This window comes from Peribacillus sp. CSMR9, assembly GCF_033141925.1.
In the GTDB taxonomy this organism is placed as follows: Bacteria; Bacillota; Bacilli; order Bacillales; family DSM-1321; genus Peribacillus; species Peribacillus simplex_A.
Map to the genome: position 1 here is coordinate 1 of NZ_JAOPHO010000033.1, position 49,518 is coordinate 49,518.

Sequence of the window (49,518 nt, forward strand, 5' to 3'; positions counted from 1 at the left end):
AATTCACGAGTAAAACAGCAAAACTCACGAGTAAAGAGCAAAAACTCACGAGTAAAGAGCAGAAACTCACGAGTAAACAGCGGAAATTCACGAGTAAAACAGCAAAACTCACGAGTAAAGAGCGGAAATTCACGAGTAAACAGCAAATTTCATGAGTAAAGCACGAATTCACGAGTAAAACAGCAAAACTCACGAGTAAAGAGCAAAAACTCACGAGTAAAGAGCAGAAACTCACGAGTAAAGAGCGGAAATTCACTAGTAAACAGCAAAACTCACGAGTAAAGCACGAATTCACGAGTAAAACAGCAAAACTCACGAGTAAAGAGCGGAAATTCACTAGTAAACAGCAAAACTCACGAGTAAAGCACGAATTCACGAGTAAAACAGCAAAACTCACGAGTAAAGAGCGAAAACTCACGAGTAAAACAGCCAAACTCACGAGTAAAGAGCAGAAACTCACGAGTAAAGAGTGGAAATTCACGAGTAAACAGCAAAACTCACGAGTAAACAGCAAATTTCATGAGTAAAGCACGAATTCACAAGTAAAACAGCAAAACTCACGAGTAAAGAGCGGAAATTCACGAGTAAAGTGCATTAATTCACGAGTAAAGAGCGGAAATTCACTAGTAAACAGCAAAACTCACGAGTAAAGCACGAATTCACGAGTAAAACAACAAAACTCACGAGTAAAGAGCGGAAATTCACTAGTAAACAGCAAAACTCACGAGTAAAGCACGAATTCACGAGTAAAACAGCAAAACTCACGAGTAAAGAGCGAAAACTCACGAGTAAAACAGCCAAACTCACGAGTAAAGAGCAGAAACTCACGAGTAAAGAGTGGAAATTCACGAGTAAACAACGAAATACAGTAGTAAAGAGCATTAATTCACGAGTAAACAGCAAATTTCATGAATAAATAGCGCAACCTCACCAGTAAACAGCGAAATATAGGATTAAATAGCAAAATATACGAGTTAAATAACTATTTTGCGCAAAAATAGAAGCTATGGAACTTATATCTAATGGGGGAGTTCATTCATTCTTCGACGCAGGACGTTTACGGATTCTTTATTCATTGTTAAAATTTGAGAGTGTGTTGGAGGCAGATGACAAGCCAATGTTTTAATGAAACTAACGGTAAAGGGGTCACTTTATAAAATGTTTAAGTATACAGTTTGTTTTGTAAAGAAAAATAATGAAATACTTATGCTTAATCGGGAGAAAGCTCCAATTATGGGTGTTTGGAACGGAGTGGGGGGCAAAATCGAGAAAGGTGAAACCCCTGATATAGGTGCACTGCGTGAGGTATTGGAGGAAACGGGCATAGAGTTAAAGGCCTTTTTTTCTAAAGGAACGGTAACATGGGAGACCCCGGAAGGTGATCTGGATGGAATATATGTATATTTGTATGAAGCGGATGAACATTTAATATATGAAACACCGAAAAAAACGCGGGAAGGTATTCTGGAATGGAAATCGATTGATTGGATACTCCATCCACATAACCTTGGAATTGCTGAAATGGTTGCACAGTACTTGCCGGTTTTATTGAAAAAAGAAGGAAACTACACATTCACTTACAAAAATGGGCAAACGTATAATTCATGACTAGTATCCCTTTTTGATTGACAATTGAATGTTGATTGAATCGAAAAATTAAAACTCGAACGCGAACATCGAAAATGTAAGTGAAGTAATGACATAGGTTGGCGTAATAATATTGACGGCAATCGCACCTAAGATCAATTGGGTGAACAGATAAAATGTAACTAACGAAAAATTTCTAAAAGCCAACTTTATACAAAATGGTATAATTAGTGGATTAGGATAAGGGGGAATATTTCTTGAAAATAGTTAGAATCATCTTAGGGATCATTGTTATTGCTTTATCAGCAACTCAGTTAATTACTGGGAATTCTGAGTTATTACCGTATACCATGTTGTTCCTGGGGTTAATGATGCTGGTGATAGGAATTATCGAACTTCAAAAGGATCGAAAAGGATTTGGGGGGTATATGTGTCTTGCTGTCTCGTTATTTGTTTTCTATGTCGCCACCCAAGGTTTCTTAATATAAAACTCTATGGTTTTTTATGAAATTTTTATATGGTCTTTGTTCATCATTGGGGATTTAGAATTAACAAGGGAGTTGCTCTGGCAGCTCTTTTTCTTATGCGCTTAAATATTATGGTGAAATATAGATAAAATGGTTGTGAAGAGGATGTTCCTTAGTGGGGTTTCATCAACATATGGCTTATGTTACTTCAAAAGTTGGGGCATCAGAAGCAACAAGTTCGCTGTATTTGACACCTGCTGTAGTTGTTATTTCATGGCTTTTGTTAGGGGAAACTCCAACCATGCTAGCTTTAGAAGGAGGAGTAACTTTAGTTGGTGTGAGTTTATCGAACCTAAATATAAAATCAAAAACAAATGTGAAAAATAAAAGACAGGATTATGTTGATTTATAAGAGTAATATTGTACTAAAAGTATATAGGGCTTTTAACATGAGAGTTGCTCGGGCAGCTCTTTTTTTTATGGAGCTAACTGGGTAAATAGCGTCTTCTTTTTTAAAATTTTACATGCAATAATTTGTACATTCGTTAAAATAACTAAAATGTAAACGAGGGGAAGTTTATGGAGAGAGTTAATTATTCTATTGTTGATGTGTTTTCTAATGGAAAATATACAGGAAATCAACTCGCTGTTTTTAAGAACGCTGGAAATATTCCGGAAAATGAAATGCAACAAATAGCCAAAGAAATTAATTTTTCCGAAACTACCTTTATCTTGTCTGATTCAAAAAATGATGGCGGCTATGATGTTCGGATTTTTACACCTAATGAAGAGGTTCCTTTTGCTGGACATCCGACTTTAGGAACTGCATATATCATTCAAAACGAAGTATTAGAAGCAACATTGGAAAACATTATCTTAAACTTTAAAGGTGGACAGATAACAGTAATATTCAATAATCAAGAAGAGCTTCTATGGATGAAACAAAATGAACCAACTTTTGGCCGGATTTTAGATACAGATAAAATTTCTGAAATTTTAAATATACATAAAAAAAACATAGATGATAGATTTCCCATTCAAGAAGTTTCGACGGGACTTCCAGTGCTTGTTGTCCCATTAAAATCATTGGAAGCCGTTAAAAAAGTAAAGATTAATAAAGAAAAATATTTTGAGTTAATCGAACATACGGATGCAAAAGCCATTATGGTTTTTTCTCCAGAAACGTATGATTCGAAAAATGATTTGAATGTTCGCGACTTTGCGGACTATTATGGTACTCCCGAAGATGCAGCAACTGGCAGTTCTAATGGATGTTTAGCTGCTTACTTAGTTAAATACCGGTATTTTGAAAAAAGTGAAATAGACATTCGCGTAGAACAAGGATGCGAAATCGAAAGACCTTCTTTATTGTTTTTAAAAGCAGGTGATGTTAACGGGGAAATCGACGTTCATGTAGGAGGTAAAGTAGTGAAAATTGCTCAAGGTGAATGGTTTCTTTAATAACCTGACCTTTTCAACTGACAAGTGCTTTACTTCAAAATAAGGAAGGTTGCTGTTGCTGAGGCAGCCTTTTTCTTCTTGAACTTCGCTTCCCTATCAATCTCGTGATCAGGAAGACAAACAATGTTTTGAATGAATTTTCCTGACAGAATACCACAAAAAAATCCTCACAAAGGAGGCATTCCAAATGAATAAAGAATCAATATTAATCGTAGAAGATGAAGAAAAAATCTTGAGACTGCTTGAATTAGAGCTCGAAATCGAAGGCTACCAAACCGGAAGGGCAATGGATGGGTATGAAGCCCTTGAAGCCTATCAATCAAGAAAGTGGGATTTGATCTTATTGGATGTCATGCTTCCAGGCATAAGCGGCATCGAGCTGCTTCGTAAAATTCGAACGAAAAACACTGTCACCCCTGTCATCCTGTTAACGGCAAAGGGCTCGGTTGAAGATAAAGTTTCCGGTCTTGATCTCGGTGCGAATGATTATATCACTAAACCTTTCCAAATTGAGGAATTGCTTGCGCGAATACGTGCGGTTTTAAGAATGCGGACTGCAGCACCTTCAATGGAAGATGAAGACGGTGAATGGCTAAATACTGCTGACTTAAAATTAAATGTCAAAACGCGCGAAGTCATTAGAGGTGAAAGTGAAATTGACCTAACCCCAAAAGAGTATGATCTACTTCTTTATTTATTGAAGAATAAGCGCCAAGTGCTAAACCGGGATCAAATTCTGGAAGCGGTTTGGGGGTATGATTTCTATGGAGAAACAAACGTAGTGGATGTGTATATCCGATATGTTCGCAAAAAGCTCGAATATGGCTTTGATACGCCGCTGATTCATACCGTAAGAGGCGTTGGCTATGTCATGAAGGAAGCAAAATGAGACTGCGGAAGAAAATAAATTTATATACAGCGGTACTATTCATTTTCCTGCTCCTTTTGATGAATGTTTCCATTTATTTTGTTTTCAGTAACCTGATGATGGTGCACGAACTTAATCGTGCGAAAGCGGAGACAGAGAAAATTGCATTTGATGTTAGTAAAAATGTTAATCATATTTCACCAAATGATTTACTTCGGGCTTATCTGCCTATAGATGGCATGGTTGGAATTGTAAAAGAAGGGCAACGAAAAGGAACAGCTGTGACATCCAATTCTGAAAAGCAGTTAAGCAATCGAAAAAGCAGCTTTTACCCAGGTGAGAAGAGCGCGATCATCACATATCATCAGAAAAAGTATGTGTTCGTTTCAAACCCGATCGTTTGGGGGGATGGAAGTGTAGTTAATCTTCAAATCACCAAAAGCATTCAAGCAACAGAAGAAATGCTCTCTGTTCTTCGCATTGTATTAATTGCCGTAACTGTCATTGCCATGATACCTGTTATGATATCAAGCAGTATTCTTAGTAACTTCATCGCTCGTCCGATTCGATCGATGATTGATACGATGAAGGAGATTCAAACAAGCGGCCAATTTAAGCGACTTAGCCTAGAGGAAAAATCAAAAGATGAACTTGTGGAAATGGGAAAAACCTTTAATCACATGATCGATTTGCTGCAAACTAACTTCGAAAAACAGGAGCAATTCGTATCAAATGCTTCACATGAATTAAAAACACCGTTAACTATCATCGAAAGCTATGCAAGCCTTTTGAAAAGAAAAGGGTTGGAGCGGCCTGAATTGTTCGATGAATCCATAGAGGCCATTCATTCGGAAGCGATTAGAATGAGAGAGCTGACAGAGCAAATGCTCCTGCTTGCAAAGCATCAGGAAAAATGGAATATAGAGAAGGAATACGTCAATCTGACCGATATCATTGCCGAGTTAGCGAAAGTATATAAAAATGCGTACAATCGAACAGTGGAGATTTATAGTGGTGATGAAATTGAAGCATTAACGGACATTCAAAAGTTAAAACAACTTTTGTTTATTTTTTTGGACAATGCAAGAAAGTATAGTGACGAGCATATCTCAGTCTACATAGGACAAACAAGTAATGAAGCATATATCCGCATCGAAGACAGAGGGGATGGAATTGCAAAGGCTGAATTGCCAAAAGTGTTCGATCGCTTTTATCGTGTAGATAAAGCTAGAACCCGAAAGCAAGGCGGATCAGGATTGGGGCTTTCCATGGCAAAGGAAATTGCTGATGCAATTGATGTACGGATTGAAATGGATAGTCTCGAAGGCAGGGGAACGAACGTTACTCTTTTATTTAAATAAACCAGAATGCGTTGGATGGGGGACACGATGAAGAATGGAAAAGTGCTGATAACAGCTGGATCAGCTCTCGTTTTTGGTCTGCTAGTATTCGTTGGATTTCAATGGTGGGCTCCATCATTATCCGCGGAAAACTTGACGAAAGAAGAAGTGTACCAGACAGCAAAGGATAAATATCCTGGAACCATTATAAAGACAACGAAAAGTGAAGGTGAAGAATATCAGATTGAAATGCAGCTTGAAACAGGGGTATATCTAATTAGGATGGATGCGAAAAGCGGTGAAGTTCGTTCTATAAAAAAAGAAACAATAGTTCATACAGCTGAAGAAACGACGGAAAAAACACCCCAAAAACAACTAACCCAATATGAAATAAAGGCACGTATTTCCTCACAAGGTGACCTGGAACAAATTGATTTTGTACAGGAGAAAGACAACTCCTATTATAAAGCGGTGGTAAATAAGAATAACGAAAAAATCACATTAATACTCGACCCACATACAGGAGCTATTATTGACTCGACAATGGTAGCAGATAGTATCATTACAGAAAACGAAGCAATTGCGATTGCGGAAAAACATGTAAAAGGAACTGCTGACGATACAGAATTTTATCAACCTTCAGATCAGACATCTTATTATTTGGTCGAAGTTGAATTAGAAGACGATCGAGACGCAGTAGTCCAAGTGGACGGCTACACAAAAGAAGTAAAAACAATCACATGGGAAGATGATGAAGTGGAAGATAATGATGGTCCTGAATAAAACAGTTGCTTAGGGATAAGGGTTTATTAATCTAGACGAAAATGATACAAATCAAAAAAAAAGGGTGATGCATATTAGATATCTAATATGCATCACCCTTTTTTTGTTTATTGATCTTAATGAGTAAGGAAAATGCAAAAAGAAAGAGAAGAAATTGTAATAATTCTCACTGATTTCTAATCCTTCTATCATTTAACTCTAATTTAATAACTCTAACATGGAATTAGCTTAAAAAAAGGTTTTATCCATGGATTCGCCTTAAATCATTGGTGAAGGCACCAAATGATAAAAAGGAGGCAAATAAGTTGGATGAAAGGCATCTGGATTATTGTACATAGAACATTTCCAACATATTTCAACACGAGAAGGGAGAATAAGTAATGTCTATCATTTCTAGAATTCTGGATTATAACAAGAAGTTTGTCGATCAAAATAAATATGAAGAGTTTCAAACCACAAAGTATCCAAATAAAAAGATCGTCATCATTACGTGCATGGATACCCGTCTATTGGAGCTGCTTCCAAAAGCGATGGGTTTAAAAAATGGTGATGCGAAAATCATTAAAAACGCTGGAGCTATTGTTTCGCACCCTTTTGGCAGCATTATGCGCAGTATCCTTGTCGCTATTTATGAGCTGAAAGTGGAGGAAGTGTGTGTGATCGGACATCACGGATGCGGTATGGTGGGGCTTCAATCATCTTCACTTCTTGATGCTGCAAAGCAGAAGAAAGTCAGTCAGGAGCAAATTGATGTCCTTACAAACTCTGGTATTGACCTATCAAAGTGGCTGTCGGGATTTCAATGTGTTGAGGAGAGTGTAACAAATAGTGTCCGTTTGATCAAAAATCACCCATTATTACCAGATTCCATTGCCGTTCACGGTATGGTCATCCATCCCGAAACGGGTAAATTAGAGCGAATCATAGATGGATATAGCAAGGTTGCAAGCAACGACTAAATACACATTTAATAAAAGAAGGAGTGATAGAATGATTCGTTCTAGCAGGCTTGAAGGATACAACTTAGGCCATTTTCAAAAAGACCTGGTTGCCGGGGTGGTAGTTGGGATTGTAGCAATTCCTTTAGCGATGGCTTTTGCCATTGCTTCGGGAGTAAGACCAGAATACGGACTTTACACATCAATTATTGCTGGAATTATGGTCTCCCTTTTGGGAGGGTCCAAATATCAAATTGCAGGACCGACTGGAGCCTTTGTCCCGATCTTGTTGGGAGTGGTCATGCAATACGGATATGAAAAACTGTTAATCGCCGGTTTCTTGGCAGGCATCATGATTTTTCTTTTAGGTGTATTCAAATTGGGAAGATTCATCAAGTTTATTCCCCGTCCAGTTACCATCGGCTTTACTGCTGGAATTGCTGTGATTATCTTCTCTGGCCAGATTGCCAATTTCTTTGGACTCAGTAACTTAAAAAAGGAAGAAGCATTTCTTTTAAATATGAAAGAAATCATATTGAATGTTAATACAGTGAACATCTACAGTGTACTGGTGGCTATCATTAGTTTAGCACTCGTCATATTAACTCCAAAGTATATACCAAAAATCCCTGGAGCATTGCTGGGATTGATGGTATCAACTCTAGTCGCTGCCTTTTTCTTTCCTGATCAGGTAGCGACCATTGGATCGACCTATGGTGCCATTCCTAATGAATTGCCCCATTTTCAGTTTCCCCAGATCACCGGCAGCCTAGTGATTGAACTCCTGCCGGCTGCTTTAGTCATTGCCATGCTTGGAGGAATTGAATCACTATTATCTGCTGTAGTGGCAGACGGCATGACCGGCAGTAAACATAACAGTAATAAAGAGCTAATTGGGCAAGGGTTGACCAATATGATTACGCCTTTATTTGGAGGCATTCCGGCTACAGGTGCCATCGCGCGTACCGCAACGAATATTAAAAACGGTGCAGTTTCCCCTATATCTGGTGTGGTACATGGGTTGGTGGTATTACTGGTGCTAGTTAGTTTAGCTCCTTATGCTTCGGCCATTCCATTGGCCAGTATGGCCCCCATTCTTATGTTTGTCGCATGGAACATGAGTGAACGCAAAGAATTTTCGCATATCTTAAAAGCAAAAACCATGGACTCGGTCGTATTAATCGTGACCTTCTTGTTAACAGTTTTGATTGACCTGACAACAGGTGTTGGGATCGGTTTACTATTAGCTATTCTATCTTTTGTTAAACTAATGAGCGGTACATTGAAATTATCAAGGGTTTTACCAGATCCAACTGATAAACTAGTTAAACCGGAAATGGTTCAACACGGTTCAAATTGTCCACAGATTCACATTTATACAATAGAAGGACCTTTATTCTTTGGTTCAATCGAAAGGCTGCAAGAAGAAATCGAACAAATCATGCGTTCTAAACCAAAAGTCCTCCTATTAAGAATGAGCAATGTGTCATTTATTGATACATCGGGAGAAGCACTTCTCACCGACATTGTGAAGCAATTCAAGTTTCACCAACTACAAGTGTTGATTTCCGGGATTCCACAGGAACCTAAAGAAATGCTCGAAAAAACAGGTTTTAATAAACTAGTAGGTGAGGAACAGTTCTTTTCCAGTACGGGTGATGCCATTAATAAAGCTTTATCAAAACTAGATGTTAACCGTTGTAAAGGGTGTAAACAATTTTCTTTTGATGAATGTACGGCACTCTCCCAACAAGCTCCAAAGCCTGCGGTATTAAAACAGAAAAGAAAACAAGAGATGGGATTAACATGACTCCTGTCAACAAGATAAGGCATCTGCTTTTGGCAGATGCCTTTCTCTTAAACCTTTAATAAACAATTCCCCTTTGAAGAATTTTCACCAGTTCGTATATCTAAGAATATAACAAAAAATAATTATTACTGCTTTAAGGGGAATGAATGTGATATATGATAGCCTAAATTAGTCTTAAGACTGTCAAACAAGTTGACTTACTTGAACGAAAAAAAGAAAGAAGCGAAAAAGCGTTGATTATTTTTGGCTTGATGAAAAACCTAAAACAATAACTAAAATCGTCAAAATTGAAATCATTAACATATAAGCATGGTTTGCACAGCGATTAATCAAGACAGAAGTTAATTTAATTGTATGCCACTATAAGCATGATTCCAAATGGCCTCATCTTCAATCTGGTTAGGAACTTTTAAAACACAAACATTTTCTAGATTCCATTCCAATTCAGAAATACTTGTTGCATCATCCGAGGGGATTAATATTAATACATTAAAATTTTTTTCTTTTAACATGTCTTGCATAGCTTGTTGAAACAAATAGGCATGGTCATAAGTTGTTGACCATCTAACAAATAGGATTGAATCACTATTGTTAATTGTTTCATTGAATCTTGCTATTCTTTTATTTAAATTTTCTTTGAACTCAGGATATGTTTCAAACCACTTTTTATCAGGGCGGATGGGGAAATCGTGAACTGAAGTAACTTTATAATGGTTATCTCTGATCAAATAGGTATTTACAGCATTTATAACTATGTCATCATCAAAATAAGTAGCTGATCCTTCCACTAAAGTAAGATTCCTCAATTCCATATATTCTTTGAACTGATTTCTATATAGATGAGCCACTTCTGCAAATGACTCAGTATAGACCCAGTCAAGAGGCAAAGAAGATTTTCTTAAACCAAGTCTTCTTAGGTTCAAAGTGGGAGAGCAAGCGCTGCCACAAGGAATGATTACATCATAAGTTTTCTTGATTTCGTTTAATTTCAATATTAATCCCCCTATCTACTAAATTATCAATACTATAGTAGATGAGAATTTTCTTATTTTGATTGGACAATCCCAAAAAAGGCTTCAGAGTCTTGGTGAACAGGAAATAGCCAAGGCTAGCTATCTTTCAATGCACGTTGAGAACTACCTTTTTAAAAGATATGTGAAAACGGATGATATCCTCTTTAAGACAGAGCAAAACGCATGCCCAAGTTTGAGGCATGCGTGAACTATTATTCTTTTATGATATCCAGGTCTTTCAGGACATCCAGTGTAATCGCCTTGGCTTTGCTGCCGCTGCCGTCCGTGTTCGTTGCGAAAGCCCATTTCCCTTCGTCCGTTTCGATGTAACCCACATACCAGCCCAATCCCATATCGGAAAGGCGTGTACCTGTTTTTCCATGGAGGACATATGAGTCTGCTTCTTCGTAAATCATGATTCTCTTTACGGTTCTCATATGCTGCTTATCGATAGGCAGTTTTTCCTCTACAAGGTTTTCGATGAATTGTACTTGTTCCCGGGCAGATATTTTTATGCTGCTGTCCAGCCAGAAATGATCGATTCCACCGGATATATCGCGATTGCCGTAGTCGATCAGGTTTATATATTGCTGCATTTTTTCAGCCCCTATGTCGCGGGCCATTTCTTGATAATACCAGATCACTGAATGCCTCATGCCTGAAGCCAGAGTATGATCCCTGTTCCAATCTTCAAATTCCCTGATTACACCATCCCATCGCTTCACTTCATATTCATCGCTCACCGCTTTTGTCTGTAAGCCAATTAATGCATTCGCGACTTTAAATGTCGATTCTGGAGTGTAGCGTACGTTACTTCTCTGTTTGTTATAGATATATACTTTATCATTTTTTAAGTTTTGGATGACCGTCGTGCCTTCCACACCAGCGAAAGATTCCCCGATATGCAGTTCTTTCACCTTTTGATCGTTTGCACTTGCATCAATCGTGCTCATAGAACCAGTGACTAGCAGGACAAGAATGAAACATAACGTTTTCATTTTCATTACACACTCTCCTTTAAGGCATGGATTGATCGATCATTAAATAATTTCCATAAAATAGGTTAATAGCTAAAGTATACCTATTCCAGATGAAAAACGAAACCTTATTCTTGGATTCTATCTAGATAATATCAATCAAGGAGGATTGCAGCGGGTAGCTAATGAATATATATAGCAAACGATTCAATGGGAGGAGTCTATCATGAAGGTTAATCAAAGAAAAATAAATAATAATGAGAAAGAAGTTTCATACACACATATTGAAAATGGAAGTCGGGCCGTTTGTTTTATGTTTTCAGGTGCGGGTTACACGTATGAGAAGCCGTTATTTTATTATTCGACAATGCTCATGCTTCAAAATCAGTTTGATGTCGTGCATATTCATTACTCTTACGACCAGGATATATTCAAGCATCCTTTGGTGGATATCACAAAAGTGATCGTTAATGATATGAATCCCGTCCTTACTGAAATACTTCAAAATAATGAATATGAAGAAACTGTGTTTCTGGGCAAATCACTTGGCACCATTCCGATCATCAACGGAATTATGAAAAGTGAGCGGTTCATGAATTCCAAAATGATTTTGCTTACGCCGCTATTGAAATTCGATTCTATTGTTGAAGGGCTAATGAGCAGCAATCATTCAGCACATATAGTAATAGGAGAAAAAGATCATCATTATATTCCAGGTAAAATTCAAATGATAGAAAATAAAACGAATATAAGCATGGATCAAGTCCCTAATGCTAATCATTCTTTGGATATTGAACCTTTGCATGCTTCAAGGTCGATTACGATGCTGGAAGATGTAATGAAAAGAATGGAAGAGTTCTTAAAGATAGGATAGAACTAACGAACTTGAGCGGATAGCCAGTTATGTTGAATCTGAATGCATGGTTTTGATCATTCATTAAGCCTGCAATCAACTCACGGGTGCCCGGCCTTTAGCAGGGAGTTCTTTTTTTAAGAGTGAAGGGGGATAATGATAACTAATCATGGATTTATGAAAGGAGAAATCATGGAGGGAACCAATAGATTTAATTCAATTGATGAGTACATTATACAATTTCCCGAAGAAGTTCAGGAGATACTAAAAACGATAAGAACAGTCATAAAGAATGCAGCACCGGATGCAGAAGAAAAGATAAGCTATCAAATGCCTACTTTTGCTTTATACGGAAATCTGGTACATTTCGCTGCCTATAAAAAACATATAGGACTTTATCCAACTTCAAGCGCGATCTCTGCTTTTGAATATGCTTTATCTGATTATAAACGTTCAAAAGGGGCCGTTCAGTTTCCACTGAACAAGCCAATTCCTTATGAATTAATAACCGAAATCGTTACATTTAGAGTGGAAGAGAATAAAAAGAAGGAAGCGGAAGGGAAATTGAAAAAGAAAAAATAACAAAAACTATTATCTATGTAACATTTGATTGTGAGATTCAAAAAGATAGAGAAGGGTGGAAATAGTATGTTCAAAAAATTATTCGGTAAAAAAGAAAATGTGGAACATCTGCTTGCTCCTATAAATGGACAAGTTATAAATATTGAAAATGTTCCCGATCCAGTGTTTTCAGGGAAGTTAATGGGGGATGGAATAGCGATTCTTCCTGAGGAGGGGGTGGTTGTATCTCCTATTGATGCAGAAGTGATCCAGGTTTTTCCTACTAAACATGCGTTAGGCCTCCGCACAAAGCATGGCATAGAATTGTTAATTCATATAGGTTTAGATACAGTTAACCTTAAAGGTGAGGGATTTGAAGTCCATGTCGCAGAAGGGAAAAGTGTAAAAGCAGGAGACAGGCTTGTTACATTTGATATCGAATTTCTAAAATCCAAAGTTCCCAGCATCATAACTCCGATTATTATCATGAATGGCGAGCTAGTTGAAAAACTGGAAAAAACAAATATCAGCCAAGCAAATAGTAACGAAACAACGATTATGAGTGTTCATTTGAAGTAAGGCCTAATGTAGAATCGGATTCTTTTGAGAATGATAAGGCATTAACCCCCGGTTCATTCATTGATTCTACAAGTTTAGCCGGCGGAGTCATTAGCCCCATGGGTGTTTACGGTCGGCGATGGTTCTTGAATTGGTTTTGTTATGCATACATCCATTCTTTTTTTGTTGCGGGCAGGATTATCGGAAAATGGAGCGAATAGTAGGTGAATGAACATAAAATAAATCAAGTGAGGGTGAATTTGATGGGAGTTCAAGCAGAGAAGATCTTTGTAAACTTGCCTGTTAAAGATTTGGATGCCTCAATAGAATTTTTCACAAAGGTGGGCTTTAAGTTTAACGAGCAAATGACCAATGAAAATGCAACATGCATGGTTATCAGTGAGTCTATATATGTCATGTTATTGGTTGAAGATTACTTTAAAACGTTTACCAAGAAGGAAATCCCGGATCCAGCAGCAAGTACGGAAGCCATCGTGGCCCTATCGGTTAAAAGTAAGGAAGATGTGGATGAGGTCGTGAATAGGGCACTCGATGCTGGCGGAAAGCCTTTTAATGAAGCCATCGATCATGGGTTCATGTACGGGTGGAGTTTTCTGGATATCGATGGGCATTCTTGGGAAGTTTTTTACATGGATGAAAGCGGGTTTAATCAAAATTAAATCAAACGCAAGGCACACTCCTCACTTAAGGGCTGGGTCTTTTTTTGAAGTCAACATGAATGCCTGCTAGAAGTAGGAACCCGTTAGTTGGAGTGTATAACATCACATTTAAAAAGTAAGACAAAGCAGGGGAAGGTGAGAAGAACTGAAGTTCCCAACAAAATTCGGCACTGATATGAAGGATGAAGAATATGAAAACCCTTCCCACATAAAATGTGGAAGGGTTTTCCAGTTTGTGGACACAAAACTTTGCACTATTATTCTATCGGTTAATTCGAGAAGGATGACATAGAAAACTGCTAGGAATAAAAGGCCCCTTCGCATCCAGCAGCATTCATCTTAAATGAAGTTTAATCATAACAATACAGGGCTAATATCTTTCCACTCATAAACCAATAGATTTAATTCAGCACCAGCCATTTTGATTTTTTCTGTTTTAAGCAATTCAGCACCAAAAGCCTCATAGAAAAATCGAGAGTTATTATCTTCAAGCACCTCAACAAAAATTGTATGGAAGCCCAGTTTTTTAAATATAAAAAATAATTCTTTGATGAGTTTCTTTCCAATCCCCATTCTTTGAAAATCTTCGAGGATATATATCGCAGTTAGATCACCCGAATCTTCAACTTTATTCGTTTCCCTTTTTCCTCCGCTTATAAATCCGACTATTTTTCCCTCGTTATTTTCTGCTACATAAACATGGTTTCCATCTTTAGATATATTCTCTATCCATACGTCTTTCCTTTTCCCATAAGACAGTTTATCTAAAAAATCACTTGGCATTATATTTTTATATGTGGTACGCCAGCAATCGACATGGACTATTGCTATACCTTCAGCATCAGCAACGTTTGCCTTTCTTATTAACAAATTGATTTCCCCCTTTACAGGTTAAATGAAAAACGCGGTTCAAATAGGTAAATTCAAATTTTTCACCATTGACGCACTGAATTCAGGAGTATATTCCATATAAAAAGGATAACTATCACTAAGTATAAATAGTTTCTTAGAGTCATCTAAAAAAGTGTGATCCATTTGTTTTGTCAGTTCATCAATAAACCTTTTATCGGGTGTACCGAACGTCACCGCCATTTTTGGCGGTAAGGCCTTCATGGCAATAGGAATCCAAGGCCTTTGTTTTGAAACCACTATTGCATGTGCTGTTCCGCTAATTACGAAATTAAATATATCTTGATCTTGTTCCGTTTTCATACCAAGGTTACCTTTCAGCCAATCGCGTAAGCTTGGTACCGAATCCACAGGGAAGCCAATCTCTCTTAAATAAAGTGTTCTTAACATTCCGGATGCCTTCAGTTCATCTTCATTTACATAATCATGGGCAATGATTTCGAGAAGGTGGCCATCTCCATCACGAAAATATAGATTTTTTCTTCCGTTCGTTTCGTCGATATACTGACCATGTTCTTGTCTTAGGACCAATAATCCGGATTGTTGGATAAATGATGCCGCTTCATCAAATTGAGAATATGGGACTTGAAATGCAAAGTGTGCTGGAGAAATGGGCTCAAACGCTTCTTTAAAACTCAACGTAGTAAAGGGCGTCAGCTGAAACTGAATGAACTCTTTAGATTCTGATAGAATGGGGAGCTGCAGGCGGTTAGCGTAGCATTGCTTTACACCTTCAATAGATACTGTCAGTAATTCTAAATCTGCGAAATGAGTAATTAAAATTTTCACCCCTTATCTTCTAGTTTGCTATACCTCTTATTTTTTACTAATATTATCCATTTTGCAACTAACCTGCCCGAGTCCAAGAAATCAACAGGGCCTTCTTTTTAAATGAACATGGAATAATAGTTAATGATTACTATTATATGATACTATTGACCTAGTTTGTTTCGTGGGGGAAGGTGTAGGATGAAGCGGATTTTCCGTAATAAAATATTTTATTTACTAATCTTCTTGGTTACCTTGGGGATTGTGTTTATTTTTAATAATGGCAATGAACCGACTGAGGAATTAACTGAAGATGAATTTTTCACAACTTTAGAGGATGGCAAAGTAACATATTTGGAGTTGGAGCCCCAAAAAAGAGTTTTTGAAATAAGCGGGCGGCTGAAAGGTTATGAAAAGGATCAATATTTTATCGCCACTGTCCCAAATAGTGAAATTTCGATGAATAGAATGAATGACGCTGCAGAAGAACATGATATAGAAAAAATTGTGGTCATGCCACAAGACACAGAGACAAGCGCATGGGTCAATTTTTTTACAACGTCCATCCCGATCATGATCATTTTCATCCTATTTTTCGTTATTTTACTATTGGTCAAAAGAATGAACCATTCTAAATGATGAAAAAACTTGCTTTTCCAATTGGATGGTTTGAAATGAAAGGGAAATCATTAGAGGAAATTGAAGAATACTGGCGTGAACATGATTTGGCAAAGGCTATTAAACCTGCTTAAGTTGGCCATTCGCAAGCGGTCATGCTGAGTGTTGACTTCTTCCATATAAAACCTTTAAATTGATATTGAAATTTGCTGAATAATTTGATAGAATAAAATCAATCAAAAGACTATGTGCAACTGGCGAAACACGGATAACCGTGAGGGAACACATAGTGTCGTAGCCGTTCGCCTGGGCAGAGGTAAGGGATTTTATCCCTTGCCTCTTTCTGTTTATTAACAGAGGATAGTGAAGTTTTAAAGAATGCAGATTTTCATGGGCAAAAAATATTGTCAATATTTCGAAATTTGAAAAAAAACTATCATAACCAAAAGGGGACAAACAAGATGAGCACAATTCTTTTAGAAAAAGTGAAAACGATCAAAACATTAAATAATATTGCTGAAAGCGGGCTAAATGTATTCAATAAAGGCGAATTTACGGTCGACAACGACAGTGAAAACCCTGATGCGATCGTTGTACGCAGCTTTAACATGCATACAACGGAATTCGGAGATCAATTAAAAGCAATCGCAAGGGCAGGGGCGGGAGTCAATAATATTCCGGTCGACAAATGTACCGAGCAAGGAATCGTTGTTTTTAATACACCTGGTGCTAACGCTAACGCTGTAAAAGAAATGGTACTGACATCATTAATGGCTTCATCTCGTAACCTTTTTGCCGGTGTGGCATGGACAAAGACATTAGAAGGCGAAGGAGAACAAATTCCGAAGCTTGTAGAAGCAGGAAAGAAACAATTCGTTGGAAAAGAAATCAAGGGAAAAACTCTGGGTGTAATAGGCTTAGGTGCGATCGGTGCGCTTGTGGCGAATGATGCCCTGGATTTAGACATGGATGTAATTGGATTTGACCCGTTCATCTCTGTCGATACAGCTTGGAATTTATCTCGCAATGTACAGCGCGCCATGACGATTGAAGAATTGTTTGCAGAATCTGATTACATTACTGTACACGTTCCATTAACGGATGACACAAGAGGAATGTTTAACCAAGAAACATTTGGCATCATGAAACCAGGCGTTCATATTTTGAACTTCTCACGCGGTGAGCTAGTGAATGAAAATGATATGGAAGCTGCACTTGAAAGCGGGAAAGTTGGCAAGTTCATTACAGACTTCCCGAATGAAAACGTGCTGAAAATGAAAAATGTCGTTCCAATTCCGCATCTTGGTGCCTCTACGCAAGAATCAGAGGAAAACTGTGCCATCATGGCAGCACTTCAGGTGAAAGGATTTTTAGAAACAGGGAACATCAAGAACTCAGTGAATTTCCCAAATACTTCCCTTCCTTTTACAGGAAATCGTCGTGTGGCAACATTCCATGAAAACGTTCCGAACATGGTTGGGCAAATCACACTGGCTGTATCAGGCTTTAATTTGAACATCGCTGACATGGTTAACAGAAGCCGTGGGGGATATGCGTATACGATCATCGACATTGACGGTGAAGTAAACGGCGATATCATTCCTAGCTTGGAAGAAAAAATCAAACAAATCGAAGGCATCGTTACAACCCGTATTATTTAATTGGAACAGGAAGAAAGCATGAAGGAACCCCCTGATGCTTTCTTGCCCAAATGATAAATAGCAGTGCAAGCCTCAATTCCTTTAAGGAGTTGAGGCTTTTTAATTTGCATGGGTTTAGCGTTATAAAGGAATTGTTTGTAAGTTCAGTGTCTTCAAGATGCAATTCCTCCAGTTAATTCTCCTTAAACTCCCTTAATAAAAAATTAAGAAAAACTATTCATAATAAGTTTCACCAATATGAATAGGGAGTTAGTTAAAAAAAATCAAGGACAAACTACTTAGGGAGGATAAGATATGAAAAAGCTGATGTTCGTGAAGCTTGGATTAGATATTTTAATGGCCGTTACGTTCGTATTATTTTTCAATAAACAAGTATTAGGAGGATTAACGTTTCATGAAATTGCCGGGTTAGTAATCGCCGTATTATTTTTCATCCATGTGTTGCTCAATTGGCGATGGGTAAAAAAAGTCACGGTTAAATTGTTTGACCGCAAGCTACCTCTTAAAACAAAATTTGGCTATTTTTTAAACGTAATGTTATTAATTACAATGACCTTTATTATGATCAGTGGTATTTTTATTTCAAGAGTTGTATTCCCAAATATCAACGTTGGTAATGAACAATGGTTTAAAATTTCTCATATATCCATTTCGTTTTTAGTGCTTATTTTAGTTGCAGCTCATATTGGATTACATTGGAAATGGGTAATAAATGTTTTTAAAAATATGATGAAGTTCAGAACCCCGAAACCATTCATAGGGATTTTAGCAAGAGCAGCAACAATTGCTTTATTAGTGTTTGGGGGCTATCAAATGTACTCAACAAATTTCATCATGCAGCTGCAAGGAGTTGCGAACGTGTTTAATCTTTCTTCTTCACAAATGCCAGAAGGCGGCTTCGAAAGGGGAGAAAAACCGAACTTTCAAGGGGACTTCAAAAGGGGAGAAAGACCAAATCCTCCGGAAGGCGGCTTCGAAGCGGGAGAAGGCCAATTTGAAAAACCAATGTCAGAAGGCAGCCTAAAAGGGGAAAAAGGCCAATTCGAGAGTTCGAACGCTTTAGGTGTTATCATAACGTATTTTGGCATTATGTCTGTATTTATAATTATCATTTATTATATGGAAAAATTTATAATGAGAAATAAAAGTAAAAAGAAAAAAACTAACTCCAGTAATGGGGATTTAACGAGTGTATAAAAGCAATTCTTATATAATGGGGATATCGGTTGAACCAGTATGTTCCCTTGATTTTTTAAATAGGCTTTCAAAGGTGTATTTTACTTTTTTCCTCAGGCAGGTTGAAAACAAAGCGAAAGGTAATAACGAAGAAAAGAAGTATCCCCAAAAATTTTGACGATTCCGTTGATGCAGTATATTCGATGTTAAAAAGACTCCAACAGGAGGAAATTGCTCGGTATTGCCTACATTCCAAAATCCATAAATCGGGATAGGAATACCATTCTCTCCAATCATAAAAAAATAATAGCTAAAATTCTTACCCATATCATTACCAACAAAACGGGATAGCAATCCATAAAAAATCCGGTCTTCAATTGAAAAACGGATTTTTTATGGATTTTTTAATTATGATGTTCATGACTTTCTTCTTGTTTTTGAATCCCTTTTTGCAAGAATTTCAATTCACTTTCAGAAAGTTTTCCTACGATAAACTGTTTTTGAGGCATAATGATTGAACCATCGTTACTAGCATGTACTTTTATATAGTATAGACCATCACTATCAAAGTTTTTACTTAAACTATAAATACCGTTCCCCTCTTCTACAGCTTGTTCCATACTATATTTGAGCGAGCCATCTTGTTTCCATATCTCAAAATGAACAAAATCTGCGTTTTTAACCATTTTACCACCTTGAGTAAGCACAGCCTTTATCGTCTCCTGTGTATTAGCCGAAAAGGATGCTGGTATAATTATCTCAGCTTCAAGTGGTGTTTCTTCTTTGTATAGATTAGTGACATCCTTTTCAAGTGAACAAGCACTTAGCAATAGGCTGAAAATAAAGATTAAAGAAATACATATATTATTTTTCACGGCAAAAGCCACCCTTTACATTTCGAATCATGAATCCAGTCAATTAGCCAAACGACAATAAGAGACAAACCAACCAAAGGAAACAAAATTCCTAGACCTATTAATAGAATTAGAAAGAATTTCATGTTGTTTATAGGAGGAGCTTTTGGTGCACCCAATCCTTTTTTCGGCTTTCGCTTCCACCATAAATAAAAACCACTAAATGCAACAAGCATAATTCCTAAACAAATAAGAAGGCTGATTATTTGGTTAATCAAACCAAATTGGGTCCCTTTATGCAAGGTAATTCCCCAAGCCACTATTTTTCCTATTAAACCGTAATGATCATAACGATAATCAGCTAGAACTGCACCGGAATATTGGTCAATATGTATAGTCGCTTCATCTTGTACTTTCGGTGGAAAAGCTGACAATGTATAAACGCCATCCGTTTCTCTTGGAATATTAATGCTATAACTTGGATGCATACCCTCTCGATTTGCTATTGTAACAACATCATCAATGGACAGTGGGATAAAACCTTGAATATCTGAGATAGGTACATCTAAATTTTCTTCTGCCCAAGGTACATCTGCAATATCTTTTGTTTTAATTAAGGATGTTGGAGCACTTCCTGTCCATATGGAAGGAGGATACCCAGATCCGGAATTGGTAGTTAACGTTTGAAAATTACTTCCCCAAAAACCAGACCAAGGCAAACCTGTCATAATTAAAAATAACATTCCTGCTGATATCCAAAAGGCAGGTACTGCATGTAAATCTCTTCTGAAAGTATTTTTACCTTTATTTATTCTTGGAAAAAGAACACCAGAAAGAATTAACTTATTTTTGGGAGACCATAAATAAAGACCAGAGACAATTAACACAACTGCCCAACACGCAGCTAACTCTACAACTCTGTCTCCCAAGGTGCCAGCCATCAGTTCACCATGAAATTCTTCAATCTTATCCATAAGTCTGTCTTCATCTTTTAACTCTCCAATAGATTTACCTGTATACGGGTCTATAAAAATGGTAAGGGACTCATTATTAGCAGTAATGCTTACTTCGCTTGAACGGGAGGCAGTATCTCCGGGATGATATTTTGTCACCACTGCATCAGGGTATAGCTTCTTCACTTTCTCAATCTGCTGGGATGCTGGTATCTTATCTCCTTGCGGAATAACCTCTTGGTAATCTTGGTAAAGCAAGTGTTCGATCTGTGGCTTAAATAAATAGATGGAGCCAGTAACTGCCAGAATAATAAGTAAGGGTGCAAAAATAATTCCAGCGTAAAAATGCCATCTCCATACTTTTCTATACAGAGAAGTGTTTGGTTGTTTAGTTTCCATTTATTCAGGACCTCCGAGTCGTACTATTAAATTCACTATATAGATGATAAAAGAAAAATGTGAGAAAAATATGAAATTTATTTAAAAAAAGGAAATTTGTATTTGTTAAAGATGAATTGGCCATATCGACTAAGAAGAACAACTTTAACTAAGGAGCGAACTTGCTGAGAAAGAGTTAGCAAGTAGTACAGTAGGAAGGGAAATGAGGTAAGTATGGCGAAAGTAATCTATAGAAATGTGTTGAATATAGGAAAAGCATCAAGTTAACTTACGGATAAACGGATAAATACCATGAAGGATGTTGAAGACAGACGCGTGGCATTATTGTATAACGAAAATCTAATGGATCGAAAAAAAAAACATGAAGGAGTGTTGAATATGCACAAAAGAGATTGTTCCAAAAAGTGTCAGTGTTTCATCGTACCTAACTATATTCTTGAGAATTTGGCACAAAATGATGTGGAAGAAGCGCGGGTCAGTTTAGCGAAAAGCCGTCATATGCGCAGGCGCAGAATCTTGAAAGAATATGATATTGATGGTGTTGTCGCTTTAACTGATGCAGGATCTGGTCCTCGTGGAGAATCTGCCCGCCATGTTTATGATTGCAAGGGAGGAACGAAACTCCGGGAGAATGAGGCCAGGAAAGAAGGGGATCGATCAAGTGCAGACCCAGTAGTTAACGCTGCATATGATTATAGCGGAGTTGTGCGTGACTATTTCAAGGATGTCTTGCATCGTAATTCAATTGATAACAAAGGCCTTGATCTCATTCTGAACGTTCATTATGGGAATAAATTCACGAATGCCTATTGGGACGGGGATGAAATGGTATTTGGTGACGGCGATGGGGTCATCTTTAGCAATTTTGCCAATTCACTCGATGTTATTGGACACGAACTTACACATGGGGTTACGCAGTTCACAAGTGGATTGGAGTATGATGGTCAGTCTGGGGCCTTGAATGAACATCTTTCGGATGCGTTTGGAATTGCCATAAAACAATTTCATTTAAAGCAAACAGCGGGAGATGCAGATTGGCTAATCGGTGCTGATATAATGGGACCATCACTGAAAGGACAGGCGCTCCGTTCGATGAAAGCACCAGGTACTGCATTTGACAATAAGTTAATGGGGAAAGATTTGCAGCCTGATCACATGAGGAACTTCTATAAAGGAGATCGGGATAATCATGGTGTCCATATCAATAGCGGTATACCAAACAAGGCCTTTTATCTAGTATCGATGGAGATCGGAACGGACAAAGCGGCTTTGATCTGGTTCAATGCGATGCAGAATTTATTTGCAACGGCAAATTTCAATCAATTCGTACAAATTGTCATCAAGTCAGCGCAAAAACTTGTTGATAGTGGAGAAGTTCCGAAAACAGCTGTAGGGACAATTGAAAATGCTTTTAAAGCGGTTGGACTGCCTGAGTAGTCATAATCCATGAATAGGAGGCTTCATTTAACATGCATATCCAATTTAGCTGCATAGGGGGATTTGCCAACCTCGACTTGAACTTTAAGATAGACACAGATGAATTGCCAGAGGGAAAAAATGAGGAATTACTGAATTTAATGAAGACAGCTGACCTTCCTAATGCCCACCTAAGTAAAATGGCTGGAGCCAAAGCCCAAGGAGCGGACTCGTTTTCATACAAGCTGGATATAGCCGATGAAAAGCAGAAACAGTCCTTCTCATTTACTGACACAACAGCCCCGGAGGAAATACGGCCCTTATTGGATTACTTACGTAACTTAGCCATTGAAATAAAGATGGCAGAATAGATTAACTTTAATCAAATTTAGAAGAAAAAAGTCTATCATTCAGATAGACTTTTTTTTACGTGTTCTTAAAAATTCACAAAAATGTCATTTCATTTCACTTTTTACATGGATTTTGGCTGTTTGTTCTCTAAATGGACACAAAATAACAAGGAAATATCGATATAGAGTAGCAGATTTGAAAAGGAAATTGGAAAGTATAGCTCTTTAATGAGAGCTTGTAAAGAGTTAGCCAGTCAAACAGGTAATTGAGTCACAATAGGGAACGAATTTTGATAGAGGGTAAAAACAGAGCGGTTTTACAAAAAATGCATAAAATAGGATAATGGTCACAGAGAGGTGAAGTGAATGACATATCAAGAAATGAAAGTGACGATACCCGGAAACAGCTGTACCCAATTCGGGAAGAGCATATTGATCTCGCAAATCCAATTCTCCACATTGGAGGCAATATTCGAAGTCGATGAGGCGGTTCAAAGAAAGCTTGATCTCAATAGAAGGACTGAAATCAGGGAGTTCATCATCGATTCTGTATCGGAAGGGGACTTTTACTTTTCCCCGTTCATCTTCTCGAGCAGGGGAGCGATCAAAGAAGTGAACGATGGAGGAGAACTGCCACCAGGAAGCAAAATATACATACTTGATGGTCAGCACAGGACCTACGCCCTAATTTCAGCCATCAGTCACTTAAGGGCGCGGAAGGAAGCGGAAGAAGAAATCGGTAACTTTAAGCAAGCGGAAAAGCTTCAAAATCAAATTGATAAGTTAAAGACCTACCCCGTCACCATTCAAATCTATTTAAATCTGGAAACGCATGAAGAAAGACAGCTATTCAATGATATTAATACGAAGCGAAAAGAGCCGCATATAGGATTGGTGATGAAGTACGATCAGCGGGATGAATATGCAGAACTGACACGGGACATTGCCAGGATATTAGAAAGTGAGATGGAGATAGAAGCCACCCTTTCGAGGATAACAGTGAACTGTACGGCGTTGACTTCGCTGACGATCATGAGGCGCTGCCTTATCGCTTTATTTGAAGGAAACGTCTCCGTGAAAACGGGCAAAGCCAATTATGGTGATGTAACCAAAGACGAAATGATCAGCATCGCAACCGCATTTTTCGAATCATGGCTGGAAATCTTTCCGAAGAAGATGGCAGACCGGAAAACATTCACATCCGGCTATTCCGGCATTCAAATAGCCCTTGCCCAAACGATCCACCAACTTCACAAACATCATGAAATCCCCTATGAAGAAGCAATCGATCACATGCTGCCATTGAAAGAAGCCTGCACATGGAAGCATGAGGATCCCTTGTTTTCACACATCTACGATCCCTTTAAAAAAAGAGTCAAAAACCATTCGACTACAAACGCCATCCAGAAAACGGCTCTCGTGTTCAAACGAAAAATAGAACAGGAAGGAGGATGGCTGCATGATTCTAGGTGAATTGGACCGGAAAAGAAGGAAAATGGTTTCCTACTCAATCATGGAACTGGTCCACATGTATCGCAATGGACAAATCGCCACTAGGGAAATCAACCAGCTGCGGGTCCGGTCGATCAAGAATTATCTGTTGGACAATGCTTTAACGAAAAATATCTATCTGCCACCACTCGTTGCCAACAGCAGGGAAGGAACCATCCTTAATGGAGAAGCGTTCGAACTATCGATCATCGATGGAACCCAACGAATTGCGGCCTTCGCACAATTGGAGGACAGTATCCTTAAAGCGTTAAAGAAGGATGAAGAAAAAGTGAAACAAGCTTACGAACTGGATTCACTCATGAAGGAAAGCTCGATTGCCATCCAAGTATTTGAAGGGCTTACACAAGCGGAAGAATCCCAGCTCTATCTGGATCTCAATCTAAAAGGCAAGAAAGTAGCCCTTTCCAAACGGATTTCATTCGACTCGCGAAACAACCTCAACGTCATTACCAATCAGGTGCTTCATACTCATCAATCGTTAAAAACAGCCGGTGTCGAACTTGAAAAGCGTTCCATCAATCGACCAGGCAATAAAAACCTGCTATCGCTATCGCAATTGAGGCAGGTCATCGGCATCTTCATGACTGGGAAGGTACACGTAAACATCGAAGAGAAAGTTTCATCAAGTCCGCTTTCTAACAGTGAATACATCACACTCATTCATTTATATCTTAATGAACTATTCGACATATACCCGGCCGAACAGATGGGAGATTACACAAAATGCATGCTTGCCAGCTACCCTCTTTTCGTTGCCGTTGCGCTTTATGCCAATGACAAAATGGAAAACCAGCATATCGAACAAAGACAACAGCTGATTTCCACGAGAATGTCAAAATTGAAAGAGGTGGACTGGAGTCCTGCCAATCCCATTTGGAAGGAGTTTAAAGGAACCTACAAAGGACGGCCGCCATTATTTCACCTAAGCAAAGATAAAAACAATATCGAAGAGCTGGTGCGTTGGCTGTATAGCTGTTGAGGAGGTGAGGGAAATGTGATTTTGAAAACAGTAAAAAACCCCTAGGTGAGCACGTCCGGTCAGACAATCACCTAAGGGCTTGCGAGCAGGAGTATACCTGCCTCTATAACCAGTATACTCCTAAAAAATGAATAGTGAAATGGGGAGTGAATGGAATGATGATACGAAAAAACTATTTATTGAATATGGAAACGGTGGGAATGATGGAGCGTTACGATTCAAATGGTGTCGAGATGACCACAGTAGTGGAGGGAGAGAACACATTCCATGTTGCACAACCGCGCCAGGAAATCCTGAATAACACGCTAAACCACTTTGGCTTGGATCTGGATGGCGGTCTTGCAGCAGCCAAATCCGTACTTGGCGGTAAATACAGGCTGCCCGTCTGCATAAATGCCCAGCTGGGAATGGTCTGGTTCTCCTCCCGCTCATTCCGGAAAAGAGGAGGGGTCTGGTTTTCCTACATTCACATTAGTGACCTCGAGGAAATGAACGAAAAAGAAACATTGGTCCACACAGACTATGGCCATTGCCTTCCTGTATCCTTAAGCAAAAATCAGCTTGCCTTCAAAAGGGACCAAGCATCCTATCTGCATACGACCTTCCATGGACGCTCTTTGGGCAAAAAAACCTTTTATTACGAGCCGGGAAGCGGAATCACCTTTTGCAAAGAACCTGGGGAGGTTCATTACAGGGTGAAAGGGAAGGCATAATAAAATCAATGAGAGGAAGACCGCCGAATTGGCGGTCTTTTGAATTTTCAACATATCATTGATTGTTTCTGCTGCCTTCTAGGTTAGTTTTAATGAAATCGATCCAAGTTCTAGTAGCGTAAGAGAGATAACTGTCCTTTTTCCAAGCGATGCCGATTTGCCAGTTAATACGGGGGTTAAGGTGAATGACTTTAATCTTTCCTTCACTAACATCAATTTGTTCTAAATCACTTTGGGGGAGGATCGTTATTCCTTGATTAAAAGAGACCATTTCCATGATGAATTTCCACTGTGAAGTTTCGCAAATGACGTTTGGTTCAAAGCCGTTTAGCTTACATGCCTGCATGATCAATTCATGAACTTGGTAGCCCTCCCGAAAGATGATGAAGCTTTCTTCCTTTAAATCTTCCCACAATACCGTTTCTTGATCGGCAAGTCGATGATTCTGATGAACAACAAGACGTAAATCGCCTTTCATGAATGGAATGCTTTCAAACTCATCATCAATGGGCAGGGGCATCACCACTAAATCAAGTTCGCCTTGAAGTAGGGTGTTTTTTAAATGAAGGGCGCCATCCTCCACAAATCGCACAGTGATAAGGGGATATTCTTTGTGGAATAGTGCCATGAGTTCAGAGAAAATGTCCGTTCCTAGCGTGGAGAAAATGCCCATTTTTATATTTCCCTTTTTACTGTTCTTAATATCATCCAATTCGTCATAAAAATGCTCGATTACAACAGTAGAAGAAGCTCTAAACCACCACATTCTAGGCAAACAATGGATCAAGCGTTTACTTGAACCATCAGAAATTGGTGCAACGGCCGTATTCCTAGCTTCAGAAGGTGCAGCAGCCATCACTGGTGAAGAAATCGGCGTTACAGGCAGGATATAATATATAATTTTGTTACTCATAGTATTCCCCCTCCCCAGGGACCTTCTATAACATTACCGTTTGGTGTGTAGGCACCAGCGGTCTTTTTTTATGTTTTTATTCGAAAAATGAATAAAAAGCTAAAGCCTATACAGGTCTTTAGCTTTTTCTCGCGGTTAATCTTCCATTAAAAGATATACTTTTTATCTTTCATACCGTCCAGTATGTGTATTTTCTCGATTTATTAGTGCATCACCAAGATTGATTCTGCTCATAAGTCTCTCATGATCCGAAGGAAAACGTTCTCTAATGTTTGCAACTCCCTCTATTGTTAGGATATCACGATTAGGGCTAGGACGTTCTTCCCTTTGAAATCCGGGGTTCAAACCATCATCAATCATTACAGGTCTGTCAATTGTATCGTTGTCATCATTATTAGTAGTAGTGGGATTATTAGTTGGGTCTCTATCAACATTATTAAATGGATCATTGTTATTTTCTTGTGGCATATATTTCACTCCTTCGCTTATATTATCCGCTTATGGCTTTAATCTATTCGCACGTCCTTATCCGTATGGTAATGATCCTGTTTTTTTCTAACCCGCAACAACGCCAATTCTCTTGAATGTGTCAACATGTACGAAGTGTCTAAAGTTTTTTAATGCGTTAAAAAAACTTCTAAATATTATGATTGACTTACATTTTAATTTGTCTTACAATTTCAATGTAAATAGTCAAAACATTCAATTAAATGGAAGGGGAGCTTTTTTAACGAGCTGATTCACTTCAACATGAAGCATGACAACATACTGCAGCGTACACTTTATGTCAATTCGGAAATGACATAAAGTCTTGGCATAATTTCATTATCTGTATGTCTAGGGTTATCAAAGTATTAATGCTTTAGAAAAAAATGAAAGCGAATACATTACTCGTTGGAATGGAGTGAATAACTTGAAAAATCAATCAAACCTTGCTGAATCTACTGTGATTGTTCCGGAGGTCGTCAGTAAGAAACCCAATTTCATCACGAAGTTTAAAACATCTTATGGTCCGGGGATTCTTGCCGTGTTGACGTGGCTTGGAGCCGGAGATCTGGTGACTTCTTCTGTAGCCGGGGCAGATTATGGATATAGCTTAATGTGGATTTTAGCTCTGTCATTAATCCTTCGTTTTCTTATCGTTAATGTTATCGCCAGATTCCAGCTCTGTAACACAGAGGGGTTAACCATACTTGAAGGATATGGACGTATCCACCCATTCTTCGGTTACTTCATGTTTGGTTATGCATTAATAATGGGTCATCTTTTTAATGCATATATGATTAAGGGAGCGGGAGAGGTTTTATCGACCCTATGCCATGTTAACCAGCCATTCTTAGCTTCAATGGTCGTTGTAGGATTAGTTTTTATGCTTATTGGCAGAAATATTTATAATAGAATTGAAAGTGTAATGAAAGTGCTTTTGGCATTATTGACCATTGCCTTCTTGTTCCTGGCCATTCAAGCAACACCGGATGTGGGGCAAATCATTAAGGGAACAGTTGGTTTTAGTATTCCAAGTGATACTGGCGTTCATGGAGCATTATTGGTAGCGATTTCAATTATCGGTGCAGTGGCAGGATCGATTTCGAACTTTGTTCATCCATATTTCATGAAGGAAAAGGGCTGGACGAAACCGAGTCATGTAAAGATTCAAAGAAATGATTTGCTGTTTGCCATCGGAGTTTGCATCGTGATTAATTTGGCCATTTGGGTTGTTGGGGCAGAAATTTTAAAACCGAAGGGAATTCATGTGGAAACGATTGATGACTTGGCAATGGCATTACAAATGTCGTTAGGACAATTTGGCTGGTACATTTTCTATCTTGGTGTATTTGGCGTATTGTTCGCGAGTGTAGTAGGCAAGTCAACTGGTTTTCCTAGATTGATAGTAGATGCCTTTTACGTAATAAATAAGGATCGTCGCGAAAAGTACGATGGTAAATATGAAAAAGATCCAATGTATAAATGGGTTATGATTTTTGTATTGGTTACGCCAATCATTTGGTCCATTCCCGGCATGCCTGGTTTCATCGCATTAACAATTGGCGTAAATGCAATAAACATCATCGGTTTTCCGGTTATCGCTATTGGGATGCTGGTGCTATCAAATAAAAAAAGCTTGATGGGAAAATATAAAAACAATTGGTTCGAAAATATCATTCTATCTTTAGCTTCCATTTTAGCAGTTTGGTCCGCCATTCAATTAGCTACAACCTTTTTTTAAATAATGGTAGATTATAGGTAGAGGTATTTCAAAATACATGTGTCTGCATTTGATCCCGATGGGGTCCTACTTTATTGGAGGTGAGGGTACTAATGATGAAACCGAAAGTAATCATTTATAAGAAAGTGGATCAAGAAGTATTGGATTATATTCAAAAGACTTGTGATGTCGTTTATTTTGAAGGTCTTAACTCACAAAATTATCCTGAATTTCTTCAAGAGCTGAAGAACGCACAAGGTATATTAGGTTCAGGATTAAAAGTGGATAAAACTTTACTGGATCAAGCACCGCAATTAAAAATCGTCTGTAATTCGTCAGTTGGTTATGACAATTTGGATATAACGGAGCTGTCCAATCGCGGAATCATGGCCACGAACACTCCTGAGGTATTGAATGAAACAGTCGCAGATACGATTATGGGCTTGATGCTGTCCACAGCGAGAAGAATGCCAGAGATGGATCAAATGGTAAAGTCAGGGCAATGGTCATCGAACATCGGAGAAAAATCGTTTGGGCTTGACGTCCATCATAAAGTATTAGGGATTATCGGGATGGGCGGAATAGGCTCTGCCGTTTCAAAAAGGGCCCGTTTTGGATTCGATATGAACATCCTCTATCACAACAGATCTAGAAACGAAGAAGCAGAACAAAAGTATGGAGCTACATACTGTTCTCTGGAAGATCTGTTAAAGCAATCTGATTTTGTCTGCTTGATGACACCGCTGACTCCCCAAACTGAAAAGATGATGGGGGAAAAAGAATTCAAGCTCATGAAAGAGACTGCCATCTTCATCAATTGTTCAAGAGGGAAAACCGTTGATGAAGAAGCCTTGATCACTGCGCTAAAAACCGGTGAAATTCACGCGGCAGGACTGGATGTTTTTGTACAAGAGCCCGTCAAGGAGGACAATCCATTGCTTTCCATGAAGAATGTCGTCACTTTGCCTCATATCGGTTCCGCAACATATGAAACCCGCCTGAAAATGGCGATGCTGGCAGCAACCAACCTTGTAGCCGGATTACAGGGAGAAACTCCGCCTACCTTGATCAAATCTGGGGTAAAGGTAAAGTGATCTTTTAGACAGCATTTATAGATTAAGCTGGATAGCCTTATTTGGGGCTATCCATTTTTTTAGTTCCGGATTATTCATCGTTACAACGAATCAACCGTTGGTGTGAGTGTTGCAGCTATTATGAAAAACATGAGTAACATGTAGATAGTCATAAAAAAATAACCAGTCAAGCTACTTGCTCAACTGGTTAATGACTTTAAAACGCCGATTCATTATGGAAACTGTTATGAAATATACATTGATATAATTCAGTAGTTATGATAAATTAGTATAGAAACACATTTATCAATATAATATTACAGTTTATCCCTTACTATAAGTATAAGGTAAAGCTCACCTTTAGTCAACCCCTATTTTTATTTTTTGAAGGAGTGTCTGATATGAACGATGAAATTCGGCAGGAGCAAGAACGTTTGGACGGGGTGATAAAAACAATTACGAAACAAATCAGCAAAATTGAAGGAGAAACTTCAAAGCGTAAAAAAGAAGTTGTTAATATCCGTAAACATTTCTGGGATGACCTCAAGGTTAATATCGATACTTTCGATGATTACCTCGAGACCATCATTGGCTTAAGGCAGCAGGCTCAAGACTTGTCACAAAGCGAAGGCGCACATAGATATTCCTTCAAGAGGTTGTCAACACTGCGCCGCATGCAGGAAGTGCCTTATTTCGGCCGGATCGATGTCACTGAAGAAGGGTCTTCCCTTACGGAACAAATTTATATCGGGACCTCCACTCTTACTGATACAACAGGAGAAAACTTCATTATCTACGATTGGAGGGCTCCGATTTCAAGTGTTTATTATGACTATCCTCCGGGTCCTGTAGAATACTCTACTCCCGGTGGCATAATTCGGGGGATGTTGGAGAAAAAATGGCAATACATGATCAAGGGAGGCGTTATCGAATCAATGTTCGATACGAGTCTCACCATTGGAGATGAGATCCTGCAGCAGGTGCTTGGCAAGGGAACAGATAAGCATATGCACAGTATTGTTGCCACCATTCAACGGGAGCAAAATAGGATCATCCGGAACGATCGCGGACGTCTGCTCATTGTTCAAGGTGCCGCTGGCAGCGGCAAGACATCAGCTGCCCTCCAACGGATCGCTTACTTGCTCTACAAGAATCGGGAATGGCTAAAAGCCGACCAAATCATTCTATTCTCCCCTAACTCCATGTTTAATAACTACGTATCAAATGTGTTGCCCGAACTTGGCGAAGAGAATATGCAGCAGGTAACATTCCAGGAATACTTGGATCATCGTCTGACTGACTCGTTTCAAGTTGAGGATCCTTATGAGCAATTAGAATTTTTGTTGACTGCAGCGGATGATCCTTCCTATAGCACTAGGACAGCGAGTATCCAATTTAAGGCATCGATTCGCTTCTTTGAGATAATCAAAACATACAGACAATCACTAGAACTTTCTGGAATGATCTTTAGAGGGTTAAAGTTTCGGGGGGAAACGCTCGTCTCCGCCAAACAAATCTTAGAAAGATTTTATAACACAGACACTACACTAAGGTTTCACAATAGGGTTGAAAAGTTGAAAGACTGGTTATGTGAGTTACTTGATGAAACGGAAAAGTCTGAGTTGAAAAAACCTTGGGTCCAGGAGGAAATCGAGTACCTAAGCAAAGAAGACTATCAAAAGGTATACACCTACTTACAGAAAAAACGCGGCGAAACTGAAGATTCCTTTGACGATTATGAGAAAGAGCAAAAAATGCTCACGCGTATGATTGTTCGCAAGAAATTGAAGACGTTACGCAAACGGGTAGAAGCCCTTCATTTTATCAATATTAAGGGAATATACAAGCAACTCTTTGACGAACAAATACGGAGTGAACTGTGGAATGAGGGTGAAACACCTGTCGAAAGGGAAATATGCATATCAACGCAAAAAATGCTGGACGAAGGTAAACTGCATTACGAAGACGCGACTCCATTTTTGCTGCTGAAGGAGCTAATTGTAGGATTTCAGACGAATTCCTCAATAAAATACGTGCTTGTAGACGAAGCACAAGATTATTCTCCATTTCAATTCGAGTTTTTGAAACGGTTGTTTCCTTCTGCAAGGATGACCGTGCTCGGTGACTTTAACCAGGCGATATTTGCACATGCCAGCGAACGGGTGGATTTCCAGACTCTTACCAGTTTATACGGAGTAAGTGAAACCGAGAGTATAACCTTGGATCAAAGCTACAGATCCACTAAGCAGATTATAGAATTTACACGTGAACTAGTTCCTGAAGGCCATCGAATTAAGGCATTCGACCGTGAAGGCGAGAAGCCTGTACTGACTCAAGTGTCAAACCGTGATGAATTGCACCACAATATCGTGTCTAAAGTCAAAGACTTACAAAGCCGTGAATATAATACCATCGCAATAATCTGTAAATCCGCTGCCGAAAGTGCCGCTGCATACGATGCCCTTAGTATCATTGGTGAAATTAAACTCGTACAGAAAGGCACAAATGAATATGAACAGGGTGTTGTTGTTATTCCGGCTTATTTGGCCAAGGGCATCGAGTTTGATGCTGTCATCATTTATGATGCATCTGTGCAAACATATGGCGATGAGAGCTTACGAAGATTATTCTACACCGCATGCACCAGGGCTATGCATGACTTACAGATATATACTGTTGGCGAACCCAGTCCTTTCTTGCAAAACGATGCAATGGACTTTCTGGCCTTTGATTAACAAAGGGGGAGTTATCAGGTTTTTGGGAGTGGAGTAATACTGATGAGGAGGGAATAAAGAAACTTCAGGTTGAATAACTGAATAACACTTACTCCTTTCTGCCTGATTTTCAGGGTGTATGAAACAGCAAATAAAAACCCTAATCTAATTACTCAGTCCTTTCCTGATTAATTAGATTAGACGTATAACTAATAGCGCTTCCTTTTTTCTCCTTTAATTTTATTATTCTTTTATCAAATACTATAAAAGAATCTTTAGAAAAGGAGGAGATGAATTGAATAACGATAAAGAACAGGTGGAAACGGGAGGAAGCCAGGCGACTGGTGAATCAACAACTCAAACAGTTAATGATGGACATTATCATTATCCAGGGCCTGTGGAAGATGGCTATAGTGGAAATACAGGAAGAGCAGTGCAGCCTGCCGGGAAAAAAGATCCTGATGTTCCTCAAAACAAAGACACATTTAATTACACTCGCGCTTTAAAGTAGATTCTCCAACTTAGTAGGGTGTTTAAGGTAATTACATTATAGGATTATTGGTTTATGGTTATACAATATGGAAAACAGCTTTTTTGAAACCTGTGTAGACTTTAGTTCTATGCAGGTTTTTTTCGTGATCTTGATAAGTTCCTGGTATAAAGGACGGGCTCTTCAGTCTGTAGACAAACTCGATAATCGATTTTAGTTTTTTTGAGGGTTTGTAAAGTTAGAACGTTCTTTCCACACCAGGCACTCGCTTTCCGCGGGCGGTCCGGGAGCCTTCTTGGCGCTCTTTGCGCCTGTGGGGTCTCCCTTGGACGCGCTTTTCCCGCAGGAGTCTCGCACCTTATGTTCCAATCACTATTGTTTAAAATTTAGAAGCCCTCTATATAAAGGAGGTTTTTATATCAATTTCCCAGACTCCTGTTATTCATCAACCATATCTGCCATCAAAATCGTAAATTACGATCTATCAAACAGCTCAGCCCCAGAAATACCTGGGTTTGTCATCTAGTAAGGATTTAAAATAAGATCAAGCTCTTACTCTGTTAACACATCATACTGCAGGCATAGTTCACGTACTGATTTTCCTTTTAAAATGTAATTTATGCTACGTCTGATTGTTTAATTGAATCAACGTAATGGTTTGCTTTTTCCTGGTCAAATTCACCTTCCGCCTTCGATATGACAATCGAAGCCAATGAGTTCCCCACGACATTAACCGCTGATCTTCCCATATCCAAAATTCGATCGATACCGGCAATGAACGCTACACCTTCCACCGGCAGTCCCATAGAACCGAGTGTCGTTAAAATAACAACAAATGACGCACCCGGAACGCCAGCTATTCCTTTTGACGTTAACATCAATACTAGTAACAACGTAATCTGTTGTGTAATGGACAGATCAATCCCATACATTTGTGCCACGAAAAGCGAAGCAAGTGCTTGATAAATCGATGAGCCGTCCAAATTAAATGTATAGCCTGTTGGAATAACAAATGAAGTAATGGATTTCGGGCAGCCAAACCTCTCCATTTTGTCCATAAGCCTTGGCAATACAGCCTCTGAGCTTGCTGTAGTAAATGCCAATATCAGTTCATCCTTTAGCACTTTCAGGATAACAAAAATGCTTGTCCCAGACATTTTCGCAATAATTCCAAGAACGACGAACACAAAGAAGACCATCGTCACATAAACAGCAACTACTAAGTTCCCTAAAGGGACCAATGTTGCAATACCAAATTTAGCAACGGTTACACCAATCAGCGCAAATACACCAAAGGGGGCAAATTTCATGACTAGATTCGTCACCCAAAACATGACTTCTAACACACCTTCAAAGAATCCAAGAATAGGCTTTCCTTTTTCTCCTATCGCAGCCACACCTAAGCCAAATAACACAGAAAAGAAGATGATCGGTAATAAATCCGCTTGAGCCATTGATTCAAATACATTTTGAGGAACAATATGAGAAATTGTTTCCCCAAAGCCACCGCTTCCAGCCGTCTTTGTTGTTTCTTCATATTTTGAAATGTCACTTTTTTCAAGATTGCTTGTATCTAAACCAGACCCCGGGTGGAACAAGTTTGCCGCCAATATTCCAATAACAATGGCAATTGTAGTGACAATCTCAAAATAAAGAAGAGTCTTCCCACCTAATTTTCCTAGTTTTTTAATATCGCCCACTCCCGCTATTGAGACTACTAATGCAGCCATGACGATCGGGATGACAATCATTTTAATTAAATGAATAAAAATATCGCCAATCGGTTGCATGATGGCCATGGCTGTTTCATTACCATGGAATAAAGCACCGACACCGATACCCAGTACAAGTGCAACAAAAATTTGTGTAGCTAAGCCAAACTTTTTCATTTAAATTCCCCCTATGTAATTGTTTGTTAACGCTTTCAATATTTAGATTATTCTAAGTTTATAATCAACCTACTGAAAACTACTGGAACCTACTGATACTTACAAGTGATAGAAAAAATAAAAATTTCAGTCAAAACCCATCTCTCTTTTTTACCAGTTCATGTGTTATCTTTTTATAAAGTGACTGGGGAGGGACCATATTGAAAGAGAGAATAAGGATATTACTATTGATTATGATTGCAGTGCCTCTTGCGGGTGAATTCAAGTTTTATCCATTCGACGATACATTCAGAGTCAGTTTGGGAACCCCCGTTTTTTTCTTGTTTTTACTGTGGGGGAGGGGAGTCAACCCGAATATTGCAGGCTTTTTAACGGGGATGAGTGTGTTTGTTTTTCGTTTTTCACTGGCAGTTGGAATACGGGACATATCTGTTGAGGAAGCGATGTATCTTCATTTGCCCGCCTTTTTCTATTACTTCATCTACGCGTTTGCCTTTCATAGGACGAAAATGAACGACCGGCACGACCAGCCGTTTGTGATCGGGATTTTAGGGGTATTGATCGAGCTTTCTGCAGGTGTATCGGAATTGGCGATCCGTTCCTTCTTGGCCAATCAGGACACACCATCGCTAGATATTGACCAACTCGTGTTAATCGCCTTCATTCGAAGCTTTTTCGTTCTCGGTTTTTTTAATATATTAAAGCTGAGAGAAGCAAAATTCGCAGAAAAAGAGCAGCGCATGCAAAAAGAACAAATGCTGCTTTTCATTTCAAGTTTGTATGAAGAAACGGTTCAACTGAAGAAAACGATGCAAGCTGCGGAAGAAATCACCCGCACATGTTATGATTTTTATCGTCGGTTAAAATCAGACGAGACGAACGGCCGGGATGCGCAAACGGCGCTGCAGATTGCCGGTCTTGTACATGAAATCAAAAAAGATAACCAGCGGATTTATGCGGGGTTATCCGAACTCATGTCTACCGAAAACCTGCAGGAATATATGAATATCGAACAGCTTTGTAACATAATGGTCGTGTCCAATAGACGATATGCAGAGTCCCTTCACAAAGATATTTCATTTTCCTTGCATATAGATGGGGATCATCCTCCCTACCATGTATTTATGGTATTATCATTAATAAATAATTTGTTGGCCAATGCAGTGGAAGCCATTAAAGAAGAGGGATACGTATCGCTGCATGTGAAAAGGAAAGATCAATCCGTGGAGTTTTGCATCAGTGACAATGGACCCGGCATTGCACCGAGGCAGAAGGAAGTCATTTTCACGGCAGGATATACAAAGAAATTTGATGCGGCGGGAAACCCTTCGACGGGTATCGGTTTATCATATGTGAAACAAACTGTTGAAAAATTTGGAGGACATATCAGGCTTATGGATAACTATAAAGAAACCGTATTCAGCGTGGAACTTCCGATTCATGCGATTATGGAGAAAGGGTTAACGAGATGAATTATTTCATTATAGATGACGATCCTGCCATTCGAGGAATGCTGACAGAGATGATTGAAGACGAAGACTTAGGAAAAGTGGTGGGTGAAGCAGAAGACGGATCGTTAGTGAATAATGGCTTGTTGTTTTTAAAAAAAGCAGACGTTGTCCTAATTGATTTGCTCATGCCAATCAGGGACGGAATTGAAACGATCAGGGCTCTTGCTGATGGATTTCAAGGAAAGTTTGTGATGATTTCGCAAGTGGAGGCGAAGGACCTGATTGGAGAGGCGTATAAATTAGGGGCGGAATACTACATTACAAAACCGCTGAACCAAGTTGAAATTTCATGTATATTAAAAAAAGTAAACAAGCGGGTACTGGTGGATCAATCGATTCAGGGCATTCAACAATCGTTGAACTTATTTACAGCCTCGAAGTCAACGTTCGTGTCCCCACCACATACAAAAAATATAATGGAAGCCGGACGTTCCTTAATTTCCGATTTAGGTATGATTGGCGAAGTGGGAAGCGAAGATTTACTAAACATTTTAGGATTCCTCCAAAATGAAAAGCAAAGACTCGGTTCTGCCTACACGTTTCCATATTTAAAGGAAATTTTTGCAGGAATCGCTGTTGAAAAGCTGGGAGATCAAGCTGGAGAGGCCGAAATCCAGAAAGAAATGAAAGCCTCTGAGCAGCGTGTCCGCCGCGCTCTTCACCAGGCGCTCATCCATATCGCATCATTAGGTTTGACGGATTATCTGAATCCAAAATTCGAAGCCTATTCTTCCACATTTTTTGATTTCTCGGAAGTCCGCAAGAAAATGCTGGAGCTAGAAGACAAAAGCAAAAAAGTAAGCAACCAGAGCCGCAATAACCTGAAAAAGTTTATCCAGGTGTTGTTTATGGAAGCGAGACAGATGGTAAAATAATAAACCCTAAATTAAACAACGAAAACGTGACTGAAACCATAAACACAAGCTGAATAGATTGAAAATTTACAAAACAATTAATTGCTGGATAAAGACAAATCCGTTCAAATGGTTTTGTCTTTATCAATTTTTTCTTCATATTCGATATAGTGTTTTGTATCTTGTTCTTGGTAGTTTCTTTTAACATCATCTTTTTTCCCCATAACCATGTCATCGTAAGGTGTATACATGCTAGAAGGCGTTTTCTTTTTGAAAATCATGCTGTAGCCAATCAGTCCGATAATGCCAACTACAATAATAGTAAATAGATACGAAACCATACAAGCCCCCCATAAAATTGAACTTATCTATGCAGTAATTAAGATAAGTATATAATTACCATATTATAACATATGATAAAGGACCAATTTTACTCTATATCTTTTATTGCATGAACAGATAAGGAGCAGTGGAATTACGGATTACAAAGAAGGACTCGTTTTTAATTTATAACAGTTCGGACATAATATACTTGGAGGTGAAGCAAATGAGCAAAAAGACAGGACGAGGTCGCATCGCACCAAGTGTTAACCCGCAGGGACATGGAAAAGATGTGGAATTCTCCACTGAGCCAAAAAGCGAGCTTGAAAACAAGGCAAAAAAGTCCAATACAAAATAAGTGCATTGGGCAAAAATATGGTCATACTTCATAAAGAATGCCCTTCTCTTAGACGAGAGGGGCTTTATGCTATATAACTGTGTCAGGGAAGTATAGGGCTAGTTTAGATTAGTACTTTTAACTTCCATCATTTTTTCTGCAATTAGTTTGAAATCTTTTTCACTTATCTCAAAATGGCCAAATCGAAAAGGATAACCCCAACGCTTCTCATTTTTAATGAAAGCGAGGTGTGGAATTAATGGATGAATCGATGTTTCTGTACAACTGATGAAATCTATATTTCTTCGGAAAGGCATGAAATCATTTCCCATATCAAATTGAAAAACATCATCATCGATAACTTTCCCTAAAGCAGTAAATTTTTGATGCGGAGTACTTTGCTTAAGACTTACCTTTGAAGAGTAATAAATGATCCAATCTCCATTTTTCATCTTTTTTAAAGGAGCCTCTTTCCCATGACAAAGTTGGGCGAATCCACCATCGATCCCCTTCATTACATGGTCGAGAGAAGCAACTCCAATCCAATACCTTGTATTGTTCTGCACTTGAGTCAGCAACCGCAATTATCACTTATGTCATCATCTTGGGTTGATTTTGAAACAGGAAAGTTCATCTCCTGCCACGCCGCAATACCCCCGGTCAATTCTTTAACGTTATAACCTCGTTCTAATAAAACCTTTGCCACTTTGGCAGCAGTATTGCACCAGACATCCCAGCAATAAACAATGATTTCCTTTTCTTTTGGTATTTCATTTAAACGATTCTGTAATTCTTGTTCAGGTATAACATTAGCATCCTTAATGGTTAAACTTCTTAAATGAATGGGACCGTTTCTTACATCGATTAAGAAGTACTTCTCGGGATCCATTTGCTTGGATCTCAAATAATCCATTGGGCTTATTGTTGCTTGAAGACGTGCATTAAAATAATCAAGTGCGTTCATATTTTGTTACCTCCTGTTTTCTATAGTGACCTCCAAATTTTTACGAGAAAATCTTTAAGCAATAGTCTTTCCTGCTGATTTAAAGGGGCTAAAACTTCTGATTCTACATTAGTTAAAAATTCCCAACGTGAATCCAATACATCATTGCCTTTTTCAGTAATCAGAAGGCTATAGGACCTTCTGTCATTAAGATTCCTTGTCCTCTCAACAAATCCTAATTTTTCCAAATGGTCAATATGACTCACCATTGTCGTCCGATCGATTTGTAGGTTTTCAGAAATATCTTTTTGTGATGAGTAAGGGTTTTCCTGAACGAATAAAAGCACACCATATTGTCTAGAGTTAATATCAAATGGGATAAGTCCTTCAGCAAACTTACTTTCCATTTGCTGCAAAGCCTTTCCAAGTAAAAAACCATAAGATTGATTCCATTTATTCAATTGAACTTTCACCTCCTATGATAATCAGTTATTAATATAATCAGTTTAACTGATTAATTTCCGAAAAACAATAAATATTTATAGTGTTTGCATATATCAGCCCTTTTTTTATCGCATATTACGTTTTTGGAGCAGTGAAATGTGAAAGAATGGCAGGATGGAGCTACCGTTAAAAAAATACCAAATACATTTGTCGCTGTGCTAATATGAAAGACTGAGCTTAATAAAATGGAGAGGAGTTACAAATGAAAATAAATCGATTAATAGCGAACAATATAAACCATTTAGATGCAGCACTGCCAGACGATCAATCATTAGGAATTGCTGGTTTATCCGGTTCCGGGAAGACGACTTTTTGTCAAACCATTGGCGAAGAATCCAAGAAACGTCTCGTTTCCTTATTGCCCAAGTCTGAATATCAGTATTTATTTCCTAATATTATGGAAACCAACTTCAGCACCATCAAGATGGAAGAAATGCCGCTGGTCCTTTTTCTAGGCAAATCATCCATTTCCGCCAATCCTCGTTCGACCATTGGCACACATACTGGTGTGTTTAAAGAGATTCGTGTTTGTCTTGCTGAAAAATTCAATCTTTCTCCAGAAGTTTTTTCCTTTAATAATGCCTTAGGCTGGTGCCCCACTTGTAAAGGACGCGGTACGACGAAAAATGTCGAATGTCCAAAGTGTGAGGGGAAGCGCTACAATCAAGAGGTCGAGCAATATACGATTGAATTATTAGATCGCCCGCATACTATTTCCGATATCAACAACTTAAGCATCGAAACGATCCTTTCACTTGCAGAGACATTACATATTAGTGAAGCTAAACAGCATATTCTCCAAAATATAATCAATATGAATATTGGTTATTTAGGCTTAAACCGTATTATGGGGACAGTATCAGGGGGAGAATTAACACGGCTTTACTTGGCCGAATTCATGGCAACAAGTGAAAATACCGTGATCATCATTGATGAAATCTCCGTCGGTCTTGATCATCAAACACTTTTGAAAATTTTGGAACAGATTAAGCAATTAGGTTACAAAAATCAAATTTGGCTCATTGATCACTCAGACACTGTGTTAGATAGCACAGATGAACAATTGTTCTTTGGACCTGGAAGCGGGAAATATGGCGGGAAAATTGTTGAGGAATCACCGCGGCCCAAACCAATCAGCTGGGAACGAAATGAAGCAGCGCCAACGGAATACTATCAATTTCGGGATCTTTACTGCCGCAATATTCAAATGGAGGAAATCCGGATTCCCAAGAATAGGCTCGTTACCTTTACGGGGGAGTCAGGCTGCGGTAAATCTACACTTGTCAATGAATGTATCTCCAAGGATTTTCAGAAGCGGTATCCAAAGGATAAGCTTGTAATGGTCGGGCAGGACCGAAACAAATCGATTACAAGTCGATCAACCGTTGCGACGTTTCTTGATATTAAAAAGAAACTCACCAAATACAGTGATGAAATTGATGATATTTTTCAGCGTTCGATCGAAGATATCATCGAGGAATTGCCATCAGAAGACATCGCTCATAAACGCTTGAGTTTATTGATCAAACTTGGGCTTGGTTATTTGACGTTGGAAAGAAAAACACAAACACTATCAACGGGTGAATTTCAATGTGTCCACTTAGTGTCCGAGCTTTTCGCGAAGACAAGAAACCCACATACGCTGTTCATTTTTGACGAACCTTCAAAGGGGTTATCGCAAAATATTTTAAACCAATTCATCGATAGTGTCAGGGTCATCCTGGAGGATGAATCCGTCTCCATCATCATGATTGAACATAATGGCTATATGCTGGATAGCTCGGATTATATCGTTGATTTTGGTAAAAGACAGCTAACACCTGTCCAGCATCTTGACGTTGTCAGTCATGAAGATCATTATCGTCACAAAGACAGTGGAGATCAAGTGGAGCCATTGCATATCTCTTCCACACTTCGCTCAAAAAGTGGCATCAATTACTTACAAGAAAATCATCTGGACTATTTTAAAAAGGCAGAGAACGTCTACAAGGGCGGCATTTTAAAAAGCTTATCACCAATCGCTCGTGTGATTTATGGTGAATACGAGTCAGACACGATTGCACCTGTCATCGCCATCGATCTTGAACGGCACTTGTATAGTCAATATACGTTTCTTTATGAAGTGGGCGGTATGATCAACCATCTAGTCGCTGCACATCCGACCAATAAAGATACAAGAAGCTTCGATTTCTATTCTGCAGAAAATCATTGTCCAAGCTGTTCGGGCCGCCGGGTCATTGAAAAATTTGATTTCGATGTCGTCATTCAAGACAAAAACGTGCCATTTTGGGATGGCTTATTACATCCTGACGTAATGGAAGTACTAAAGTATTATCAACATTCAAAACTGCAATTCCTGTTTGATGAGATCAAGAATGAACTCGGTCACGACATTAGTAAAAGCTATAATGAGATGACAGATGCCGAAAAGCAAACCTTTTTATATGGGTACTGGGAAAAGTCCTTTTATGATAAAGCAGGCAAGGCATCAAGAACATGGGAAGGATTCAATTTCATCATTGGCCGTTATATGTTCATATCGAAATCGATCATTAAAGAGCAGATGAAAGCATCAAAAGAGATGATCACCTGTCCAGTCTGCCAAGGAACGATCCTGAACCATCATAAAAAACTGACATTTGGTGATACAGACATTCGCGAAATCATCCAACAGCCAATTGATCAAGTCATCAAAATTGTAGGGAAGCTGCCAGAACTGGAAAAACTAAAAGCAATTGTGGGCGGCGATATCGCACTTACTGATGATGTCTCATTCCTGCCTCGGGAAACAAAAGCAGCGTTGAAAATGCTCGAACTGGAACTGGCAAGCCTCAAAGGCTATGAAGTGGTTTTACAAAATACCCTGCCATTTTGGGACAGCATTAAAGGCAATATCGAAGCAATCAGCAGTAAAAACCAGATCACCATCTGTGACTTTGCCAATATTAACGAAACAAGAGAAACCATTATAGATAAATACTTCACCAATGGCAAATACAAAAAACTAACCTATGTCTATGAAGCATTTGGCTACAAAAAAATCGTTACCCAAATCAATAAAATTAAAGCAAGTCATAAATGTCCATTCTGTAATGGGAAGAAAGTCATTTCAGAAGATAACATCCATGACGGTGTGTATAAATTAACGATACCCTGTGTGAGCTGTCATGCCAGTGGCATCGATGATGAAGGGCGCAAAGCAATCGTCGAGGGCATCGACGTGCAAACCTGGCTGACAGGGAAAGTAAGCGATGCCGTGGCTGAAAGTGAACGTACCGGGGCCGTTGCCGATATCCCCATTTTCGCCCGAATTCGTGAATTGAATAAACGAGATATGATGTCGGTTTATCAATGCCTTGAACAGAAAAAGTGAATTTTAATGACTTAACAGTAAAAAGTCAGCCCTCAGAAATGAAAGAGTAATCAATGGATGCCTCCATTTTACGAATCTAAATGTTAAAACAAAGTTGATTGGAACGGAAGGTACGAGACTCCTGCGGGAAAAGCGCGTCCAAGGGAGACCCCGCAGGCGCAAGGGCCCTACGTTCCAATCAACGGTCAAATTTTACTGTAGACAAACTTAAATATTATCGAGTTTGTCTACAAACTAAAAGTCCGCCATTTACGGCGGACTTTGTTTATTATTTACCAGATTAACCTTCTTGATAAACGGGAAGTGTTACTGAAATCGTCGTCCCTTTATTCAAAAGGCTATTTATATGAAGTGTACCATTCATCGTTTGGATGGTCTTAACAGCTACCATTGATCCTAACCCTGTTCCTTTTTCTTTGGAACTGTAATAAGGTTCGCCAAAACGATTTATTTGTTCCTTGTTCATGCCTACTCCATTGTCACTTATTTCGATAATGATGTCGAAATTATTTACATAGGAAACAATACTAAGTTCCCCGCCGTTTGGCATTGCCTCTATACCATTTTTAATTAGGTTTAGGAAGCATTGCTTGAAATGTTGAATATTCCCCCGGGTAATGCCTGGAGTCAACTGTTCAGAAATAGTAATTAAATTCATGCTAGCCAATGGTTTTATCATTTCAATTACATATCCTATTTCACGGTTAATTGAAATATTATCCACTTTTTCAATTGCAGGTTTTGCAAATGCTAAGTATTCACAAATAATGGATTCTGCACTATTAAGCTCTCTAACAACATGCTGTATATATTGCTCTTTTACTTCTTGAGTTAGATCAGGAGCCTTTAGCAGTTGAACAAATCCTTTCACAACTGTTAAAGGATTTCTAACTTCATGTGAAATACTTGCAGCAAGCTGACTGACTACCTCCATTTTTTCAAGCCTTATCATTTGTGTTCGGATTAAAATCGCATCTTTTAAAATTTCCATGATATACACAGCCAAACCGATAATGAAAGGAGGGAGGATAATAAAGTAAAATACATACGCCTCAGTTATTCGAAAAAAGTTAGACATAACGAGTGAAATTAAGCTGGTTAGTATTCCTAGAAACAAAATTAATAGAATGGAGCTATTTAGCTTATTTTTTCTATTAAAAGTATTGAATTTTGAAGAAAATAGAGCCGTTATAATAAATATAACCAAATAAACAATTAACGTAAGGGAATTGAAACCATAAAAAGCAAACCTAAGCGTTAATATTATGACTAACAGGGCAGCCCCTACAGGCCAACCACCATAAAGTGTCCCTATTATAAAAGGAATTTGCCGGAGATCATGGACACAGTATTCATCTATATAAATAGGAAACTTCATACATAATATAATAGGAATGCTCATGCATGCAGTGATAAGGGTCTTGGGGTACTGACTTAACCTTTTGACATGATCTATTAAAGTATAATAAATCAAAATACTTACTAAAAAATAAAAGAGATTATCTAATATGTTTTGATTAATAAAAATAAAATTCATTGGATTCTCCCGAAAAATTAACAGTTTGCTCTATTATACAAGAATAACACTAAAAAGGAGCGTTTAATAAAGTAATTTATTTACAGAAGGACATTTAAATTCAAAAAAAGTTGTTTAAAGCGCCTCTAGGTATTTACCGATTTTTCAGTTGTAATTTTGGTTTTACATAATAAAGGTAGAGGTGATTTTCATTGAAAAATGGACAAGAGACATAGAAATAAACGCTCCAATTGAACAGGTTTGGAAGTTTCTTGATGGTTCTTTAGAAAACATGCAAAAAATCATGCCTCAAGTAGTTGAACACAAGCCCGTTAAAATAACGGAAGAAGTGGTTGGAAGCGTATATCGCCAAAAATATAGAGAAGGAAAACGTACAGAAGAGTATGATATAGAAACATTAGAATATTTGAATGCAACTAATGAAAAAAAGCTAAAAGTAGGCTTTACACTTGCTAAAATGTTTGAAATTACAGCTTTTTATGAACTAAATAAAATCAATGATAATAAGACTTCCTTTACATATACAGTCACCAGTCGCCCGATAAAGTGGTAGTTGAATTTTTAGAACGTGTCAAAAAGGTAGCTGAAGCAGAAACGGGTAGGTAGGATTTTATTATGTTAATCTTCAAAACACTTCACACTTCAACATTACAAGGCCCCTTTTTTCTACAGGGAAGTCTTCCACTGGTGAGATGTCTGAGCACGGCAGAATCCTGGATACATACAAATCCTCCTATTGTACCGCAAAATTTGGCCAAATTGGCTTTACGAAAGTAATCGCAAAATTAATAATTCAAACAAGGGATGGTTAAAAATAAATAAAAGCATACGTTGATGATTTATACCATCGTATGCTTTAAATTTCATTCACTTTAGTTAATCAAGGAATTCTAATTTTAATTATTAATATTCGTTAAAAAATTGCTGAATTTCTTTTGGATCATCTGTTTTTGTTAATGCAAGCATCGTCAAAATGCGTGCCTTTTGAGGATTAAGTGAGTCCGCTGTAACAAAATTATTTTCATTGTCAATCTTTTCTCTCGTAACAATACCATTTCCTACACGGCTAGAGCGAGTAATAATCACGCCTTTTTTGACAGCGTCTTTAGCACCCTCAAAAGCAGTATCAGAAGTTAAACCGTTTCCTTCACCTGCGATTATGATCCCTTTAGCTCCTGCTTTCACAGATGCATCGTAAAAATATCTACTATCATTTTGATAGCTATAAATAATGTCCACTTGAGGAAGTTTATCTAGTTTTGATACATCAAACACCGATTTGGTTGTATGTTTACGAGTGGGTTCATTGTAAAAAAATATTTTATCACCTGAGATTGCTCCTAAATAGCCTTGTTCCTCAGATTGGAATGTGTCTGTCATGGTTGTATTGGTTTTTGTTATATAACGTGCAGAACCTATCCGGTCATTTAATGAGATTAAAACACCTTTGTTCTTAGCATCCTTACTAGCAGCAATTTTTACAGCATTATATAAGTTTAAAGGTCCATCTGCACTAATAGCTGTAGCCGGTCTCATTGATCCAACAACCACGACAGGTTTGTTGCTTTTTACGACCAGATTCAGAAAGTAAGCAGTTTCTTCTAAGGTATCTGTTCCATGCGTTACGACAATTCCATCAACGTCTTTAGATTTTAATAACTCATTAATTCGTTTTGCCAACTTTAATAAAGTTTTATTATCCATATTGTTACTGCCAATATTGGCGATTTGTTCACCACTCACATTTGCTACTTGTTTTAGTTCAGGAACAGCTTTAATTAGTGTTTCAACACCAAGTGCACCTGCTTGATAACCAGTTGTGTCAGTATTGGACGTAGCAGAACCTGCAATCGTTCCACCGGTAGCTAAAATTTTCACATTGTTTAACTTGGGATTTGTTGAAGTTGCTTCTACTTTCTCTTCTTTTGACTTACTATTTGCTGAGCTATGGATAGTGGCGATAGATCCAGAGAATAATAGTGTAACTGATAGAAACGTGATTCCTAGATATTTTTTTATGTTCATGTCTAGTTAGCTCCTTCATTATTAAATTATGTACAATATGTGAAAATACTATCATATTTAGATATTTCTTACAATATGTTATATGTTAGATTTTCTTACATGATTTTTGTTCTGTTGAAAAAAATTTACTAACCTGCACAACAGAAGAACTTGCATTGATGGTCAGTATCGCTGGATATCATTACAGCGTCTCAAAGTGTTTTAGACGTATGTTAAAGTTGATTTCGTTTAGTAAAAAGCCCCTTCAATTCTTGAATAAATATAGAAACTCTTCTAAAATAAATTTAGTCATAATTTTACAGTGAATAAAAATATTACATAAGTAATCTCTAACTTTTTATAAGAAAAGCAGTTGAAAGGACTTTCCATTATGTCGATGATTTACGAATCTCAAACACTAGTTCAGGCCATAGAAACGCGTGCCGGACAGTATAAGGACCTAAAAGAACAGCTCACTGAATTAAAAAAAGGATTTGAGAGCATCGTTAATTTGGATGATGAGCTACAGGGTCAAGGCGCAGAGGCCATTAAAGGGTTTTACAAAGCACAGATCGATGTCGTGGATTCTTGGCTGCGTCTGATCAATCGGCATGTTGCCTTTTTAAGCGGAATTCAAGGAGATACAATTGAAGCGAACCTTAGTGAAACCGTGGTTACGGTCCCTTTTTTAGAGGAAGAGCTGGAAAACGCCAGTCGAAATTCCAAGGAAATGGTCACAGCCCAGAAAAATGATTTGAAAAAAATATTGGCTGGAATTGATGATATCATTCAGTTAGAGCCTTTTTCCGATGATGCGTTCTTTGAAAATATCGAGAAAGCTGAAACAAAACGGACCGAAACGATAGACAAAGTAAACGAAATCGATCATAAGTGGACGACTGAATATGCCAAATCCGAAGAGGACCAAGCAGCAGTGACGGCACTCATGGAGCAATTGAAAGTATCCAGTACAAGGGGAGGAGTAGTATCCCCGCTCTATTTTAATGCAGCAGCTTATAAAAATAGTGAAGCCTATAAAAACCTGGAAGTCAGGAAAAAAGAAACCGCGCAATATCTCAAGGTTAAGAAAGAGGAAGCGGAGAATCGCCGGATCAAAGACTTAAAGGCCCAACTCGATCATGTCACAGATCCAGACGAGTTCCTCAAAATCGCCAAGCAAATCGGGTATGAAAACTTAGGGCCCACCCAGCAGCAATATGTCATGCAGCTAGAAGCGTCCAAGCAAACGGCAGACATTGCAAAAGGAATCGGCGTAGGCCTTTATGATGTAGGTAAAGACTTCGTGACAGGGGTTTGGGACTTTGTCACAGATCCTGGGGAAACGGTTGAAGGCGTAGCAAATTCGATCATGCACCCGATAAAAACCTATAAATATATATCCAAGTCCATCTCGGACTCTTATGAACGGGATATGGTAAATGGCGATGCCTATTCGCGGGCTCACTGGGTATCCTATGCCCTCGGAACAGTCGTCACATCAGTAGTCGGAACAAAAGGCGCTGGAGCCGTAACGAAGACTGGTGTAGCCACTACAAAAGCGGCCGCAGTAAAAGGCGTTACGAAGGCAAAAGAACTAGTCTCTATCCCTAACCTATTGCCATACAATCCTAAAAACCAACTGTCGTTGGCAGGGGCAGTACCTTATAATGTGGTTAATGGTGCGGGGTTGAAGGATCAGTTAATTACGATGGCGAAAGTGGAGTCTGAAGTCAATGGAGATGGTGGGAAAAAGTTTACTATAGATACTATGAGGCATGTTTATCATGGAGAGATTAATCGACGTGGAAAAGCTGTTGGTTATCATCACGAGAGTATGATGGGTGGTAAAATAGTTCCAGGTACAGAAGAAACTCCAGATATCAACGGAGTATATAGAGCTAAGGTGGAAATAAATGGAGTGATGAAGATTGCAAAGTCAACTTTCTTTCCAAAAGATTGGGACAGGGTGAAGGTGAATAACGCTATTAACGAGGCTTTTGAAAACAAAATAAAAGATGGAAATAGATATGTTGGCAGAACTTCATCAGGAATTGATATTGGAATGTACTTAAACCGTGATGGGACAATAGCTACTGCATTTCCTTTATATAAAAATTAAATATCGGGAGATAATTAACTAATGAAATATTCGTATGAATTTACAAGAAACCCATTAGGATACCTAAGGATAATCCTACCACAAGAAATTAACCTTTTCTCAGACTTCATTGAAGATATTGTATTTGAAACAGAAGTGGATGAGTATATTGATATTGTTCGAAAAGTAATGGAAGGTGAATACGATGAATTTGAAATAGAAGGGAATGCTACCAGTGTCTTGATAAAAAAAGATACAACGGTTCTTCACCACTTTTATATCTTCGATAAGCCAAATGAGAATGAAATGGAAACTGAACAATTTAAAGAGCTTATGCTAATATGGAAAAATAAAATTCCAGAAAGATACAAAGAACCAGAGAATTAAGTTTTATAGATCTAGATAAAGTACTGGGATATCCAAAATTTAAAGAAGAGTTGATACAACCAAGAAAGTTGGTTGTATCAACTTCAGACTGTAGACAAACTCGATGAAAATCGAGTTTGTCTATTTTTTATGAGTTGTACAATTTGGCCGTTGATTTTCC

48 protein-coding genes and 1 riboswitch are annotated in these 49,518 nt (G+C 38.4%); of the genes, 32 read left to right on the forward strand and 16 right to left on the reverse strand.

Annotated features, from left to right (window positions below; genetic code table 11):
- Positions 1 to 1,158 precede the first annotated feature (1,158 nt).
- The 9 genes from N9I19_RS15005 (at position 1,159) to N9I19_RS15045 (ending at position 9,254) form a co-directional block, all read left to right on the forward strand.
- Entirely contained in the window at positions 1,159 to 1,608 is a 450-nt protein-coding gene (locus tag N9I19_RS15005; RefSeq protein WP_317778244.1) for an NUDIX hydrolase, read from the forward strand.
- Between the two features lie 236 nt (positions 1,609 to 1,844).
- Positions 1,845 to 2,075: a DUF3953 domain-containing protein gene (locus N9I19_RS15010; RefSeq protein ID WP_289319700.1), complete on the forward strand. Its 231-nt coding sequence runs from the start codon at positions 1,845 to 1,847 to the stop codon at positions 2,073 to 2,075.
- Between the two features lie 154 nt (positions 2,076 to 2,229).
- Positions 2,230 to 2,466: a hypothetical protein gene (locus N9I19_RS15015; RefSeq protein WP_411730450.1), complete on the forward strand. Its 237-nt coding sequence runs from the start codon at positions 2,230 to 2,232 to the stop codon at positions 2,464 to 2,466.
- Between the two features lie 167 nt (positions 2,467 to 2,633).
- The gene (locus tag N9I19_RS15020) at positions 2,634 to 3,515 is read left to right on the forward strand and encodes a PhzF family phenazine biosynthesis protein (RefSeq protein ID WP_317778245.1); all 882 of its coding nucleotides are present in this window, start codon (positions 2,634 to 2,636) and stop codon (positions 3,513 to 3,515) included.
- Positions 3,516 to 3,702: 187 nt separating this feature from the next.
- The gene (locus N9I19_RS15025) at positions 3,703 to 4,404 is read left to right on the forward strand and encodes a response regulator transcription factor (protein WP_317778246.1); all 702 of its coding nucleotides are present in this window, start codon (positions 3,703 to 3,705) and stop codon (positions 4,402 to 4,404) included.
- A complete protein-coding gene (locus tag N9I19_RS15030) occupies positions 4,401 to 5,744 on the forward strand; it encodes a sensor histidine kinase (RefSeq protein WP_317778247.1) in 1,344 nt (447 codons plus the stop codon). Before N9I19_RS15025 ends, N9I19_RS15030 begins: the two co-directional genes overlap by 4 nt.
- 27 nt (positions 5,745 to 5,771) lie before the next feature.
- Positions 5,772 to 6,506, forward strand: a complete 735-nt coding sequence (locus N9I19_RS15035) for a PepSY domain-containing protein (RefSeq protein ID WP_317778248.1) — start codon at positions 5,772 to 5,774, stop codon at positions 6,504 to 6,506.
- Between the two features lie 380 nt (positions 6,507 to 6,886).
- Positions 6,887 to 7,465: a beta-class carbonic anhydrase gene (locus N9I19_RS15040; RefSeq protein ID WP_317778249.1), complete on the forward strand. Its 579-nt coding sequence runs from the start codon at positions 6,887 to 6,889 to the stop codon at positions 7,463 to 7,465.
- Positions 7,466 to 7,496: 31 nt separating this feature from the next.
- Positions 7,497 to 9,254 (forward strand): SulP family inorganic anion transporter, encoded by a 1,758-nt coding sequence (locus N9I19_RS15045; protein WP_317778250.1) that lies wholly within the window; start codon positions 7,497 to 7,499, stop codon positions 9,252 to 9,254.
- Between the two features lie 341 nt (positions 9,255 to 9,595).
- Here N9I19_RS15045 and N9I19_RS15050 read toward each other — a convergent pair whose 3' ends face one another.
- A complete protein-coding gene (locus tag N9I19_RS15050) occupies positions 9,596 to 10,246 on the reverse strand; it encodes a DUF1796 family putative cysteine peptidase (RefSeq protein WP_317778251.1) in 651 nt (216 codons plus the stop codon).
- Positions 10,247 to 10,479: 233 nt separating this feature from the next.
- Positions 10,480 to 11,271: a class D beta-lactamase gene (blaOXA, locus tag N9I19_RS15055; protein WP_317778252.1), complete on the reverse strand. Its 792-nt coding sequence runs from the start codon at positions 11,269 to 11,271 to the stop codon at positions 10,480 to 10,482.
- Between the two features lie 199 nt (positions 11,272 to 11,470).
- Here blaOXA and N9I19_RS15060 point away from each other — a divergent pair, with 199 nt between their 5' ends.
- The 4 genes from N9I19_RS15060 (at position 11,471) to N9I19_RS15075 (ending at position 13,896) form a co-directional block, all read left to right on the forward strand.
- Positions 11,471 to 12,118: an alpha/beta hydrolase gene (locus tag N9I19_RS15060; protein WP_317778253.1), complete on the forward strand. Its 648-nt coding sequence runs from the start codon at positions 11,471 to 11,473 to the stop codon at positions 12,116 to 12,118.
- A gap of 135 nt (positions 12,119 to 12,253) precedes the next feature.
- Positions 12,254 to 12,679, forward strand: a complete 426-nt coding sequence (locus tag N9I19_RS15065; RefSeq protein ID WP_317778254.1) for an iron chaperone — start codon at positions 12,254 to 12,256, stop codon at positions 12,677 to 12,679.
- Positions 12,680 to 12,745: 66 nt separating this feature from the next.
- Entirely contained in the window at positions 12,746 to 13,237 is a 492-nt protein-coding gene (locus tag N9I19_RS15070; protein ID WP_317778255.1) for a PTS sugar transporter subunit IIA, read from the forward strand.
- Between the two features lie 242 nt (positions 13,238 to 13,479).
- A complete protein-coding gene (locus N9I19_RS15075) occupies positions 13,480 to 13,896 on the forward strand; it encodes a VOC family protein (protein WP_089362993.1) in 417 nt (138 codons plus the stop codon).
- Between the two features lie 354 nt (positions 13,897 to 14,250).
- Here N9I19_RS15075 and N9I19_RS15080 read toward each other — a convergent pair whose 3' ends face one another.
- Both N9I19_RS15080 and N9I19_RS15085 read right to left on the reverse strand, forming a co-directional pair.
- Positions 14,251 to 14,766: a GNAT family N-acetyltransferase gene (locus tag N9I19_RS15080; protein ID WP_061464775.1), complete on the reverse strand. Its 516-nt coding sequence runs from the start codon at positions 14,764 to 14,766 to the stop codon at positions 14,251 to 14,253.
- 39 nt (positions 14,767 to 14,805) lie between these two features.
- Complete coding sequence (locus tag N9I19_RS15085; RefSeq protein WP_411730451.1) at positions 14,806 to 15,588, reverse strand: VOC family protein; 783 nt, start codon at positions 15,586 to 15,588, stop codon at positions 14,806 to 14,808.
- A gap of 186 nt (positions 15,589 to 15,774) precedes the next feature.
- On the opposite strand from N9I19_RS15085, the gene N9I19_RS15090 reads away from it, so the two are divergent.
- From N9I19_RS15090 to N9I19_RS15100, 3 genes are all read left to right on the forward strand, one after another.
- Positions 15,775 to 16,212, forward strand: a complete 438-nt coding sequence (locus tag N9I19_RS15090; RefSeq protein WP_317778257.1) for an ATP-dependent metallopeptidase FtsH/Yme1/Tma family protein — start codon at positions 15,775 to 15,777, stop codon at positions 16,210 to 16,212.
- Positions 16,213 to 16,431: 219 nt separating this feature from the next.
- A riboswitch (ZMP/ZTP riboswitch) is annotated at positions 16,432 to 16,510 on the forward strand.
- 142 nt (positions 16,511 to 16,652) lie between these two features.
- Complete coding sequence (locus tag N9I19_RS15095) at positions 16,653 to 17,852, forward strand: phosphoglycerate dehydrogenase (protein WP_317778258.1); 1,200 nt, start codon at positions 16,653 to 16,655, stop codon at positions 17,850 to 17,852.
- Positions 17,853 to 18,146: 294 nt separating this feature from the next.
- On the forward strand, positions 18,147 to 19,049 hold the full coding sequence (locus N9I19_RS15100) for a DUF4405 domain-containing protein (RefSeq protein WP_317778259.1): 903 nt from the start codon (positions 18,147 to 18,149) through the stop codon (positions 19,047 to 19,049).
- A gap of 9 nt (positions 19,050 to 19,058) precedes the next feature.
- Here N9I19_RS15100 and N9I19_RS15105 read toward each other — a convergent pair whose 3' ends face one another.
- The 3 genes from N9I19_RS15105 to N9I19_RS15115 all read right to left on the reverse strand — a co-directional run bounded on the left by N9I19_RS15105 (position 19,059) and on the right by N9I19_RS15115 (position 21,234).
- The gene (locus N9I19_RS15105; protein WP_317778260.1) at positions 19,059 to 19,355 is read right to left on the reverse strand and encodes a hypothetical protein; all 297 of its coding nucleotides are present in this window, start codon (positions 19,353 to 19,355) and stop codon (positions 19,059 to 19,061) included.
- A gap of 77 nt (positions 19,356 to 19,432) precedes the next feature.
- Positions 19,433 to 19,903: a FixH family protein gene (locus N9I19_RS15110; protein ID WP_317778261.1), complete on the reverse strand. Its 471-nt coding sequence runs from the start codon at positions 19,901 to 19,903 to the stop codon at positions 19,433 to 19,435.
- Positions 19,900 to 21,234 (reverse strand): PepSY-associated TM helix domain-containing protein, encoded by a 1,335-nt coding sequence (locus N9I19_RS15115; protein ID WP_317778262.1) that lies wholly within the window; start codon positions 21,232 to 21,234, stop codon positions 19,900 to 19,902. Before N9I19_RS15115 ends, N9I19_RS15110 begins: the two co-directional genes overlap by 4 nt.
- 378 nt (positions 21,235 to 21,612) lie before the next feature.
- On the opposite strand from N9I19_RS15115, the gene N9I19_RS15120 reads away from it, so the two are divergent.
- The 5 genes from N9I19_RS15120 to N9I19_RS15140 all read left to right on the forward strand — a co-directional run bounded on the left by N9I19_RS15120 (position 21,613) and on the right by N9I19_RS15140 (position 26,204).
- Positions 21,613 to 22,671: a M4 family metallopeptidase gene (locus tag N9I19_RS15120; protein WP_089362985.1), complete on the forward strand. Its 1,059-nt coding sequence runs from the start codon at positions 21,613 to 21,615 to the stop codon at positions 22,669 to 22,671.
- Positions 22,672 to 22,703: 32 nt separating this feature from the next.
- Positions 22,704 to 23,021, forward strand: a complete 318-nt coding sequence (locus tag N9I19_RS15125; protein WP_089362984.1) for a protealysin inhibitor emfourin — start codon at positions 22,704 to 22,706, stop codon at positions 23,019 to 23,021.
- A 345-nt stretch (positions 23,022 to 23,366) separates the two neighbouring features.
- Positions 23,367 to 24,473, forward strand: coding sequence for a DNA sulfur modification protein DndB (locus tag N9I19_RS15130; protein ID WP_317778263.1), 1,107 nt, complete (start codon positions 23,367 to 23,369; stop codon positions 24,471 to 24,473).
- Entirely contained in the window at positions 24,460 to 25,491 is a 1,032-nt protein-coding gene (locus N9I19_RS15135) for a DNA sulfur modification protein DndB (RefSeq protein WP_317778264.1), read from the forward strand. The genes N9I19_RS15130 and N9I19_RS15135 overlap by 14 nt, the downstream gene beginning before the upstream one ends.
- A 155-nt stretch (positions 25,492 to 25,646) precedes the next feature.
- On the forward strand, positions 25,647 to 26,204 hold the full coding sequence (locus N9I19_RS15140) for a competence protein ComK (RefSeq protein WP_284469766.1): 558 nt from the start codon (positions 25,647 to 25,649) through the stop codon (positions 26,202 to 26,204).
- 55 nt (positions 26,205 to 26,259) lie between these two features.
- On the opposite strand, the gene N9I19_RS15145 is transcribed toward N9I19_RS15140, so the two are convergent.
- Positions 26,260 to 27,117 (reverse strand): LysR substrate-binding domain-containing protein, encoded by an 858-nt coding sequence (locus N9I19_RS15145; RefSeq protein WP_486352019.1) that lies wholly within the window; start codon positions 27,115 to 27,117, stop codon positions 26,260 to 26,262.
- Positions 27,118 to 27,279: 162 nt separating this feature from the next.
- A complete protein-coding gene (locus tag N9I19_RS15155) occupies positions 27,280 to 27,585 on the reverse strand; it encodes a hypothetical protein (RefSeq protein ID WP_317778265.1) in 306 nt (101 codons plus the stop codon).
- A 436-nt stretch (positions 27,586 to 28,021) separates the two neighbouring features.
- Between N9I19_RS15155 and N9I19_RS15160 the strand changes: the two genes are divergently transcribed.
- From N9I19_RS15160 to N9I19_RS15175, 4 genes are all read left to right on the forward strand, one after another.
- Entirely contained in the window at positions 28,022 to 29,344 is a 1,323-nt protein-coding gene (locus N9I19_RS15160; RefSeq protein ID WP_317778266.1) for an Nramp family divalent metal transporter, read from the forward strand.
- A gap of 95 nt (positions 29,345 to 29,439) precedes the next feature.
- Positions 29,440 to 30,417 carry a 2-hydroxyacid dehydrogenase gene (locus tag N9I19_RS15165; protein ID WP_317778282.1) on the forward strand — a complete coding sequence of 326 codons (978 nt, stop codon included), beginning with the start codon at positions 29,440 to 29,442 and terminating at the stop codon, positions 30,415 to 30,417.
- A 380-nt stretch (positions 30,418 to 30,797) separates the two neighbouring features.
- A complete protein-coding gene (gene helD, locus N9I19_RS15170) occupies positions 30,798 to 33,131 on the forward strand; it encodes an RNA polymerase recycling motor HelD (protein ID WP_317778267.1) in 2,334 nt (777 codons plus the stop codon).
- Positions 33,132 to 33,405: 274 nt separating this feature from the next.
- Positions 33,406 to 33,621 carry a hypothetical protein gene (locus tag N9I19_RS15175; RefSeq protein WP_317778268.1) on the forward strand — a complete coding sequence of 72 codons (216 nt, stop codon included), beginning with the start codon at positions 33,406 to 33,408 and terminating at the stop codon, positions 33,619 to 33,621.
- A gap of 596 nt (positions 33,622 to 34,217) precedes the next feature.
- On the opposite strand, the gene N9I19_RS15180 is transcribed toward N9I19_RS15175, so the two are convergent.
- A complete protein-coding gene (locus N9I19_RS15180) occupies positions 34,218 to 35,489 on the reverse strand; it encodes a cation:dicarboxylate symporter family transporter (RefSeq protein WP_317778269.1) in 1,272 nt (423 codons plus the stop codon).
- Positions 35,490 to 35,689: 200 nt separating this feature from the next.
- On the opposite strand from N9I19_RS15180, the gene N9I19_RS15185 reads away from it, so the two are divergent.
- Positions 35,690 to 36,961, forward strand: coding sequence for a sensor histidine kinase (locus N9I19_RS15185; protein WP_317778270.1), 1,272 nt, complete (start codon positions 35,690 to 35,692; stop codon positions 36,959 to 36,961).
- Complete coding sequence (locus tag N9I19_RS15190) at positions 36,958 to 37,875, forward strand: response regulator (protein WP_317778271.1); 918 nt, start codon at positions 36,958 to 36,960, stop codon at positions 37,873 to 37,875. The genes N9I19_RS15185 and N9I19_RS15190 overlap by 4 nt, the downstream gene beginning before the upstream one ends.
- A 104-nt stretch (positions 37,876 to 37,979) precedes the next feature.
- Here the strand turns inward: N9I19_RS15190 and N9I19_RS15195 are convergent, their stop codons facing one another.
- Entirely contained in the window at positions 37,980 to 38,195 is a 216-nt protein-coding gene (locus tag N9I19_RS15195) for a DUF3951 domain-containing protein (protein ID WP_317778272.1), read from the reverse strand.
- 206 nt (positions 38,196 to 38,401) lie between these two features.
- Here N9I19_RS15195 and sspL point away from each other — a divergent pair, with 206 nt between their 5' ends.
- Entirely contained in the window at positions 38,402 to 38,533 is a 132-nt protein-coding gene (sspL, locus tag N9I19_RS15200; RefSeq protein WP_061464729.1) for a small, acid-soluble spore protein L, read from the forward strand.
- A 98-nt stretch (positions 38,534 to 38,631) separates the two neighbouring features.
- Here the strand turns inward: sspL and N9I19_RS15205 are convergent, their stop codons facing one another.
- The 3 genes from N9I19_RS15205 to N9I19_RS15215 are packed head-to-tail and all read right to left on the reverse strand — an operon-like array spanning position 38,632 to position 39,916.
- Entirely contained in the window at positions 38,632 to 39,078 is a 447-nt protein-coding gene (locus tag N9I19_RS15205; protein ID WP_317778273.1) for an EVE domain-containing protein, read from the reverse strand.
- A gap of 5 nt (positions 39,079 to 39,083) precedes the next feature.
- Entirely contained in the window at positions 39,084 to 39,476 is a 393-nt protein-coding gene (locus N9I19_RS15210; RefSeq protein WP_034304090.1) for a rhodanese-like domain-containing protein, read from the reverse strand.
- Positions 39,477 to 39,496: 20 nt separating this feature from the next.
- On the reverse strand, positions 39,497 to 39,916 hold the full coding sequence (locus N9I19_RS15215; protein ID WP_317778274.1) for a MarR family winged helix-turn-helix transcriptional regulator: 420 nt from the start codon (positions 39,914 to 39,916) through the stop codon (positions 39,497 to 39,499).
- A gap of 245 nt (positions 39,917 to 40,161) precedes the next feature.
- On the opposite strand from N9I19_RS15215, the gene N9I19_RS15220 reads away from it, so the two are divergent.
- Positions 40,162 to 43,332: an ATP-binding cassette domain-containing protein gene (locus N9I19_RS15220; protein WP_317778275.1), complete on the forward strand. Its 3,171-nt coding sequence runs from the start codon at positions 40,162 to 40,164 to the stop codon at positions 43,330 to 43,332.
- A 280-nt stretch (positions 43,333 to 43,612) separates the two neighbouring features.
- Here the strand turns inward: N9I19_RS15220 and N9I19_RS15225 are convergent, their stop codons facing one another.
- Positions 43,613 to 44,869 (reverse strand): ATP-binding protein, encoded by a 1,257-nt coding sequence (locus tag N9I19_RS15225; protein WP_317778276.1) that lies wholly within the window; start codon positions 44,867 to 44,869, stop codon positions 43,613 to 43,615.
- A 181-nt stretch (positions 44,870 to 45,050) separates the two neighbouring features.
- On the opposite strand from N9I19_RS15225, the gene N9I19_RS15230 reads away from it, so the two are divergent.
- A complete protein-coding gene (locus N9I19_RS15230; protein WP_317778277.1) occupies positions 45,051 to 45,422 on the forward strand; it encodes an SRPBCC family protein in 372 nt (123 codons plus the stop codon).
- Positions 45,423 to 45,772: 350 nt separating this feature from the next.
- Here N9I19_RS15230 and N9I19_RS15235 read toward each other — a convergent pair whose 3' ends face one another.
- Positions 45,773 to 46,894 (reverse strand): type II asparaginase, encoded by a 1,122-nt coding sequence (locus tag N9I19_RS15235; protein WP_089362967.1) that lies wholly within the window; start codon positions 46,892 to 46,894, stop codon positions 45,773 to 45,775.
- 370 nt (positions 46,895 to 47,264) lie between these two features.
- Between N9I19_RS15235 and N9I19_RS15240 the strand changes: the two genes are divergently transcribed.
- Complete coding sequence (locus N9I19_RS15240; RefSeq protein ID WP_317778278.1) at positions 47,265 to 48,992, forward strand: T7SS effector LXG polymorphic toxin; 1,728 nt, start codon at positions 47,265 to 47,267, stop codon at positions 48,990 to 48,992.
- 21 nt (positions 48,993 to 49,013) lie between these two features.
- The gene (locus tag N9I19_RS15245) at positions 49,014 to 49,358 is read left to right on the forward strand and encodes a tRNA-Val4 (RefSeq protein WP_317778279.1); all 345 of its coding nucleotides are present in this window, start codon (positions 49,014 to 49,016) and stop codon (positions 49,356 to 49,358) included.
- The last annotated feature ends 160 nt before the right edge of the window (positions 49,359 to 49,518 follow it).

Bases quoted from the DNA above. Each gene is read 5' to 3' on its own strand.
- N9I19_RS15005 (WP_317778244.1), top strand. From the start codon at position 1,159: ATGTTTAAGTATACAGTTTGTTTTGTAAAGAAAAATAATGAAATACTT.
- N9I19_RS15020 (WP_317778245.1), top strand. From the start codon at position 2,634: ATGGAGAGAGTTAATTATTCTATTGTTGATGTGTTTTCTAATGGAAAA.
- N9I19_RS15025 (WP_317778246.1), top strand. From the start codon at position 3,703: ATGAATAAAGAATCAATATTAATCGTAGAAGATGAAGAAAAAATCTTG.
- N9I19_RS15030 (WP_317778247.1), top strand. From the start codon at position 4,401: ATGAGACTGCGGAAGAAAATAAATTTATATACAGCGGTACTATTCATT.
- N9I19_RS15035 (WP_317778248.1), top strand. From the start codon at position 5,772: ATGAAGAATGGAAAAGTGCTGATAACAGCTGGATCAGCTCTCGTTTTT.
- N9I19_RS15040 (WP_317778249.1), top strand. From the start codon at position 6,887: ATGTCTATCATTTCTAGAATTCTGGATTATAACAAGAAGTTTGTCGAT.
- N9I19_RS15045 (WP_317778250.1), top strand. From the start codon at position 7,497: ATGATTCGTTCTAGCAGGCTTGAAGGATACAACTTAGGCCATTTTCAA.
- blaOXA (WP_317778252.1), bottom strand. From the start codon at position 11,271: ATGAAAATGAAAACGTTATGTTTCATTCTTGTCCTGCTAGTCACTGGT.
- N9I19_RS15060 (WP_317778253.1), top strand. From the start codon at position 11,471: ATGAAGGTTAATCAAAGAAAAATAAATAATAATGAGAAAGAAGTTTCA.
- N9I19_RS15065 (WP_317778254.1), top strand. From the start codon at position 12,254: ATGATAACTAATCATGGATTTATGAAAGGAGAAATCATGGAGGGAACC.
- N9I19_RS15070 (WP_317778255.1), top strand. From the start codon at position 12,746: ATGTTCAAAAAATTATTCGGTAAAAAAGAAAATGTGGAACATCTGCTT.
- N9I19_RS15075 (WP_089362993.1), top strand. From the start codon at position 13,480: ATGGGAGTTCAAGCAGAGAAGATCTTTGTAAACTTGCCTGTTAAAGAT.
- N9I19_RS15090 (WP_317778257.1), top strand. From the start codon at position 15,775: ATGAAGCGGATTTTCCGTAATAAAATATTTTATTTACTAATCTTCTTG.
- N9I19_RS15095 (WP_317778258.1), top strand. From the start codon at position 16,653: ATGAGCACAATTCTTTTAGAAAAAGTGAAAACGATCAAAACATTAAAT.
- N9I19_RS15100 (WP_317778259.1), top strand. From the start codon at position 18,147: ATGAAAAAGCTGATGTTCGTGAAGCTTGGATTAGATATTTTAATGGCC.
- N9I19_RS15105 (WP_317778260.1), bottom strand. From the start codon at position 19,355: ATGGGTAAGAATTTTAGCTATTATTTTTTTATGATTGGAGAGAATGGT.
- N9I19_RS15115 (WP_317778262.1), bottom strand. From the start codon at position 21,234: ATGGAAACTAAACAACCAAACACTTCTCTGTATAGAAAAGTATGGAGA.
- N9I19_RS15120 (WP_089362985.1), top strand. From the start codon at position 21,613: ATGCACAAAAGAGATTGTTCCAAAAAGTGTCAGTGTTTCATCGTACCT.
- N9I19_RS15125 (WP_089362984.1), top strand. From the start codon at position 22,704: ATGCATATCCAATTTAGCTGCATAGGGGGATTTGCCAACCTCGACTTG.
- N9I19_RS15130 (WP_317778263.1), top strand. From the start codon at position 23,367: ATGACATATCAAGAAATGAAAGTGACGATACCCGGAAACAGCTGTACC.
- N9I19_RS15135 (WP_317778264.1), top strand. From the start codon at position 24,460: ATGATTCTAGGTGAATTGGACCGGAAAAGAAGGAAAATGGTTTCCTAC.
- N9I19_RS15140 (WP_284469766.1), top strand. From the start codon at position 25,647: ATGATGATACGAAAAAACTATTTATTGAATATGGAAACGGTGGGAATG.
- N9I19_RS15145 (WP_486352019.1), bottom strand. From the start codon at position 27,117: ATGAGTAACAAAATTATATATTATATCCTGCCTGTAACGCCGATTTCT.
- N9I19_RS15155 (WP_317778265.1), bottom strand. From the start codon at position 27,585: ATGCCACAAGAAAATAACAATGATCCATTTAATAATGTTGATAGAGAC.
- N9I19_RS15165 (WP_317778282.1), top strand. From the start codon at position 29,440: ATGAAACCGAAAGTAATCATTTATAAGAAAGTGGATCAAGAAGTATTG.
- helD (WP_317778267.1), top strand. From the start codon at position 30,798: ATGAACGATGAAATTCGGCAGGAGCAAGAACGTTTGGACGGGGTGATA.
- N9I19_RS15180 (WP_317778269.1), bottom strand. From the start codon at position 35,489: ATGAAAAAGTTTGGCTTAGCTACACAAATTTTTGTTGCACTTGTACTG.
- N9I19_RS15190 (WP_317778271.1), top strand. From the start codon at position 36,958: ATGAATTATTTCATTATAGATGACGATCCTGCCATTCGAGGAATGCTG.
- N9I19_RS15195 (WP_317778272.1), bottom strand. From the start codon at position 38,195: ATGGTTTCGTATCTATTTACTATTATTGTAGTTGGCATTATCGGACTG.
- sspL (WP_061464729.1), top strand. From the start codon at position 38,402: ATGAGCAAAAAGACAGGACGAGGTCGCATCGCACCAAGTGTTAACCCG.
- N9I19_RS15210 (WP_034304090.1), bottom strand. From the start codon at position 39,476: ATGAACGCACTTGATTATTTTAATGCACGTCTTCAAGCAACAATAAGC.
- N9I19_RS15220 (WP_317778275.1), top strand. From the start codon at position 40,162: ATGAAAATAAATCGATTAATAGCGAACAATATAAACCATTTAGATGCA.
- N9I19_RS15225 (WP_317778276.1), bottom strand. From the start codon at position 44,869: ATGAATTTTATTTTTATTAATCAAAACATATTAGATAATCTCTTTTAT.
- N9I19_RS15235 (WP_089362967.1), bottom strand. From the start codon at position 46,894: ATGAACATAAAAAAATATCTAGGAATCACGTTTCTATCAGTTACACTA.
- N9I19_RS15240 (WP_317778278.1), top strand. From the start codon at position 47,265: ATGTCGATGATTTACGAATCTCAAACACTAGTTCAGGCCATAGAAACG.
- N9I19_RS15245 (WP_317778279.1), top strand. From the start codon at position 49,014: ATGAAATATTCGTATGAATTTACAAGAAACCCATTAGGATACCTAAGG.